The organism is uncultured Winogradskyella sp. (genome assembly GCF_937958655.1).
Taxonomy (GTDB): Bacteria; Bacteroidota; Bacteroidia; order Flavobacteriales; family Flavobacteriaceae; genus Winogradskyella.
Genome location: NZ_CALGNH010000026.1, coordinates 1 through 50,360 on the forward strand (window position 1 = coordinate 1; position 50,360 = coordinate 50,360).

General features: G+C 33.8%; 43 protein-coding genes. 21 read left to right on the plus strand and 22 right to left on the minus strand.

Annotation, left to right across the window (positions count from 1 at the left end; genetic code table 11):
- Positions 1-1,117: MaoC/PaaZ C-terminal domain-containing protein (locus Q0800_RS05755; protein WP_299128279.1), on the plus strand; the 1,117-nt coding region annotated here is incomplete at its 5' end.
- A gap of 56 nt (positions 1,118-1,173) precedes the next feature.
- Complete coding sequence (locus Q0800_RS05760; protein WP_299128280.1) at positions 1,174-1,926, plus strand: enoyl-CoA hydratase/isomerase family protein; 753 nt, start codon at positions 1,174-1,176, stop codon at positions 1,924-1,926.
- Positions 1,927-1,932: 6 nt separating this feature from the next.
- On the opposite strand, the gene Q0800_RS05765 is transcribed toward Q0800_RS05760, so the two are convergent.
- Positions 1,933-2,223 (minus strand): hypothetical protein, encoded by a 291-nt coding sequence (locus tag Q0800_RS05765; RefSeq protein ID WP_299128281.1) that lies wholly within the window; start codon positions 2,221-2,223, stop codon positions 1,933-1,935.
- Between the two features lie 98 nt (positions 2,224-2,321).
- On the opposite strand from Q0800_RS05765, the gene Q0800_RS05770 reads away from it, so the two are divergent.
- On the plus strand, positions 2,322-2,918 hold the full coding sequence (locus Q0800_RS05770) for a transferase hexapeptide repeat family protein (protein WP_299128282.1): 597 nt from the start codon (positions 2,322-2,324) through the stop codon (positions 2,916-2,918).
- Between the two features lie 83 nt (positions 2,919-3,001).
- Here the strand turns inward: Q0800_RS05770 and Q0800_RS05775 are convergent, their stop codons facing one another.
- Complete coding sequence (locus tag Q0800_RS05775) at positions 3,002-3,475, minus strand: Lrp/AsnC family transcriptional regulator (RefSeq protein WP_299128283.1); 474 nt, start codon at positions 3,473-3,475, stop codon at positions 3,002-3,004.
- A 188-nt stretch (positions 3,476-3,663) separates the two neighbouring features.
- Here Q0800_RS05775 and Q0800_RS05780 point away from each other — a divergent pair, with 188 nt between their 5' ends.
- The 4 genes from Q0800_RS05780 (at position 3,664) to Q0800_RS05795 (ending at position 8,909) form a co-directional block, all read left to right on the plus strand.
- Entirely contained in the window at positions 3,664-4,944 is a 1,281-nt protein-coding gene (locus Q0800_RS05780; RefSeq protein WP_299128319.1) for a dihydrolipoamide acetyltransferase family protein, read from the plus strand.
- Between the two features lie 121 nt (positions 4,945-5,065).
- Positions 5,066-6,133, plus strand: a complete 1,068-nt coding sequence (locus Q0800_RS05785) for a branched-chain amino acid aminotransferase (RefSeq protein ID WP_299128284.1) — start codon at positions 5,066-5,068, stop codon at positions 6,131-6,133.
- 341 nt (positions 6,134-6,474) lie between these two features.
- On the plus strand, positions 6,475-8,544 hold the full coding sequence (locus Q0800_RS05790) for an alpha-ketoacid dehydrogenase subunit alpha/beta (RefSeq protein WP_299128285.1): 2,070 nt from the start codon (positions 6,475-6,477) through the stop codon (positions 8,542-8,544).
- 29 nt (positions 8,545-8,573) lie between these two features.
- Complete coding sequence (locus tag Q0800_RS05795; RefSeq protein WP_299128286.1) at positions 8,574-8,909, plus strand: thermonuclease family protein; 336 nt, start codon at positions 8,574-8,576, stop codon at positions 8,907-8,909.
- A 296-nt stretch (positions 8,910-9,205) separates the two neighbouring features.
- Here the strand turns inward: Q0800_RS05795 and Q0800_RS05800 are convergent, their stop codons facing one another.
- The 5 genes from Q0800_RS05800 to Q0800_RS05820 all read right to left on the minus strand — a co-directional run bounded on the left by Q0800_RS05800 (position 9,206) and on the right by Q0800_RS05820 (position 14,231).
- A complete protein-coding gene (locus Q0800_RS05800) occupies positions 9,206-9,397 on the minus strand; it encodes a cold shock domain-containing protein (RefSeq protein WP_299128287.1) in 192 nt (63 codons plus the stop codon).
- Positions 9,398-9,557: 160 nt separating this feature from the next.
- Positions 9,558-11,201, minus strand: a complete 1,644-nt coding sequence (locus Q0800_RS05805) for a SulP family inorganic anion transporter (protein ID WP_299128288.1) — start codon at positions 11,199-11,201, stop codon at positions 9,558-9,560.
- Positions 11,202-11,319: 118 nt separating this feature from the next.
- Complete coding sequence (locus tag Q0800_RS05810) at positions 11,320-11,895, minus strand: DUF4136 domain-containing protein (RefSeq protein WP_299128289.1); 576 nt, start codon at positions 11,893-11,895, stop codon at positions 11,320-11,322.
- Between the two features lie 10 nt (positions 11,896-11,905).
- Complete coding sequence (locus tag Q0800_RS05815; RefSeq protein ID WP_299128290.1) at positions 11,906-13,939, minus strand: urocanate hydratase; 2,034 nt, start codon at positions 13,937-13,939, stop codon at positions 11,906-11,908.
- Positions 13,940-14,066: 127 nt separating this feature from the next.
- A complete protein-coding gene (locus Q0800_RS05820) occupies positions 14,067-14,231 on the minus strand; it encodes a DUF5522 domain-containing protein (RefSeq protein WP_299128291.1) in 165 nt (54 codons plus the stop codon).
- A 148-nt stretch (positions 14,232-14,379) separates the two neighbouring features.
- Between Q0800_RS05820 and Q0800_RS05825 the strand changes: the two genes are divergently transcribed.
- From Q0800_RS05825 to hemL, 4 genes are all read left to right on the plus strand, one after another.
- Positions 14,380-14,703: a hypothetical protein gene (locus Q0800_RS05825; protein WP_299128292.1), complete on the plus strand. Its 324-nt coding sequence runs from the start codon at positions 14,380-14,382 to the stop codon at positions 14,701-14,703.
- A gap of 66 nt (positions 14,704-14,769) precedes the next feature.
- Positions 14,770-15,618: a pyridoxal-phosphate dependent enzyme gene (locus Q0800_RS05830; RefSeq protein WP_299128293.1), complete on the plus strand. Its 849-nt coding sequence runs from the start codon at positions 14,770-14,772 to the stop codon at positions 15,616-15,618.
- Positions 15,615-16,430, plus strand: coding sequence for a glucosaminidase domain-containing protein (locus tag Q0800_RS05835; protein WP_299128294.1), 816 nt, complete (start codon positions 15,615-15,617; stop codon positions 16,428-16,430). The genes Q0800_RS05830 and Q0800_RS05835 overlap by 4 nt, the downstream gene beginning before the upstream one ends.
- 1 nt (position 16,431) lies before the next feature.
- The gene (gene hemL, locus Q0800_RS05840; RefSeq protein ID WP_299128295.1) at positions 16,432-17,718 is read left to right on the plus strand and encodes a glutamate-1-semialdehyde 2,1-aminomutase; all 1,287 of its coding nucleotides are present in this window, start codon (positions 16,432-16,434) and stop codon (positions 17,716-17,718) included.
- A 53-nt stretch (positions 17,719-17,771) separates the two neighbouring features.
- Here the strand turns inward: hemL and Q0800_RS05845 are convergent, their stop codons facing one another.
- The 3 genes from Q0800_RS05845 to Q0800_RS05855 form a co-directional block, all read right to left on the minus strand.
- On the minus strand, positions 17,772-18,122 hold the full coding sequence (locus tag Q0800_RS05845) for a hypothetical protein (protein ID WP_299128296.1): 351 nt from the start codon (positions 18,120-18,122) through the stop codon (positions 17,772-17,774).
- Between the two features lie 269 nt (positions 18,123-18,391).
- On the minus strand, positions 18,392-18,838 hold the full coding sequence (locus tag Q0800_RS05850; RefSeq protein WP_299128297.1) for a hypothetical protein: 447 nt from the start codon (positions 18,836-18,838) through the stop codon (positions 18,392-18,394).
- 81 nt (positions 18,839-18,919) lie between these two features.
- A complete protein-coding gene (locus tag Q0800_RS05855; protein WP_299128298.1) occupies positions 18,920-20,425 on the minus strand; it encodes a hypothetical protein in 1,506 nt (501 codons plus the stop codon).
- 151 nt (positions 20,426-20,576) lie between these two features.
- On the opposite strand from Q0800_RS05855, the gene yiaA reads away from it, so the two are divergent.
- Entirely contained in the window at positions 20,577-21,062 is a 486-nt protein-coding gene (gene yiaA, locus Q0800_RS05860) for an inner membrane protein YiaA (protein WP_299128299.1), read from the plus strand.
- 231 nt (positions 21,063-21,293) lie between these two features.
- Here the strand turns inward: yiaA and Q0800_RS05865 are convergent, their stop codons facing one another.
- The 8 genes from Q0800_RS05865 to Q0800_RS05900 form a co-directional block, all read right to left on the minus strand.
- Positions 21,294-23,735, minus strand: a complete 2,442-nt coding sequence (locus Q0800_RS05865) for a zinc-dependent metalloprotease (protein ID WP_299128320.1) — start codon at positions 23,733-23,735, stop codon at positions 21,294-21,296.
- 365 nt (positions 23,736-24,100) lie between these two features.
- Entirely contained in the window at positions 24,101-26,632 is a 2,532-nt protein-coding gene (locus tag Q0800_RS05870; protein WP_299128300.1) for a hypothetical protein, read from the minus strand.
- Positions 26,632-27,111: a hypothetical protein gene (locus Q0800_RS05875; protein WP_299128301.1), complete on the minus strand. Its 480-nt coding sequence runs from the start codon at positions 27,109-27,111 to the stop codon at positions 26,632-26,634. Before Q0800_RS05875 ends, Q0800_RS05870 begins: the two co-directional genes overlap by 1 nt.
- The gene (locus tag Q0800_RS05880) at positions 27,104-27,871 is read right to left on the minus strand and encodes a GLPGLI family protein (RefSeq protein WP_299128302.1); all 768 of its coding nucleotides are present in this window, start codon (positions 27,869-27,871) and stop codon (positions 27,104-27,106) included. Before Q0800_RS05880 ends, Q0800_RS05875 begins: the two co-directional genes overlap by 8 nt.
- Positions 27,872-27,942: 71 nt before the next feature.
- Entirely contained in the window at positions 27,943-28,230 is a 288-nt protein-coding gene (locus Q0800_RS05885) for a hypothetical protein (RefSeq protein ID WP_299128303.1), read from the minus strand.
- A 140-nt stretch (positions 28,231-28,370) separates the two neighbouring features.
- A complete protein-coding gene (gene lysS, locus Q0800_RS05890) occupies positions 28,371-30,059 on the minus strand; it encodes a lysine--tRNA ligase (protein WP_299128304.1) in 1,689 nt (562 codons plus the stop codon).
- Between the two features lie 57 nt (positions 30,060-30,116).
- Complete coding sequence (locus Q0800_RS05895) at positions 30,117-31,070, minus strand: hypothetical protein (protein WP_299128305.1); 954 nt, start codon at positions 31,068-31,070, stop codon at positions 30,117-30,119.
- A gap of 108 nt (positions 31,071-31,178) precedes the next feature.
- Positions 31,179-32,234 carry a LuxR C-terminal-related transcriptional regulator gene (locus tag Q0800_RS05900; RefSeq protein WP_299128306.1) on the minus strand — a complete coding sequence of 352 codons (1,056 nt, stop codon included), beginning with the start codon at positions 32,232-32,234 and terminating at the stop codon, positions 31,179-31,181.
- Positions 32,235-32,365: 131 nt separating this feature from the next.
- Here Q0800_RS05900 and Q0800_RS05905 point away from each other — a divergent pair, with 131 nt between their 5' ends.
- The 4 genes from Q0800_RS05905 (at position 32,366) to lipB (ending at position 34,594) form a co-directional block, all read left to right on the plus strand.
- On the plus strand, positions 32,366-32,524 hold the full coding sequence (locus Q0800_RS05905) for a YqaE/Pmp3 family membrane protein (protein ID WP_092446701.1): 159 nt from the start codon (positions 32,366-32,368) through the stop codon (positions 32,522-32,524).
- Positions 32,525-32,586: 62 nt separating this feature from the next.
- Positions 32,587-32,949, plus strand: a complete 363-nt coding sequence (locus Q0800_RS05910; protein ID WP_299128307.1) for a nuclear transport factor 2 family protein — start codon at positions 32,587-32,589, stop codon at positions 32,947-32,949.
- 150 nt (positions 32,950-33,099) lie between these two features.
- Positions 33,100-33,900, plus strand: a complete 801-nt coding sequence (locus Q0800_RS05915) for a hypothetical protein (protein WP_299128308.1) — start codon at positions 33,100-33,102, stop codon at positions 33,898-33,900.
- Positions 33,893-34,594, plus strand: a complete 702-nt coding sequence (gene lipB, locus Q0800_RS05920; RefSeq protein WP_299128309.1) for a lipoyl(octanoyl) transferase LipB — start codon at positions 33,893-33,895, stop codon at positions 34,592-34,594. The genes Q0800_RS05915 and lipB overlap by 8 nt, the downstream gene beginning before the upstream one ends.
- On the opposite strand, the gene Q0800_RS05925 is transcribed toward lipB, so the two are convergent.
- The 4 genes from Q0800_RS05925 to Q0800_RS05940 all read right to left on the minus strand — a co-directional run bounded on the left by Q0800_RS05925 (position 34,587) and on the right by Q0800_RS05940 (position 39,809).
- On the minus strand, positions 34,587-35,519 hold the full coding sequence (locus Q0800_RS05925; RefSeq protein WP_299128310.1) for an ion channel: 933 nt from the start codon (positions 35,517-35,519) through the stop codon (positions 34,587-34,589). The genes lipB and Q0800_RS05925 overlap by 8 nt on opposite strands.
- A gap of 21 nt (positions 35,520-35,540) precedes the next feature.
- Positions 35,541-36,590, minus strand: a complete 1,050-nt coding sequence (locus tag Q0800_RS05930) for a nucleoid-associated protein (protein ID WP_299128311.1) — start codon at positions 36,588-36,590, stop codon at positions 35,541-35,543.
- A 227-nt stretch (positions 36,591-36,817) separates the two neighbouring features.
- On the minus strand, positions 36,818-39,175 hold the full coding sequence (locus Q0800_RS05935; protein WP_299128312.1) for a hypothetical protein: 2,358 nt from the start codon (positions 39,173-39,175) through the stop codon (positions 36,818-36,820).
- Between the two features lie 31 nt (positions 39,176-39,206).
- Positions 39,207-39,809: a ribonuclease HII gene (locus Q0800_RS05940; RefSeq protein ID WP_299128313.1), complete on the minus strand. Its 603-nt coding sequence runs from the start codon at positions 39,807-39,809 to the stop codon at positions 39,207-39,209.
- Between the two features lie 215 nt (positions 39,810-40,024).
- Here Q0800_RS05940 and Q0800_RS05945 point away from each other — a divergent pair, with 215 nt between their 5' ends.
- The 5 genes from Q0800_RS05945 to Q0800_RS05965 all read left to right on the plus strand — a co-directional run bounded on the left by Q0800_RS05945 (position 40,025) and on the right by Q0800_RS05965 (position 49,670).
- Positions 40,025-43,096: a SusC/RagA family TonB-linked outer membrane protein gene (locus Q0800_RS05945; RefSeq protein WP_299128314.1), complete on the plus strand. Its 3,072-nt coding sequence runs from the start codon at positions 40,025-40,027 to the stop codon at positions 43,094-43,096.
- 12 nt (positions 43,097-43,108) lie between these two features.
- A complete protein-coding gene (locus Q0800_RS05950; RefSeq protein ID WP_299128315.1) occupies positions 43,109-44,626 on the plus strand; it encodes a RagB/SusD family nutrient uptake outer membrane protein in 1,518 nt (505 codons plus the stop codon).
- Positions 44,627-44,635: 9 nt separating this feature from the next.
- On the plus strand, positions 44,636-45,484 hold the full coding sequence (locus tag Q0800_RS05955; RefSeq protein ID WP_299128316.1) for a hypothetical protein: 849 nt from the start codon (positions 44,636-44,638) through the stop codon (positions 45,482-45,484).
- A gap of 105 nt (positions 45,485-45,589) precedes the next feature.
- On the plus strand, positions 45,590-47,569 hold the full coding sequence (locus tag Q0800_RS05960) for a S8 family serine peptidase (protein WP_299128317.1): 1,980 nt from the start codon (positions 45,590-45,592) through the stop codon (positions 47,567-47,569).
- A 181-nt stretch (positions 47,570-47,750) separates the two neighbouring features.
- Positions 47,751-49,670, plus strand: coding sequence for a putative porin (locus Q0800_RS05965; RefSeq protein ID WP_299128318.1), 1,920 nt, complete (start codon positions 47,751-47,753; stop codon positions 49,668-49,670).
- The last annotated feature ends 690 nt before the right edge of the window (positions 49,671-50,360 follow it).

A 50,360-nucleotide genomic window follows, 5' to 3' on the forward strand; every position in this document is an offset into this window, starting at 1 on the left:
AGTGCATGGTGGTCCAGGACGCGCTGGTGGAGGAGAAGAAATGGGAGGTATGCGTGGTATCAAACACTATTTGCAGCGTACAGCAATTCAAGGTTCGCCAACAACTATCACTGAAATTACAGGAATCTATCAACAGAAAGCTAAATATAAGGAAGCAGAACAGCATCCATTTAAATACCATTGGGAAGACATTCAACCAGGCATGTCTCTAAAAACCCATAATAGAACACTAACGGATACCGATATTCAAAATTTTGCTAATCTCACATGGGACCATTTCTATGCCCATACTGATATTACATCTTTAGACGGAAGTATTTTTGAAAAACGCACTGCACACGGTTATTTTATCATTTCGGCAGCGGCGGGCTTGTTTGTCTATCCGAATAAAGGGCCAGTTGCAGCAAATTATGGTTTAGATAGTATTCGCTTTTTACGTCCGCTATATCATAATGATACGATTTATGTACGATTAACATGTAAAGAAAAAGTAGATAGAGATGTCGCTTCGGCAGAGCATCCAAGCGGAATCGTAAAATGGCATGTTGAGGTGTTTGATGCGAATTTTGAAAACCGACCAGATAGTGAGAAAACAGAAAAAGATAGTCCACTAGTGGCCATAGCAACCATATTAACTATGGTTGAAAAAAAGCAAGAGACTTTTGTTGAAATGACTTCGGAAAAAATTGACGAATGTCTTTCAAAATTAAATGAAAATTCAAAACCAAAATGGGGCATCATGACACCACAACACTTGATTGAGCATTTAGAATATACTTATAAAATTGCTTCAGGTGAAATTCAAGATTTTGAAATTTCAACGCCCGAAAAAATTCTTGAAAAAGTTAAAAATAGTCTTTGGAATTATGATAAATTCCCGAAGAATAGTCAATTCCCATTATTAGAAAAAGATACGCTTGACGAATTAAAGCATGAAGATTTGATGACAGCGATTTCAAAATTTAAAGCGCAACGCGAGAAGTATTTAGAATACTTTAAAGAACATCCAGACGCTAAATTAAATAATATGGTGTTTGGCGAGTTAAATAAATATGAGTGGTATTTGTTGGAAAGAAAACACCTTAACCATCACTTTGAGCAATTCGGAATAATATAAATAGACACAAATGTCACCTCGAGCGCAGTCGAGAGGTCTCAATGATTAGATAAAATATGAGTGACCCATACGTAAAATTAAATATTGAAAACGAAGTAGGCTACATAGAATTCTTTCATCCTGCACACAACTCTTTGCCAGGTGATGTGTTAACAGAATTAGCCCAAACCATAACAGATGCTGGAACAAATGACGCTATAAAAGTAATCGTCCTTAAAAGTGGAAAAGACAGAACCTTTTGTGCTGGAGCCAGTTTCAAAGAATTAATAAACATCAATGACGAAGCAACAGGAAAAGTCTTCTTTTCAGGCTTTGCGAATGTGATAAACGCTATGCGTAAATGTCCAAAATTTATCATTGGTCGCATCCAAGGAAAAACCGTTGGCGGTGGTGTTGGTTTAGCGGCTTCGACAGATTATTGTATGGCGTCAAAATACGCCGCCATAAAACTAAGTGAGTTGAATATTGGTATTGGGCCATTTGTTGTCGGACCAGCAATTGAGCGTAAAATCGGGTTAAGCGGCATGTCGCAAATCGCAATCGATGCCAACTCATTTTACCCAGCAGAATGGGCAAAAGAAAAAGGCTTGTATACTCATGTCTACGAGAGTAATGAAGAATTAGACAAAGCAGTAAAAACAACTGCTGAACATTTATGTACTTATAATACTGACGCTATGCTTGAGATGAAGCAGATGTTCTGGAAAGGTACTGACCATTGGGATGAACTTCTCGCAGAACGCGCTGCTATTAGTGGACGTTTAGTGTTAAGTGAGCTTACAAAAGAAACATTAAAGCGATTTAAATAAATATTGTTAATCAATGTAAACAATGCTCGATTTAGGAATTGTAACGCCCTTTTTTAATATCACGAAGTTTGAAGTAACAGCCCATATAGTCGTATTGACGTGTAGTAATTCATCTTTATGATTTTTAAAATAGATTTTAACCTTGTTTTTTAAAAGATTTCCTAATTGAGATGCACGCCTTAAGTAATGTGCTCTTAAATTTTGTTTTTGTTTTGTTTTTAAGGTTTCCGTTTTAGAAAATCTTAAATTAGGTATATGTTCTTTAGTAACGAGTTTTGAAGAATTTTTAGGTATCATAATTTTTAATTTTATAATAACTTGGTTGAGGCTTTTAGTAAATGCTTACAAATCAAAGTGTATTATTATGAATTTTTAACAAAACCAACTATTTAGTTATGATTTATTCATTTAACGATTTTATACCAGTTGTTCATAAAAGTAGCTTTGTACATCCTTTGGCTGCAGTTACTGGTAATGTCATCATTGGTAAAAACTGTTATATAGGTCCTGGTGCTGCAATTCGAGGAGATTGGGGACAAATCATTTTAGAAGACGGTGTTAATGTGCAAGAGAACTGTACAGTACATATGTTTCCTGGGAAATCTATTGTTTTAAAGGAAAGCGCACATGTTGGTCATGGCGCCATAATTCATGGTGCTAATTTAGGTCGTAATTGTCTCATTGGTATGAATTCGGTTATTATGGATGATGCCGAAATCGGTGATGAATCTATAGTAGGAGCTATGGCGTTTGTAAAAGCTGAAACTATTATTCCAAAACGAAGTTTAGTGGTTGGTAATCCAGCCAAGGTGGTTAAGCACGTTAGTGACGAGATGATTGCTTGGAAAACAAAAGGTACTCAACTCTATCAACAACTACCTGCAGATTGCCATGAATCTTTACGAGAAGTTGAACCACTTAGAGAAGTTCCTGAAAACATGAAAGTTCAGGATGACGTTTATAAGACCTTAAGAGAAAATTTTAAGAAGTAGAATTCGTCACTTCTAGATTTGTGAAAAATGAACAAATTGTATCGAGAAGCAATCAAATATCGTCAATCAACAATCAACAATTTCTAAACCCTGCTCAAATCAATTTCATTAGTTTCTTTTCCTGTTGAAAGCGTAATCAAACTTTGTACATTGCCTAAATAAGGAAGAAGTGTCAATTTTGAAATAATAAACGTTTCATAAGCTTCAATATCTTCTACAACTAATTTTAATAGATAATCAAAGTTCCCACTCACGCGATGGCATTCTACGATTTCGGGAAAATTATTGATTTCAGTTACAAACTTTTCTAAATAACTTCTGGTGTGGCCTTGTAGTGTAATACCAATAAACACCGTTAGTTTTAATCCAATTTTCTTATTGTCCAATACGGCTACATATTTTTTGATATAACCCTCTTTTTCAAGTTTTTTAATGCGCTCAAAAACAGGAGACGTGGTCATGCCTAATTCTTCAGCGATACTTTTAGTGGTGCGATTACTGTCTTTTTGAAGTATAGATAGAATTTGAGTATCTATTTTGTCGAGTGAATGAGCCATCAGAAAATTATTTTTAGACACGACTAAAATACAATTATTAAAAGTATAAAAAACGTTATAACTAATAAAATAAAGAATAATATTCTGATATGATTTAATTTATAAGATATTAACAGTTGTAAGATGTCTTATTTATTAATTTTGATACTGTTTTTAAATTATTGATTTTGAGCACGCTTAAACTTAAAATGCCTAAAATGGGCGAATCTATATCTGAAGGAACCATCATTAATTGGTTAGTTTCTGAAGGTGAAGCATTTGAAGAAGGCGATATCATTCTAGAAGTAGCAACCGATAAGGTGGATAATGAAGTCCCTGCACCAGCTTCCGGAACTTTGGTTAAAACGCTTTTTCAAGCCAAAGATATCGTTCCTGTAGGAGAAGTGATAGCTATTCTTGAGGTTTCAGAGGAAACAAAATCTTCTAAATCAGTAGAGACCAAAAAAGCTGTCAGTTCGAGCGCAGTCGAGAATAAAGTCAATGTTAAAAATCCTAAGCAAAATTATTCCGTGCCGAGTGTTTCTTCCCCTCTGGGGAAGTCAGATGGGGCTTTTTTCTCGCCATTAATCATTTCAATAGCAAAAGAGCATCACATTAGTTTTGAAGAATTAGCACGTATTCCTGCAACTGGCAATGAAGGTAGATTACGAAAAAGCGATGTGTTTCAGTATATAAAAGATGGTCGTCCATATAAGTATGTGCAACCCACAGTGCAAGACCCAACAGCCTATCGCATACCACAATTAACATTTGAAAAAGGAAAAGGGAAAATTGTAGAAATGGACCGTATGCGTCAGATGATTGCTGACCATATGGTCTATTCTAAGCATACTTCACCTCATGTTACGGCTTATGTAGAAGCAGATTTAACCAACATGGTGAATTGGCGTAATGCTAACAAAGTAGCTTTTCAAGAAAAGTATGGTGAGCGTTTAACATTCACACCTTTATTTGTAGAAGCTGTGGCGAAAGCAGTTAAAGATTTTCCGAATATTAATGCTTCAGTAGATGGCACTAACATCATTGTAAAAGAAGATATAAATATTGGTATGGCTACAGCATTGCCAAGCGGTAATTTAATAGTTCCTGTAGTTAAAAATGCAGATACTAAAGATTTAAAAACGCTAGCGGCTAACGTAAATGAATTGGCTGGTAAAGCCAGAGAGAATAAATTAGTTGGTGACGACATTAAAGGTAGCACCTTTACCATTTCTAATGTAGGAACTTTTGGAAGTGTTATGGGAACACCAATTATCAATCAGCCAGAAGTTGCCATTTTAGCACTCGGAATCATAAAAAAGCGACCAGAAGTTATCGAAACTGAAAACGGAGATGAAATCGCTATTAGAAGTATGATGTACTTATCGCTTTCTTTTGATCATCGTGTTGTGGATGGCTTTCTAGGTGGAAGTTTCGTGAGAAGAGTTGCCGATTATTTTGAGCAGTTTGATGTGAATCGAAAAATATAAACTAACGTCACTTCGAGTGGTTTGTGAAGTATGAGCAAATTGTATCGAGAAGCAATTAAAGTTCTCGATACTAAATTGCAGAAAAAGCAATTTTACTCGAACTGACGAAATAATAAATATTATGAGTTACAACATTTCAATTACCAAAGTAAAAGAATCAAAAGTAAAAGACTTAGATTTTAACAACATACCATTAGGCACTACATTCACGGACCACATGTTTATCTGCGATTTCGCTAATGGTGAATGGGTTAACCCAAGAATTGTTCCAATGGGAATGATTCCAACACATCCGGCAGCCATGGCTTTACACTATGGGCAAGCCATTTTCGAAGGTATGAAAGCCTACAAGGATGCCAAAGGCGAGCCCATGTTATTCAGGCCAGAGCAAAACGCTAAACGTTTAAATAAAAGTGCAGACCGCATGGGTATGCCACATTTCCCAGAAGATGTATTTGTAGAAGGCGTAAAGCAACTGGTTGATTTAGAGCATAATTGGATTCCGCCAAAAGATGGCAGTGCACTCTATTTAAGACCATTTATGTATGCCGATGAGCCTTTTATAGGTATGCGTGCAGCCACCCGTTTTAAGTTCATAATTATGGCATCTCCAGCGGGCCCATTATTCAGTAAACCAATTAAATTATGGGCAGAAAAACAGTACATTAGAGCAGCTAACGGAGGTACAGGAGAAGCCAAAGCAGCAGGTAATTATGCCGCAGCAATAAGACCAACAGAATTAGCAAAGGCCAAAGGTTACGACCAAGTACTTTGGTTGGATGCAGCCAAACATAAATATATTCAAGAGGTTGGCACTATGAATATTTTCTTTAAAATTAACGGAGAATTCATAACACCAAAGCTAGATGGTTCTGTGCTTCATGGCATCACCCGAAAAAGCGTCATCCACTTGTTGAAGGACAAAGGTTTTAAAGTAACTGAACGTTTAATCACCTTGCAAGAAATTAAAGAAGCCTCAAAAAACGGAACTTTAGAAGAAGCCTTTGGTACAGGCACAGCGGTAGGTATAGCATACATTCAAGAGATTGGAATGGAGGGAGAGACGATACATGTGTCGGATGAAAGTCCGGTAGGAGAGGACATCAATAATACCTTAAATGCTATTAAAACCGGAAAACAAGATGATAAATTTGGTTGGATGATAAAAACAAGAAAAGAACTAGCTTAGGTTATTTGGGCGTTACCACAACACTTCGACAAGCTCAGTGCAAGTGGTCGGGCTTTCACTACTCGCTCTCTGCGAGGAGCTCAAACAAATCGTTCAATCCCTAACGCAAAAACACCCCTAAAGTCCCCTCAAGGGGACAATAGTTTCAGTGTACATTTATAGGATCATCCCCTTGAGGATTATCGAAATGAAAGCAGCGCTTTTATTGAAGATACCTAGCGAAGCTAATTAGGGGTGTTAAAGGATAGTGTTTAAAAAGTAAATTGTCATTCCTGCAAAGGTGGGAATCCAAAATAAAATAACGTATAATTAATGAGATTCCACTTTTGTGGGAAATAAATATGAATAAAAAAATACTACAAAAAGCTTTTTCAAAACTCTGCACCGCCAAAGCAATGACCGAATTGTATGAGGCTAACTTTAAACAAGTTTCAAAATACGTTCATGCCACCTCACGTGGCCATGAAGCCATTCAAATTGCATTAGGATTACAATTATTACCTCAAGATTATGCCTTTCCTTACTATAGAGACGATGCTATGTTACTCGCTTTTGGTTTAGAGCCTTACGATTTAATGTTGCAATTACTAGCCAAAAAAGATGATCCATTTTCAGGAGGGCGTACCTATTATTCGCATCCAAGTTTAAAGGACGACGATAAACCTAAAATACCACATCAATCCTCAGCAACAGGTATGCAAGCCATACCTGCAACTGGTGTCGCGATGGGACTTCAATATTTAGAAAAACAAAAATTAACTAATCCTGTCACATCGAGCGTAGACGAGATGTCTGAAAAACCAATTAGCGTCTGTAGCCTTGGTGACGCTTCAGTTACCGAAGGTGAAATTGCCGAAGCCTTTCAAATGGCAGCATTAAAGCAAATGCCAATACTGTATCTAGTACAGGACAATGGTTGGGACATTTCGGCAAACGAAGCCGAAACCAGAGCCCAAAATGCTGCAGAGTATGCGGCAGGATTTCATGGTTTAGAAGCGATATCTATAGATGGAGCTAATTTTATTGAAAGCTATGAAGCCATTAAAAAAGTGATTGCAACGATTCGAAAAGAACGACGTCCATTTTTAGTGCACGCTAAAGTACCGTTGTTAAATCACCATACCTCTGGTGTACGTATGGAATGGTACCGAGACGATTTGGACGAAGCACGTTCGCGCGACCCATATCCAGTTTTAAAACAACAATTACTGGATAATGGATTTTCAGAAAAAGACATAGAAGCTATAGAAAAGGAAGCCTTTCAAACTGTAGCTTCAGATTTTGAAAAAGCCTTAAAAGCAGAAGACCCAAAACCTGAAGATTTATTTACAAACGATTTTATACCAACACCAATAACAGAAGAAAAAGGAACACGTTCACCAGAAGGAGCTGAAAAAGTAGTTATGGTAGACTGTGCTTTATTTGCTGTTGAAGAATTAATGCGCGAATATAAAGAGTGTTTACTATATGGGCAAGATGTAGGTGGACGGCTAGGCGGAGTGTTTAGAGAAGCCGCAACGTTAGCACAGAAGTTTGGAGACGATCGTGTGTTTAATACACCAATACAAGAAGCTTTTATTGTAGGTTCTACTATTGGGATGTCTGCGGTTGGTTTGAAACCTATTGTAGAGGTGCAATTCGCAGATTATATTTGGCCAGGACTTAATCAGTTATTTACAGAGGTAAGTCGCAGTTGCTATTTGTCTAATGGTAAATGGCCAGTGAGTATGATTTTACGAGTACCTATTGGTGCTTATGGTAGTGGAGGGCCTTATCATTCATCTTCTGTTGAAAGTGTCATTACCAATATAAGAGGAATCAAAATTGCTTATCCAAGTAATGGTGCTGATCTTAAAGGTTTAATGAAGGCTGCTTATTTCGATCCAAATCCTGTGGTAATTTTAGAGCATAAAGGTTTGTATTGGTCTAAAGTTCCTGGTACACAAGGCGCGACTTCAGTTGAGCCGTCCGAAGACTATGTGCTACCATTCGGAAAAGCTTGGGTATTACAAGAAATCTGGAAGCAAGAACATAAAGAAACCATAACGATTGTAACTTATGGTATGGGAGTGCATTGGGCATATAATGCTTCGGGTGAATTAGATATGCGAAACCAAATAGAAATTATAGATTTAAGAACATTGTTTCCTTTAGATGAAGAAACTATCATAAAATCTATTAAGAAAACCGGAAAATGTTTAGTGGTGACCGAAGAACCCTCAAACAATAGTTTTGCAAGGGCTTTGGCAGGTAAGATTCAAGAAGAGTGTTTTAAATATTTAGACGCACCAGTAATGACTATTGGTAGCGAAAACATGCCTGCAATTCCTTTGAATTCTACATTGGAGCAAGCGATGATTCCGTCAACAGAAAAGGTGAAAGATAAAATAGCACAACTTATTGATTATTAGTATTTTTAACTGATTAAAAAAATAGATTTATGGATTTTCAATATCAGTATAAAGCTAAAATTATAGATGTATATGATGGTGATACCATCACCGCACAAGTAGATTTGGGTTTTCTTGTGTCTAGAGAAATGAAATTTAGACTTTATGGTATAGACACACCCGAGCTAAGAGGTGAAGAACGACCAGAGGGTCTCAAAGTAAGAGATATACTTAGAGGTCGAATCCTTGATAAGGAAGTTGTTATTTATTCGTACAAGGATAAACAAGGGAAATATGGTCGTTTCCTTGCTAATATTTTTTTGGAAGGTGAAGACATTAATCAATGGTTAATTGACGAAGGACATGCTAAGCCTTATCATCCTTAAATGTTTATAAGAATTATATGGGCTTAACTCTAATGATTAGAGAGAAGACTTATTTTTGCTTTTTTTTTGAAGCTTTTATAAAAATTTCTCTTTTAAAGGATAGTCTAGTGATACTCCTATCAGTGCTATATATTAGAGTGTAGAAAGTAATTTGCCAGAAATACTAAGCAAAAATTAGAAGATATTCCGAGTCAATACCCAGAGGATAATCATGACAAGATGTAAATAAGGACTTTAAATAAAAAAAGCCTATCCAACAGATAGGCTTCATTTTAAAAAGATTGTAAGGTATATACTTATATAACTTTTACGTTTATAGCATTTAATCCTTTTTTGCCTTCGGTTAAATCGAATTCTACATTATCACCTTCTCTAACTTCGTCAACTAAACCAGAAATGTGTACAAAATGCTCTTTGTTGTTTCCTTCTTCTGTTATTAATCCAAAACCTTTAGAGTCATTAAAAAATTTTACTGTACCAGTACTCATATTAAAATATATTAAATTAAGCAGCAAATGTAGTTTAATTAATTGATTTTCAATTGTTTTACCTTTTTTATTATTCAGATAGTCAGAAATAAAACCGTAACTAGCTAGACCTTAATGGTTAAACTATTAAAATTAAAAGTTAAATAAATTATAACATGCACTACATTTTGTATTCTGAGAGTGGTTTTGTAAATTTTTCAGGGTCTGCAGCTAAGTGATAACGTGGGTCATTAATATCTTCAATAATAACTTCTTTAAATTTTGGACTAGCTTTGTACATTAATAGTTTAGAATCTGCACTCAGGTGTTTTAGTTTTAAGCTTTTCCCTGCAGCTTCATATTTATTAACTAAATTAAAAATGGCTTCTAATGCAGAATGGTCGCTTACGCGAGATTCTACAAAATCAATTTCAACCTTATCGGGATCGTTTTTAACATCAAACTTGGAATTGAAACTTTGAATGGAACCAAAGAATAAAGGTCCCCAAATTTCATAAGTTTTAGTGCCGTCCTCTTGCATGCGTTTTCTCGCTCTAATCATTGTGGCATTTTTCCAAGCGAAGACTAATGCGGATATAATAACACCAGCGATTACCGCTACCGCTAAATCCTTCCAAACTGTAATAGCTGATACTGTAATCAATACGATTGCGTCAGATAATGGTATTTTTCTTATAATTCTAAAACTAGACCAAGCAAAGGTGCCGATAACCACCATAAACATTACACCTACTAATGCAGCGATAGGAATCTGTTCAATTAAAGGTGCTCCAAAAAGTACAAAACAGAGTAGGGCAATAGCAGCAACAGTCCCAGATAAGCGGCCACGTCCGCCAGAATCAACATTTATAATTGACTGTCCGATCATGGCACAGCCACCCATACCACCAAATAAGCCGTTGAGTATATTTGCACCGCCTTGGGCTATACATTCTCTATTTCCGTTACCTCTTGTTTCTGTGATTTCGTCAACTAGGTTTAGTGTCATTAAGGATTCAATTAAACCTACTGCGGCAAGAATAAAAGCTGTTGATAATATAATTTCCCAATGCCCTTGCAAGGTGCTGAATAAACCAAAAATTTGATCCTGAAATGTAGGTAAACCGCCCTCTAGACCTAAACCACCACCATCTCTAATAAAAGAGCCAACGGTACTTACCTCTAAATTTCCGAATATGGTAATAGCCGCTACTACAATTATAGCAGTTAATGCCGACGGTATTTTTTTGGTAAGTTTTGGTAAGCCGAACATAATACCCATTGTTAAGGCGATTAAAGCAAGCATTGTCCAGAGTGGTGCACCAGACATAAAAACTTTTTCACCATTAACAGTTTCTTTAAATAAACCTAATTGAGAAAGGAAAATAACTATTGCCAGACCGTTTACAAATCCCATCATTACTGGGTGAGGAATTAGTCTAACAAATTTACCTAGCTTAAAAATACCAGCTAAAATTTGTATACCACCAACAAATAGTAAGGTTATAAAAAGCCATTGTAAGCCTAGGTTGTCGATTGGGTTGTCTAGCGCCAATCCAACTTCGTTACCTTTGCTAATGAGATGAACCATTACTACAGCCATGGCACCAGTAGCACCAGATATCATTCCTGGTCTACCACCAAATAATGCCGTTACAATTCCCATCATAAAGGCACCGTAAAGACCTACTAATGGATCTACGCCTGCAACAAATGCAAAAGCAACAGCTTCGGGCACCAAGGCAAGTGCTACTGTTAATCCCGAGAGGATATCATTTTTAGGGTTTTGGGTAAAGTTTTTTCGGGTTGTGTGGCCTAATATCATATTCTTTTGCTTTTCAAAGTCGCCAAAGATATGGTATTTAGAATAAATAGATAGTTAAGGTATTAAACCAAAAAAGCACCAAATTTAATTGGTGCTTTAAAAACGTCTTCATGGAATTCTATTTAGAAGCAGGTGGATACTGCTCCATAGTTTTAGAAACAAACTCTTTAATACGCGCTTCTTTTTTGTCGACATTTCTAGTTACTAAATAGCCAGTACCAGAGCCTTGCCATATTAATTCTTTTTCTTTTGCATCTACTAAATCTATAAATAATACGCCTTCGGTTGTGGTAGAAACGTTATTTCCTCCCAAGCCAGCGCCCCAACCAAAGCCAGGTCCCCAGCCCCAACCCCATCGGTTGAAACCGCCCCAGCCCCAGGCACCAGCGCCCCATGCATTGTTGTAAACATCTACACGTTGATTGGATTTGGTGAAAATGCTGACTAGCATATCTGGATTTTCGGATTTGGTCATGCCTTTAGCCATCAGTTCGGCTTCTATAGCTCTTAGAATTCTTCGTTTATCTATATCACTTATTTCAGCTTTATCAATTCCTGGTTTAAAGAATGCAAAGGTTTTGTATTGGTTAAAATTTGCCTCTCTATCGTAATCTGCTGCAACTCTAACAGAGCTACAGGAAGATAGAAGGATGGCAAACACTAAAATCGGAGTAAACTTTAATAATTTCTTCATATCGCTTTTTTTAAATTGTTTCTAATAAATCGTCATCAACCATATTGGGTAGTGTTACTTTGAGATTTGGTTCGGTTTCCATAGCGCGTTTTATAGCGAATAGTGCTCCTTCATTTCTAGCCCAACTTCGTCTAGAGATACCATTATTAACATCCCAAAATAACATTTGTTTTAATCGTTTTGACGCTTCTTTTGTACCATCAAGAACCATGCCGAAACCGCCATTAATAACTTCGCCCCATCCGACGCCTCCACCGTTATGAATGCTTACCCAAGTGGCTCCTCTAAAACTATCACCAATAACGTTATGTATAGCCATATCTGCGGTAAATCTTGATCCGTCATAAATATGACTGGTTTCTCTGTACGGTGAATCCGTTCCTGAGACGTCATGGTGGTCTCTTCCTAAAATGACGTAGCCTATCTCACCATTATTTATGGCCTGGTTAAAGGCTTCAGCAATTTTTATTCTCCCCTCAGCATCTGCATAAAGAATTCTAGCTTGAGAGCCAACAACTAATTTATTTTCTTGAGCCCCTTTTATCCATTGAATATTATCCGCCATTTGCTGCTGAATTTGAGAAGGGGAACGCTTCATTATAGCTTCGAGAATGCTACATGCAATTTGATCTGTTTTAGCTAAATCTTCTGGTTTTCCCGAAGCACATACCCATCTAAATGGGCCAAATCCATAATCAAAGCACATGGGTCCCATGATGTCTTGAACATAGCTAGGATAAGCCCATCTCTCGGTCTCTTCTCCAAGGGAAGTGAGATGGGATTTATTAACTAGATTTCCTGATTTATCAATATAAATAGCGGCATCTGCTCTTGAAGCCTCTAATAAAAAGGCATTGCCATAATCAAAGAAATAAGTGCCTTTTGCAGTATGCTTATTTATAGCATTTGTATGACGTCTTAAACTTTTTTTAACCTCTTTTTTAAATTGTTCTGGTTCATTTGCCATCATTTCGTTAGAGGCTTCAAAAGATAAACTAACAGGATAGTAGCCACCAGCCCAAGGATTATGAAGTGAGGTTTGGTCGCTACCTAAATCAATATGAACGTTTGCTTCATCAAATTTTTCCCATACGTCAACAATATTTCCTAGATAGGCGATTGAAACAACTTCTTTGTTGGTCTTTGCTTTTAAGACTCTTATGACGAGTTGGTCTAAGTCTGTGATTTTTTCATCAATCCAGCCTTGGTTTAGTCTTACTTGTGTAATCTTTGGGTTAACTTCTGCGCAGACTGTAATACAGCCTGCAATATTACCTGCTTTGGGTTGTGCTCCAGACATACCACCTAAGCCTGAGGTTACAAATAGATGGCCTTTAGGTTCTTTTTCTATTTTTCTAAATCCGTTTAAAACCGTTATTGTTGTACCATGCACTATGCCTTGTGGACCAATATACATATAGCTGCCAGCGGTCATTTGTCCGTATTGCGTAACTCCGAGTGCATTAAATTTCTCCCAATCATCTGGTTTTGAATAGTTGGGAATCATCATACCGTTAGTTACTACAACTCTAGGCGCTTCTTTATGAGATGGGAATAAACCCATTGGGTGACCAGAATACATCACTAGGGTTTGCTCGTCATTCATCTCGGCCAGATACTTCATGGTCAGTAGGTATTGTGCCCAATTAGAGAACACGCTTCCATTGCCACCGTAAGTAATCAGTTCATACGGATGTTGTGCTACTGCATCATCCAAGTTGTTTTGAATCATGAGCATTATGGCTGCTGCTTGCTTTGATTTTGCAGGGTAGTCATCAATTGGTCTTGCAAATATTTTGTAATCGGGTTTAAAACGATACATGTAGATGCGGCCATAGGTGTTTAATTCATTTTTAAATTCCGGAAGTAAAGTTTTGTGATGTTTCTTATCAAAATAACGCAGTGCGTTTTTAAGTGCTAATTTTTCTTCTTCTTCGTTGAGGATTGCCTTGCGCTTGGGAGCATGATTTATGGCTGCGTTGTAAGTTTTTAACTGTGGAAGTTTATCTGGGATACCCTCTAATATTTGTTCTTTAAAAGTCATTTTTTAATGTTTAGATTAATACCTATAAATACTGTAAATATGTTGTATTATCTAAGGGTATCTTATATCTACACGATGACGTGTATTGGCCTTTAATTTTATATTTCATTAAAAGTAAATCCAACGTTTATTTCTTTTGGGTATTGGTTTTTTTATCAAAACCATAAGGGCAATGTCTGCATCCGCTTTGGCAACAGTAGCCTCTTTTTAAATGATATTGTTCTGTAAAACAACGATAACCTTCTGGTGTTAAATAGTAATCTCCGTCTTCAATTGGGATATGTGTCTTCATAAGCCTTTTTCTGATCCTTTGCTGAGGAAAGGAGATAAATTAGTCTAAACGTTTTGATTTTATGCTTTTTAAAACTGATTATTATAGTGTCAATTAGCATTACATACAAAGATAACGTAAATTGAGATGAATTTTTTATTATAGATTATTGATATTTATTTCTAAATATTTGGTGCCAAGAGGTTATGCTGGGATTACTATTTTTCCTTTTATAATTTTAAAGTATAATATTCTAAAGTTGAATAAAGTGTTGGTTAACCATGAGAAAATACATAAACAACAGCAATTAGAATTGCTCATTATGCCGTTTTACGTGCTATACTGTATTGAGTTTTTAATTCGATTAATTAAGTATAAAAATTGGGACTTGGCCTATAGAAATATTTCTTTTGAACGAGAAGCTCATAAAAATGAATCTAATTTAGAGTACTTAAAACAGCGTAAATTTTGGAACTTTGCATATTACCTTTAAACGCTTAAAATTTTAGATATAATTAATTCAGTACAAAATATTTTAATTTTAGATGGGGACGTTCAATTGTATTTAAAACGAGAGGATCTAATTCATCCTGTAGTTTCCGGTAATAAATTTAGGAAACTTAAGTACAATATTCTAAACGCAAAATCATTATCTAAAACAACACTTTTAACCTTTGGCGGTGCGTATTCAAATCATATTGCGGCAACGGCCTATGCTGGCAATAAAAGTGGTTTTAACACTATAGGTATTATAAGGGGAGATGAATTAGAAGATAAAGTAGTTTCTAACCCTACTCTAAAATTTGCAAAGTCAATGGGAATGCGTTTGGAATTTATAGATAGAGGTACTTACAGAATGAAATATAACGCTGATTTTATTGAAAAATTAAAAGCATCCTATGGTGATTTTTATCTGATACCAGAAGGAGGAACAAATACCTTGGCAGTAAAAGGGTGTGAGGAAATAATAACTAATGATGATAAAAAGTTTAATTATATCTGTTGTTGCGTTGGTACAGGAGGTACTATTGCGGGTATTATTAATTCCTCTAAATCGCATCAAAAAATAATAGGTTTTCCGGCTTTAAAAGGTGATTTTTTACGGCAAGATATTCTTAAATTTGCAACTAACGATAATTGGGATTTAATTAGAGACTATAATTTTGGTGGCTACGGAAAAATAAAGCCAGAATTGATTTCGTTTATAAATGAGTTTAAGGCAAAGTATATGATTCCGCTAGATCCTATTTATACTGGAAAAATGATGTATGGATTAATAGATATGATTGGTAAAGGTTACTTTCCGAGAGAATCAAAATTATTAGCCATTCATACAGGTGGTCTCCAAGGAATTTCTGGTATGAATTTTGTCTTAAAACGTAAAAACCTACCTTTAATTAATATATGAGATTAATTTTTAAATATACTACCCTTGTTCTAATTACTTTAGTTTTTAGTTGTGGCCCTAAAAAGGGAATTGTAACAAAGAAAAAAAGACAGAATACTGAAAAAGAAGTTATTGTAAAAGAAACTGAAACTTCAAAGGTCGAAACCACAAGCCAAAAGGATTCTGATAAAATTATTATTAAAGTGCCGACCTCTACAGATGCTTATATTAATCGCTTTGCAGCAAAAGCTAAAGAAGAAATGCTATTGTCTAAAATACCAGCTAGCATAACATTGGCTCAGGGTATTTTAGAGTCTGGTTCTGGTAGAGGACGATTAGCTGTAGAAGCTAATAATCATTTTGGGATAAAGTGCCATGGTTGGCAAGGTGAAAAAATATACCACGATGATGATCGATCTCAGGAGTGTTTTAGAAAATATGAACGCCCAGAACGTTCGTACAAGGATCATTCAGATTTTTTAGTAAGCCGCAAACGTTATGCTAGTTTATTTAAATTAAAACCAGATGATTATAAAGGATGGGCTAAAGGTCTTAAGAATGCAGGTTACGCTACGGATAGAAAATATCCACAAAAATTGATTAGTTTAATTGAGCGTTATAAACTTTATAAGTATGATGATGAAGTCCTTAGTGGCAACCCAACAGATATGGTGAGAGTAAACAGTGGTGTATTAAGATATGTCGTTGAACAAGGTGATACGTTATATGCTTTGGCAAAACGCTATAATACCTCGGTTAAAGCGATAAAAGAATTAAATAATATGACCTCAAATGATCTTTCAATTGGTCAAGAAATAATGATACCTAATTAGTATGTTATATCAAAGAAGTAGTGCGCTTTTTAATGATGCGCAAGTTGTTATTCCAGGCGGAGTAAACTCGCCTGTAAGAGCATTTAAAGGTGTAGGAGGCACACCAATATTTGCTAAATCGGCCAAAGGCGCTTATGTTTATGATGAAGATGGAAACCGCTTAATCGATTACATTAATTCTTGGGGTCCAATGCTATTAGGGCATGCTTATCCGCCTGTAGTAGATGCTGTTATTGAAAAAACTAAATCAGGGACTTCTTTTGGGATGCCTACTGCTTTAGAGACTGAAATTGCTGAATTAGCAGTTGCTATGGTGCCTAATATAGATAAAATTCGTTTTGTAAATTCGGGTACAGAGGCCTGTATGAGTGCTATTAGATTAGCAAGAGGGTTTACTAAAAAAGATAAAATCATAAAATTTGCTGGTTGTTATCATGGTCATAGTGATTCGTTTTTAATAGCTGCCGGTAGTGGCGCGAGTACTTTTGGTACACCAAATAGTCCTGGTGTAACCCAAGGTACTGCTAAGGATACTTTGTTGGCGAGGTACAATGATCTTGAAAGTGTAAAGGCTTTAATAACAGCTAATCCCAATGAAATTGCAGCTATAATAGTAGAGCCTGTGGCTGGTAATATGGGTTGTATTCCACCTGTTGACGGTTTCTTGGAAGGCTTAAGGCAATTCTGTGACACGCACCATATACTTTTAATTTTTGATGAGGTAATGACTGGCTTTAGATTGGCTAAAGGTGGTGTGCAAGAGCTAAAAGAAGTTGATGCAGATATTGTGTGCTTTGGAAAAGTCGTTGGTGGAGGTTTACCAGTTGGAGCATTTGCGGCCAGAAATGAGATTATGAATGAATTAGCGCCATTAGGACCAGTATATCAGGCGGGTACTCTAAGTGGTAACCCTTTGGCTATGGCCGCGGGTTTAGCTATGCTAAAAGCTATTAATAATGAAAAGGGACTGATGAATCGTCTTGCTGAAAAAACAAAATATCTTCATAATGGTATTGCTGACGCCCTCAATAAAAATGATATTGACCATACAATTAACAGAATTGGATCAATGATTTCTGTTCACTTTGCTAAGGAACCTGTTGTTGATTTTGAATCTGCGGCTAAAGGCAACAATGAGCGCTTTAAATCCTTTTTTCATGGTATGTTAAACAGCGGAGTATACATTGCTCCAAGTGCATTTGAGAGCTGGTTTATAACCGACGCACTCACGTATCAAGATTTAAATGAAACTATAGCAGCAGTAGAGGAGGTAGCAAAAACTTTATAAAAAAAGCCTCACATTTGTGAGGCTTTTTTTTGTTCTATATTTTTAGAAATCTATTAGTTTTCTTGTTCTTTTAGAATGGTTTTATAGGCTTCAAACTGTTCTTCGTTTAGGATAACTTCCATTCTATTAGTAAGTCTATTTTTAAGTTTTGTCATCGCTTCTGGTGACATTGTTTTAGATTTTACAAGATTTGCATGCCCTTTTTGATAGTCTTTATATGCATTATAAACCTGTTCTTGCGAATCTTTGTTTAAGTTTAAAGCTTTGATGAGAGATTCGGTTGTTTCACCAGCCACCTTATTTATTTCGGTGCGCTCTTGTAGAGACAAAGATTGTGCAGATAAAGATTGCACTCCTAAGCATAAACCAAGTGCTAAAATGCACATTGTATATATCTTTTTCATTTTGAATTATTTAATTAATAGATCCCTAAAAATAAGAATTTTATTGAATTAAATAAAAGAGGTTGTGTAAAATGTACTTTTTTATATCACTTAGCCTATAGTTGAGTAACCGAAAGGTTCAGCGTAACTAGACCTAAAATTTAGATTAGCAAAGTATTTAGTCCACTTAATGTTGTGCTTTAAAAGCGTATTTTGATTTTAACCAATGCATAATTTAGAAGTTTACGGTTTTAGCGATCCTTAAGACCTTTTTGGTTTAAAAGGCTGATCTAATTTCTATTTCCTTTTACCTGTCTTGCTTTTTTTGCTCTTCTTTTTGAGCTAAGCTTTTCAAATTTTGCAAATTGTTCATCCGTTAAAATAGATTTCATAGCACGTTTAAATGCTATTTGCTTATCTAGCCTTTCATTTTGCATCGCTAAACGTTGTTCTTTTGTTGGTTTTTTACCCTCACTTTTATTGGCTTTGCGCTGTTCTCTATTTGCTTTTGTGTATTTAACTTCTTCCAAGATTAGATCGTAAACTTTTGATTCTTGTATCTCGTCTAAGGTTAAGCTTAGAGTTAGTTGTTTAGACTTAATGTTTGCGACTTCCTCTGGTGTCATGTCTTTCATTAGTTGTGACCGCTCATTATGGTCTTTTCTGTGTTTTCTTTCACCTTGGGCAAATCCGTTTAGCGTAAAGAGTGCTAGTGCAATGGCTATTAATGTTTTCATTTTAAATGGTTTTAATGTTTGTCTGTTAGACCGTTTAAATTCTATTTGGTTTAAATAAGCGGTACTTTTTAATAAAGATTCTTAGTAGTTGGTATTAGAAATAAGAGCAAGGGTTGTAGCGTAAAGGTCTTTTTGTTCTAACTTACTTTTTAGCCATGCGTAAAAACTGATAACAAAAATATCTTTGTTTTTTGAAGCATTTAATTGAAAGTTAAGGTATAATTGTTTTCTGAATTTTTTGTTGTGGGCTAATTCAGGGTTTTTATAAAGTTTCATTGAGAAATCAATAAATAATAGAATTCTAGATTGATCGATATCCTCAAGGTAGTTTGAATAACGTCGTTTAAAACTCCTTATTCGAGACTCTAAAAGCCCGTCATCTTGTAATTCTATGTAAAGTAATAATTCTACTAGATTTTTCTTTAAAACCCAATCGATTCCAGCTTTTTCCGTGTAATATTGGTCGGTATGGTAAAACTTCGCTAGTGTAGATTTGGCGCTATTGAAATCTCCTTTTTGGAAATAGAACGTTGCAAGAGATAAGTTTAAATCTAGTAAAGTTTCAATGTCCTTATGCTTTTTTGAAATTATAGATAAGATGAGTTGAATGGCTTTATCTTGCTTGCCTAAATAGTTGTAATTGAGGGCTTCAACAAGTGTTTTCTTTAATATAAATTCTTTGAAATAGTTCTTTTTGTTAACTTGCATTAAACTTTCCATCTCATTGATATACTTTAAAGACTCCTCAAATTTTTTATTTCTAAATAAGGTATTTGCGATGATATAAACAATGTGAATCTGGTAGAACAATTGTTTGTTGGTCTCTTTTTTTTCTTTCAACAGGTTGTAACTTTTTAATACGAAACCTTCAATTTCGTAATAAGAACTTGTTACGAAGGCTGAAATATTGGCGATCGCTAAAATTTGATACAATGATTTAAAGGATAGTGAATCGTTAAGCTGAATTTTATAATTTTTAAGTATAGCTTTAAGTTCGAATTCAAAATCTACAACGTTGCCTTTGTAAGCAATAGAATTTAAAACACTTTTGAGTTGTGCATAAACAATGTTTAACTGATCTTCTAATTGGTGTTTTTTCTGATTCTCTTTTTGCTTTTTTATTAAGTCTTCTAAATCAGCCTTTGGATAGTTTGGCGCATACTGAATTTTAGTATGGTAGATTTCATTCAGAATAGCATACAACAAGTGTTCATCGGCTAGGCGTTCTGCTTTATCTAATATTTTGAATGCGATATCGTAATTTTTTTGAAGCAAATAAGTTCTTGAAGCCAAAACATACTTTATAACCTGTATGTCTACAGAGTTCTCGTCTTCTAGGTTTTTGTTAGCAGTAAATTCTATTAACGATTGAAATAAACGTTTCCGTAGGGCGTGATAGGCATTACAGTTATCAACTTTGTAAAGTATTCTACAAATAGACTTTGAATCTAACTCGGATTGACCTAAAAGTTGAAATAACTGAATGTTTTTAGTGTCAGCACGTTTATTTTTCGATTTTAAGTAGCCAACAAATTGTTGTTGTTCTTCCGTGTTGTAAGTCTCAATAATAGCTTTTAATGCTAACATTATATCGTCATTAGTATTTAAATAAAGGTATAAAAAATAAAGGTTAAAATATATAAATAATAAAATATATCGTCAGTAATAGATATTTTTTGGTTTTGAAATAGTAGTTGTATGTTTCAAATTTGCCTTGTAATCATTAAAACAAAATGTTATGAATTATCAAACAACAGTATCCTTAAAGGATGATGAAAACGTAAAAAAGAAAAAGAAAGAAAAGAAAATCTATAATCAAAAACCAACGCCTGCTTTTATAGGAGCCTCTTGGACCGCTCTTTTTATCGGAATGATTTCCTATTGCGTAGGACTTTGGAATGCTTCTATGGAGCTTAATGAAAAAGGGTATTATTTTACCATTCTACTTTTTGGATTATTCTCAGTTATTTCAGTACAGAAAGCTGTGCGCGATAAATTAGAGGATATACAAGTTACCGAAATGTATTATGGTATTAGTTGGTTTACCTCAATAGCAGCAATAGTCTTATTGGTCATAGGACTCTGGAATGCAGATTTAGAATTAAGTGAAAAAGGATTTTACGGCATGTCATTTGTCCTGAGTCTTTTTGCAGCGATTGCTGTACAGAAAAACACTAGAGATGTCGCTTATATAGATAAGGAAATTGAAACTAAAGAAGACTAAATTAGTTTTAATGATGGTTAGTTAGTAACCCAAAACCTCGTTACGCTCAATAGCGTGACGAGGTTTTAAAATTCACTATATTTTTTTAAATTATTTATGAGAACAGTTTTATCCTGTACAGTGTTGAGTAATTTTTGTTATTAGAATTCTGTTGACAAATTAGTTTAAAAACTAAAAAGGCTCCAAGTTTTACCTCGAAGCCTTCTTTCCCTAGATTGTCTATTAACGTATCTAGTTCTTAGGATCTAAAATATTATTAACACGTTCAATAGCGTCAGCGATATGAATTCTGCTCATAGCGTCCCCTCCTTTTGCTCGACGTAATTGAGAACGTAAGGTTTTTAATTCTGCTCTTACTACCGCTCTAATATCGGACTGACTCGTGTTTACTGCCGTTGTTTTTACGTAAGGGCTAATACTTCTACCACTTTGATTTTCTGCGGTCATTAAGTACGCTAATCTATCAATGTGAGCACGCTGTAAATTACGTCTGTAAGTATCAATTTTCTTCCCTGTACGCAGCTCGCTCCAAACTCCTTTGCGTACATCGCTCATCATTTCAGTAAGTGAATAGGCTTTACTGTCATACGTATATGCTTCGGTTAAACGTTGCATCTTTCCTAAGCTTAAAATATTGTTTAAGGTTCGGGATTGTATTCTGCGAATTCGCTCAACTGAGCCAGACCATTCAATACGATCAAAAATAGTCTTATCAATTAACCATTCTGGCGTATTAAATACATTATTATTAACCCATGTCATAGCTTCTTTCTGATGTGCTTTTGGTACTGGTGTATAAACAGCACCTGCTTGATCTGCCGTTTTGTAATGCTCGTAAACTCCACCGATGTTATTGGAAACATGACCTGTGTAACGGTTAAATTGTGATACTACATGGCCGTACATTTCTTGTAAGTCATCATACGCTTCGCCAGCCTCTGTAGTCCATTTGATAAGATTAGGTACAATACGCTTTAGATTTTTAACACCATAGTCACTAGCTAGCATGGCGTTGTCTCCTAAATCTTCTGTCTGTGAGCTTGGGTCTACAACATCACCAGCTTGCTGATGTCCAAAACGATACATTGGGTCACCTTCATGATCCATAATCCATTGGTTAAGAATTGGCTTTTCTTCAGTAGCTGTTTTGTCTAAAATTGGTCTATAGCCCCATTCAATAGCGTGTTTATCATAAACACCAATATCAGGCATCAAAGCAACACCTTCATCACCAGGTTGAGCTACGTAATTAAAACGTGCATAATCCATAATAGAAGGTGCAGTACCATACTTTTGTGTAAATTCAGCATCACGTAATTTTTCTACAGGATAAGCAACACTACTTCCCATATTATGAGGTAAGCCAAGTGTATGACCAACCTCATGAGCTGATACAAATCGTATTAAACGTCCCATAACTTCATCTTTAAATTCAGGACTCTGAGCTTCTGGATTGATAGCTGCAGTCTGTACAAAGAACCAACCTCGTAGCAATGACATAACGTTATGATACCAATTGATATCGCTTTCTAATATTTCGCCTGTTCTTGGGTCGCTTACGTGAGGGCCGTTTGCATTTGGTATTGGTGAGGCCAAGTAACGTACAACAGAATACCTAACATCTTCTGGAGTCCATTCTGGATCCTCCTCAACACTTGGTGGGTCTTTAGCAATAATAGCATCTTTAAACCCAGCAGCTTCAAAGGCAACTTGCCAATCTTCTATACCTTGCTTAATATATTTTCTCCATTGCTCTGGAGTCGCTCTGTCTATATAATAAACGATTTGCTTTTTAGGAACAACCAACTCTCCTCGTTTAAACTTCTCAATATCTTCGTCTTTAACCTCTAGTCTCCAGCGGTCTAGGTAGGTTAATGATTTGCTTCTTTGGTTTTCTAAACCATAGTCTGTTGTACTACTTGTAAACCAACCTACACGCTCATCAAAATAACGACGTTTCATTGGGTTGTCTGGAAGTAGTATCATAGAATTGTTAATTTCTATAGAGATACTTCCTGTGCTAGAATTTGATGGTGGTCTGCCAGCAGCATAGGTCTTTACGTGCCTAGCCTCAATATTTCTTGGGTAACTTTTAACGCTCTCAATAAAAGATTTATCGCTCTCTAAGCGTGTAACTCTGTAGCCTGTTCTTCTAAATTGAGGTAAGCCAAGAGATTTCACATCTTTTTCAAATAAAGGTGTGGCATCTATAACTGTGCTTGTAGAATCCTTGCTGTATGCTTTTATAGGGAATGTGTAAAGTACAGGTTCAAAATTTGAGTTTTTTACTGCTTCATTAACTGGCAAAGAATCCGCAGCAGTGACGTTATAGGAAACTACTCTTAATACTACTTTTTTACCCTTTTTTTCCCAGCGTAAAACTTGCTCGTTTTGTTTTCCACCACCAAAACCAAGTCCGCTTGCAGTTTTAGCAATACGAGTTACCATTAGCATTTCTCTGTTAAAAAGTGAATCTGGTATTTCATAATAAAACTTATCGTCTAAAGAGTGCACGTTAAACAGACCTTTATCGGTTTTAGCATCTTTAGTGATAACTTTGTTATAAGGTTTCGGGTCATTTTTACCAGGTTTTTTAGCTGGTGGTTTGGCCATTGCTGAGGCATCTTTTTTTGACTTGCTCGCTTTTTTTGCTGTAGAACAGGAAAATACCATAAAAGCGGATACTACAAAAAGTAGTTTAATAGATAGTTGTTTCACTTTTTCTTAAATTTTAAAAAATATGCACGAAAGTAGTGATTCTATTGAGAATCTTTCAATTTTATAATTGACTTTAGTATTTATTTAACTTGATTTTTAAAGCGTATCCATATAGCTTTGAATGTTGGGGTTTGTTCCATACTCTAATACGATAGGAGGTTTAGGAGCTGGATTCATTTCATCATCATAACCACAAGATCTAGAGGACTGTTAACAACAGTATGAGAACATATTTTTTTATTGCGAATAGGTTTTTTTAATAGCGACGTGAAAGTACTAAAATGTATTGAACAACAACATATTAATTTAAAGAAAACTACTTAAAAAGTATAAGCCAAAGAAGCTATAAATCTTCTTTGTGGCAAGTTAAATGAAGACAAAAATTCACCAGTATTAGAAGAGCTACTAGTAACAATGCTTTCTGTATTTAGTACATTAAATAATTGTAAATATCCTTTAAAATTACTTTTCTTAGGTGTGTAATTGAGATTAAATGAAGCAAAGTTTACGGCTTTTACATCATTTCCTAGTTTAATATGATCATAATCTCCTTTTAATTCAAAGTTTCCAAATTCCCATGTTAAATAAACTTTAGTGCTATAATTTAACACATCATTTGTGCCTAAATCAGATTTAAATTCACGATAATTTAATTGGGTAGTAGTACCAATAAAAAGTTCTTCTGTAAAACGCCTGTTAAACTTCATCTCTGCAGAATAAACTCTATTATTAATTTTATTGATAATATCATTATTATCCTTTATAAATGAATTTACTAATGAAGGATTTAAACTCACTTCGAAAAAGAAAAGCTTCCATAATAAAGTATTGTATTTAGCTATTACACCTAATGAATAAGTGTCCCTATCTGTAATTTCTATATTATTAATACTGTTGTTTACATCAATGCTAAAATCTGATAATAAAGATTTACTGTTATGTCTTAGGTTACTGGATATGGATATATTATCTAAATTCTTAATAGTTGACAGACTATACGAAAATTGTGAACTTCTATTAATATCATTAGTTGAATTTATACCATAAGAGCTATTGAATGAATCAAGAACATTAAAAGGTGTAAAAGGATTATTCAATACCCAATCCGTAGTACTCTCTGCTAAAAAAGAATGGGTTGTTTTTTCATTTTTTATTTTTAGACTAGCTTTTAAAAGAGGGGTAAATTTTAGATATGAATAATCACTATCAAGATCAAAAACGTATAGATTAGCTCCAGGACTTATGTTCCACTCTTTTGTTTTTGAATTTTTTACCCAATCAAACTTTATTTCATTAGTCATTAATTTTTCTTCATTAAAAAATGTGTTGGCATTATCTATTGAATTTAGATTTTGCTCAATTCCACTAAGCTTACTTTTTAAATAAATTCCTGCTATAGAACTGTCTTGTTGTTTATGTAATAATGAAGCATTAGCATAATAAATATTTTCTCGTGTTTTCAGTTCTTGATTTATGTTGGTAAACCCATGATTATTTAGTTTTTGATTTAGAGGTTTATAATGGTATCCTGCATTTAAAACTAAAGGGATGTTATTAGACAATAACCTCTCATACTTAATATTTAAATTGAAATGTTGTCTAGATTCATCAATAAGTTGTTCATTGAGATCTCCATTTAAATCAATATCTTGCTGGTAATCATGGCTTAATTTCTTAAAATACAGGTCTGTTTTAAAGATTGATTTTTGATTTTTATGCAGGATTCCAATATTATTTTCTGAATTAATATGATTAACGCTTTGGTTAGTAAATTCATTTCTTATAATAGGTTCGTCATCTACAGTAAATTGTGAAGTTACAGTCTTGAATCTGGTTAGTTCTTCTCTGATATTGTTGCTTTTAATTAGTAATTGTGTTTTTTTTGATAATTTAATTGTTGTATTAATACGAGATGAATATGTGTCGTTAAAGTCAGTCGCATCGATACCATTTAATCCAGTTGCATTTAAACTAGATAGTGATGTATATGGCGCGTAATGGGATGTTATATCCGTATTTAAAAGTTCATTATTAGTCATCATCTTATATGATTCACTAATTCCTGTATTTTGATGCCTCAGGTTTACAAAAGATGTTATCCATTTTGCATTTTGTAATAGGTTTATTCCTATGACTCGTCCAGATGAAATACCAAGGCCTCCTTCAAGAGTTCCAGAAAAAAACAGTTTATCTTTAAATTCTAAATTCATGGCCATGGCATCTTTGGCTATAAGATCAGAATTTGTATCATCCTTATAGTTTTCAATAAATTGAATTTTGACCATTTCGTGAGGTCTTATTTTATCAAGAACACTTTTATAGTCATTATCAAATATTTTTGTACCGTTTATTAGTACATCTGTAACTTCTTTTTTATTGTAGATTACTGTACCATCATCCAAAACTTTGACGCCTTTTATTTTTTTTAAAACGTCTATAACATTACGTTCTTTACCATTAACTATTTTTGGTAGACTTATAGTTGTGGTATCACCATGTTTTCGGATATAGCCAGAGGCTTGTATTAATACTTCGTCTAGATTTTCTATCTTCTGCATCAAATTAACAATTATCACAGGGTTAGATGTGCTAAAAGTTATACTCCTAGTCCATTTTTTATAGGCGACATGAGAAGCTTTAATCTTGTAAGTACCATAAGGGATATCTAAAGAAATACGCCCATTAATATCAGTACTATTAATAGTTACAATGTTACCATTATTGTCAAGAACAAGTATTTTAACATCTGCTACAGGATTTAAATTTAAATGATTTATAGTTTTGACAGTTAAGTTTTGACATAAACTAAATAATGGAAAGAAGAGTATTGATAAAAAAAATATACGCTGCATTAAGTTCCAGCATTTTTAAAGATCAGTTTAGGCTGTGTTTTTGTATTTTTTAAGAGCAGTGAAACTATAATTTTTTCGAGTATTTCGAATTTTTGTTTTGGTATAACAAATTTATAAGATGGAATTTCCTGTATTGTTTCTCCAGTCTCACTATTAATATGCTTATAGGATATAATTTCACCATCTAATATTTTTACTGTCTCTTTAAATTTATTTGATTTAATATCAGTTGTTTTAAAGGTGTATTCATTAATATTTATGATAAAATTATTTTCAAATTTATATATCAAAAATGAATCATCATAATCATCATCAAAATTTAGAAGATAGGACTCGTCAGATTCTTTATAAGAATCTAAAATTTTTTCTAGAAGTTGATTTAACTTAGAGGTGTTCTCTTTATTTAACTTATCTTGAGCGAGAGATAGGTTAATAACTAAAAAGAAAAATACGAATGAATTTGTTGCGTATTTAATCATTGATTTCTGGGTCTAATTTATTAGGTAATATTTCTATCCTGCGACTATTAAAACTACTTTCACTCCCTGGGTACTGAGATTCAATTTTAGTTATTATATCATACCATTTATTTAAAAAAACTACTACAAAATCATTGTATGATAGTGTATATTTACTTTTATCAAACAATTTGTGTTTATCAATATTTGTCATTGTTGTAAAATCAGGATTTTCAACTATTGATAGTGTTTTGATTTTTACACTTTCGTCAAAACTATTCACTTCAAGAATCATACCAGGCGCACCAATGAATTTAAATGGGCCACCTGGGATTGGTATATTCTTTGCGTAATATGCTTCATAATATCTACCTCTAAATTCAAAATATAAATTTTGGCATTCTATTTCTAAAATTATTTTTTTCTTGTGTCCTTTTTTGTAAGCGATGCATATAGTGTCTATTATATGAGCTTGTCCATTATATTTTGTGTACTCTATGGTTTTAGTTTTTAAATTTTTTAATCTTTCAAATTTTAGGCTGTCACTAAAATATTTTGTTTTTGTCTCATATAATACGCCATTTGGTTTAATAACAATGGTGTCTTTATCTATTCTATACTCAATAGATTTTATTCCATTAGATTTTGTTATTAAATGGTAGGCGTCATTCGTACTCCATCTTAAACTTGGGTCGTTAATGTTAACGTCATATTTTATAGTGTAATTTTGCGAGAATGACTTAAAACAAATAAATGATAAAATAAAAAACAATAATCTCATAATACGGACTTAAAAACTGTAAACAAAAAAATACGCCAAAAGCATTAGTAAGAATTAGGCGCAATTTGTTTTTAGTCTTTAATTATAGCTGTAGCGGTAGTAGTACTAGCCATTGCCTGGCATGCAGCCACTCCAGCTGCTCTTGCTTTTGTTTGAGCTAAAAAATTAGCCCCCGCCCGAGCATCTGTACCTTCGTATGTTACACATGCTCTATTGGTAGAAGAGTTGTCTCCACCACAAGAAGTTGTTACCGTTCTACAGACCTGACCTTCAAGAGGTATGCTTTCCATCTCAAAAAAAGCAAGTTCACTTGAATTAGTCGTATTTGCACTGTTTTCATTAATTGGCGCAGATGACATACTTGCAAATGCAATAATCGCAATACTTAATAAAATTTTCATAATCTAAATGATTTAAGGTTAGATTACTAAACTAAACTAAACTAAACTAAACAGCAAATTAAATCGTGATTAATTCTTAAAACAGAATGACAAATAACTTATATAATTTCCACAAACAAACCTTCCTCAGTTTTTTCAACTTTAGTTAAACCATGTTTTCCAAGACCTTTAATCCCTTTATCCCAAGCTTTATTGCTTAGGCCAGACTGGGATTTAAGCTCGTTTAATACCATACGTTTTTGAGATTTAAGAACTTCAAAAATGGCTTTTTCATTATCACTTAAAGCGACTTGCTTTTTCTCTGGTCGCATTTGTGGGAAGAACAAGACTTCTTGTATACTCTCGTTGTTGGTTAAAAACATAATTAAACGGTCCATACCAATACCCATACCAGAGGTTGGTGGCATACCGTATTCTAATGCACGTAAAAAGTCGTAGTCTATAGTTCCTGTAGCTTCATCGTCACCCTTCTTTGCGAGTTCTAATTGATGCTCAAAACGTTCGCGTTGATCAATAGGATCGTTAAGCTCAGAATAAGCATTTGCGATCTCTTTACCACACACCATAAGCTCAAAACGCTCTGTTAATTCTGGGTTTTCTCTGTGCTCTTTACAAAGCGGACTCATCTCTTTAGGATAGTCGGTTATAAAAGTGGGTTGTATGTAGTTGCCTTCGCATTTCTCACCAAAAATTTCATCAATAAGTTTGCCTTTACCCATAGTGGCATCAACTTCTATGTTCATGCCTTTGGCAGCCGCTCTAATCTCATCTTCAGATTTGTTATAAATATCAAAACCTGTAAATTCTAGTATAGAATCTCGCATAGAAATGCGCTTATATGGTGCTTTAAAGTCAACTTTATAGTCCCCAAAAGTAGCTTCTGTGGTACCGTTTACTGCAATAGCACAATGTTCTAATAGCTTTTCGCAGAAATCCATCATCCAATTGTAATCATTGTAAGCCACATAAATTTCCATGGCTGTAAACTCAGGATTATGGGTTCTGTCCATACCCTCATTTCTAAAGTTTTTAGAAAACTCATAAACGCCATCAAAACCACCAACAATTAAACGCTTTAAATAAAGCTCGTTGGCTATTCGCATGTACAAAGGGATATCTAAGCTATTGTGGTGTGTTACAAACGGACGTGCTGCTGCACCACCAGCGATAGGTTGTAATACTGGTGTTTCTACTTCAAAATAACCAGCATCATTAAAAAACTGACGCATGGCATTAAATAACTTGGTACGCTTTACAAAAACATCCTTAACATGAGGGTTTACAGCTAAATCTGCATAACGCTGTCTGTAGCGTTGTTCAGGATCTGTAAATGCATCATAGGTCACTCCATCTTTTTGCTTTGGTATAGGCAAAGGTTTTAAGGCTTTACTTAGTAACTTAAAATCTTTAACCATTACGGTTTTTTCACCAACTTTTGTTGTGAATAATTCGCCTTCAATACCCACAAAATCCCCTAAGTCAATTAACTTTTTAAAGACCTCATTATACAAGGTTTTGTCTTCGTCTCTACAAATTTCATCACGGTTAAAATAAACCTGAATACGACCCTCACTATCTTGTAACTGCGCAAAGGATGCCTTACCCTGGATGTTAATAGCCATTAGACGACCCGCTATAATTACGGTCTTTCCTTCTTCATAATTAGATTTTATCTCTTTAGAGGTGTGATTTACAGGAAATAAATCTGCAGGATATGGATTAATCCCTAAAGCACGTAATTTGCCTAACTTTTCGCGTCGTACTAATTCTTGTTCTGAAAGTTGCATTCTTGTTATTTTAGATTAGCAAAATTACATTATTTGATAGAATTTGAGAACTGCTTTTTAATTTGATTTTATGACGTCTAAGTTTTGCTTAAGACCATCATTTTTGGGATGCAATTTTATAGCTTTTTCTAGTACTTTTATAGCTTTTTCTTTTTGCCCTGTAACTCCTAGAGTATTAGCTAAACTCATATAGGATCTTGGTTCATTAGGAAATAATTCGGTATTTAATTTAAAGACAGCAATAGCTTCGTCAATGTGATTGGTGCCATATAATATACGCCCATAGGTGTTTAATTCGTGCATACTAGTAACAGTCTCTTTGTATTTTTTCAATAGTTTTTTGCGTTTCTTTTTTAAGCCTTTTACACCTTTTTTCTTCAGAATTTTGTCTACTGTAGCTGCGATTTGGTAATTGGGTTTGTAAGTGTTTGTAGTCGTTATGTTTTGTATGTCTACTTCAAAACTTTGTACAGGGTGCTCTACAATACGGTTAACTTCTTTGCCATTTTTGTAGAATATTACCGCAGGCACGCGATGGATGTTTAAGCCGGCTTCTTCGTGCAGTGGGCTTTGTTTATACATATGGGCTTGTCTGCTGACGGCAACAACAGTTAATTGATTCATGGGAAAATTACAAGCCTCTAAAACTTTGTATAATCTTGGCACTTGCTTTTTACTATCACCACACCAAGTACCCATAAAAAGGGTAATGTTGTAAGCTTTTAGTTTTGAAGCAAAGCTGTTAATTAATTCCAAGTTAGGTTTATAATCCTCGTAATTTTTTGTAAACCACGTTTTGTAATTATCACTTTGTAAACCTGTTTTATCTATTTTACCTAATAAAAAAGGGGTTTTGGTGTTTTCTGTAATTTCTATATTAAGGTTTTGCGCATGTAGCTGAAAGGTTAAGGCAAATACTAGTAAGATGCTGTAGATAATTATTTTAATATTAAAGAATTTATTACCGCTATTAATTAAAGTTGTAAACGTAGTAGTTAGTGTTTGTTTCATAAATAATTGTTTTACGATTTATATTGAAACAAACATCTACGATTAAGATGTAATTTTTTAAAATATAAGGTTTGAAATTGGTACTAGTACTAGGGTTGAATTTTGCAACTATCTAATAAATAATGACTTTGCACCATCTCTGGATTGTACATTCAACTTTTTGTAAATATTATTTGTGTGAGATTTTACAGTGCTAACACTTAGAAAAAGGGCTTCTGCAATATCTTTATTGGTTTTATTTAGCAGTAAATACTCCAAAACTACTTGCTCTTGTTTAGATAGTCTTGCTTTTAAATCTTTGGTTTTAGAAAGTTTTTGTTTCCTGCTACGAAAAAGTAGAAATGCATTTAGTAAAATTGAAAGTGCAAGGATAATAAACAAGTATATATCCCATTGCGAAGTGGCTGTACCTTTAGATGTTGCCAACATGTAACGATCTGCTGTAAGCTCATTTTTGTACTGAATAGTGTAGGGTGCGTTTGGGTACTTTTTTTCGAGTCTGGCTTTAAGATCATCGTAATATGAGTTGTGCTGTAAATCTTCTACATAATAGCTGTGTAAATCACTACCTCTGTCAGATAAATATGAATATACAGAGAGTTCTGCAATGGGTTCGTTTAAAGCTTCGCCATACGCTTGTAGCACTTTAAACCATTTTTTGTTATTCAATTTTCGGTTGGCTTTGCTTCGTACTTCGCTATAAGCAAAGCGCATGTCATTTTTAAGAGAGTCAATTCTTAAAAAAGCGTTGGCTTTAGGATTACTAGATTCTATCTTACAGAACACTTGGTTACCAAACGAAAAAGGAAGTTTTAAGGTATCTGTGTTTTTGGCAATAAAGAGTAACTCTTCACTATCACTGCAATGACCATTAAAATGGTTTAGATCTTGTTGTGTTTCTGTACATTTATCAACATGGATACGGTAGATACGATTTTCAGCATCTAACATATTGCCTTTAAACTCAAAAAAGCCAATTTTATCTGCTGTGGTCTTAGCAATAATTTGTTCAGAATATACACCAGACATTTTTCGGTAATCTTCTACAATAGAGAGGTATACTGTGTTTTGCCATTCCTCAGGATTTGTATAACCCGAAAAAAAATATTGCGCCTCACAGAACAATGAGGTTAATACTAAGATTATAAAAATTCTAACTTGCATAAAACGAATCTACATAATTTTAGGGTAATCTAAGTGTACTTTTTACGCCTGTAACAAATTTAATAAAACCACGTCATACAGATACACCAAATCAGTTGCGTAGAACTATTTTAGCATTAAACAAAAATTATATGAGTATATGGCGTGTTATATTGTCAATTATATGTCCACCTTTAGCAGTTTTAGATAAAGGTTGTGGTTCTATTTTAATCACATTTTTATTGTGGCTTTGCGGATGGGTACCAGGTGTTATTGCAGCCTTGGTAATCCTTAATAATCCCGAACGCTAACGGATGCTTGGTTAGTGTCATTATATTTTTTAATTTTAAAGGAATCATAAATTAGGAAAAAAATGACAACAAAAGACATCGCGGAAAAATTGGTTTCTTATTGTAGAACTAAGCAAGAAGACAAGGCCTACCAAGAGCTTTATAGCCCTAATATTACAAGTATTGAAATGGCAGAACCTATGAAAGAAGTCCATGGTTTTGAAGGTTTACAGAAAAAAGGGCAATGGTGGCAAGATAATTTTGAAGTTCATGACACTAAGGTTTCCGAGCCTTTGGTGGCAGATAGTCATTTTACAGTTAAGTTTTGGATGGATACTACTCATAAGCCAAGTGGACAGCGTTCTCAAACCGATGAGATTGCAGTTTATGAAGTTAAAGACGGCAAAATTTGGAAAGAACAATTTTTTTATAATACAGAAGGTTAAGCACAAAAAAACTTAAAATATTAGCGGTAAATAGAATGCTTTTATCAATTGTAAATAAAAGTATTTTATATAAATCCTCACCTTGCGCATAGATCAGTTAAGTCTAACTTATTTGTATCTTTGTACATTACCTAATCAATTAAATACTATATGAAAAAATTAATCCTTTTATTCAGTCTAAACTTAGTTTTAACCAGCTGTAATGTTACAGAATCAATAGTTTTTAATGATGGACAATCTGGTGAATATTTAATCACCTATCAAATGGGTGATGCTATGAAAGCTTTTACCGATAAAATGGGTGGTGGTGCTAAAAAAGATAAGAAAGAGAAAGGAGAAGTTATGGATACTACTATGGTGTTTGCAGATCTTATGGAAACGCACAAGGATAGTATAGCAGCATTGCCAGAAGACAAGCGTTTAGCTATGGAAGCTGTTAAAGATATGTTTATGACAATGAAAATGGATGAAGATAAAGGGCAGATGGATATTGGTATTGGGTTGAATTTTGAATCTCTTGATGATTTAAAGAATATTCAAGAAAAAATTAAAAAAGTGCAAAGTCTTAATGGTCAAGGAGATCAATTAGACGCTATGAAAAATGGATCTCCACTCGGAAAATTTATGGGTTCGGAGGATGAATCTGTGGAGTATAATATGTCTTCTGCTGGTTTTGAAAGAGTAACAAACTCAGAACTTAGTGCAGAGGACAGGTCAGCTATGGCAGATCTTTTTGATGAGAACGACGAGACGGATAAAGAGTTTATGACCTATTTTGAATCATCATATTACAACGTAAAACTCACATTTCCTAAAGCTGTAAAATCAGTTTCTATAAAAGATGCTGTGCTTTCCGATGATAGAAAAACAGTGACCTACAAAGCCAATTGGATAGATTACTTACAAGATCCCTTAATGCTAGATGTAAAAGTTGAATTTGTAAATGAATAAAACGGTAAAATTTAAGGACCTAGGCCTTAAAGATTTTAAGCAAACTTGGGATTACCAAGAAACACTTTTTAAAGCCATTTTAGATACAAAAATTAAGAATAGAAGGGAAGACGCTGGTTTAGTAACAGAGAATCACTTTTTATTTGTAGAACATCCACACGTGTATACGCTTGGTAAAAGCGGAGACCTCGCCAACTTATTACTATCCGAAACTCAATTAGCCGAAAAAGGCGCTACGTTTTATAAAATTAATAGAGGAGGAGATATTACCTATCATGGTCCTGGGCAAGTTGTGGGTTATCCTATTTTAGACTTAGATAATTTTTTTACGGATATACATAAATATCTTCGATTTTTAGAGGAAATTATCATCCTCACATTAGCAGAATACGGACTTAAAACTGAGCGCAGTCCTGGCGAGACAGGTGTTTGGTTAGATGTAGGTACTCCATTTGCACGCAAGATTTGTGCTATGGGAGTGCGTGCCAGTCGTTGGGTAACGATGCACGGTTTTGCGCTAAATGTTAATGCCGATCTTGGTTATTTTGATCATATTATTCCTTGTGGTATTAGAGGGAAGGCAGTGACTTCACTTAATAATGAATTGGGTGTGGATACCGTTGAGGAAGAAGAGGTAAAGCAAAAACTTTTAAAACACTTTGAGACGCTTTTTGAAGCGTCGTTTATTAATTAAGTACAACCTTAGACGTTTCGTTTATTTTGCTGACATCAATAAATGTTTTTCCTTTAGATCTTTTGGCGGCATAAATAAATTTTTGTCCCCATTCTATTTCATTGGGTTTGTAGGACGATCTAGAATATACCATTTGCCCAGAGGATTCGTCAAAGGCTTTTAGCATGGCTATAAATTCAAAATCTTTTTTAAAATAGTCCGCTTCTGATAATCCAAATAATGGACTTTTATCGTTGATTGGATGTACAACCGTCCATAGCGACGGGAAGAATCTTACTTTTTCGCGTTCTAACTGTAGAATATGAAAATTGCGTAAGTTAGTGCCTTTTCGTTTCATGGATACACTAACGTTAATTTCAACGTCTAGCAATTGATTTCGTTGAGGATTAACGATTCTAAACATAAATCCGTTGATCTTAAGATAGGGTGCAATAACCGCCTTTTCACTGTATTTAATTTTTGAAATAGGTTTAGAAAACCGACCATAAAGTAAACCTGTAGCTAAGGCAAAAAATAAGAGACCAAGTAAGGATTCAATAGCAGCGACAATATTAGCAGATAAACCTAAAGGCGCAATGCGTCCGTAACCTAATGTTGTAATAGTTTGGGCACTAAAAAAGAAGGCCTCCATAAATTGATCAAGTGCACTTATACCTTTGGTGCCTGTAAGTTTCTCTACTCCAATAAAACTGTAAATAGAAGCAAAGATTATATTAACTACTAAATAAACTAGTAAAACAAACAAAAAGAAGTGAGACCATTTCATTGTTACCAATGAGTGAAAAAAGTTTAGGCGTTCAAAAAATGGGATATTAATTTTTTCAATATTAAAACTACCGTCTTTATTTAAGGCACGGTAACCTACTGATGATGATTTTTCACCTAATCCAAAGTCATTAAATGTTTCCCTTTTTTGCTTTGCCATAATGGCTCAAAATTAATTAAATTAAGCTTCTGCGTTAAAAAAGACTTTGTAGTAATGCATTTTTTTATCGTCATCGTAGCCGCGTTCTAAATATTCGGCGGAAGCGTCTGGTGCGTCTACATCTAATTTAATTTGAATGTTGGTGTCTAGTTTTATTTCAGTTTTTATCTTTTGTTTTTGCTTTTTTAAAACCCGTTCTGAGACATCAAACTGATTTCTAATAAGTACTTTATGTTCAGATTCGTACGTTTTTTTATAATCCTCAAAGAGTTGTATTTGGTCTTCTTCATTAAAAACCTCTTCTTTAAAGGTTTCAATATTTACAATTTCATTTTCTTTAAAGAAATCTACTGTTTTGGCTAAGAAATTACTTTGTTCTTGTCCTCCAAAATTAGGCTGTAAAATTTCTTTTGAAAATTCTCTACAAAGCTCAATACAATTTTTGGTGTGTTGATTACTATCGTCTGGGTATTTTATGTTTAAAAAGTGTTTTATCCAATACTGTGTGTCGTATGTATTATTGTCTAAACTAAAAACAATTTTACCCTCCATGTCTGAAGTGTTTAGGATTAAGCAACCCTTGTCTACTTTCTTTGCTTGTACGCCTTTTTGTACTAAAATATCATAACTATTAGCCTCTAAGTACGTTTGAAAAAATTCAGTTTTATTTTCAATTTTATAAATACCAATGGCGTCTACAAAGTAGTCTTCGTATTGGATATTTTCAAAGTGGCAAATAAGTACATCTCCAGTCTTAATATTAGCAGAATTGCTCTGTTCGTAAAGGTGTGTTAGTACATGTTTTGAAACGTCTACAAAATCAACTTCATCCTTAAATATTTGGTCGGAGTAGGTGTTGATTTCATTTAAACCAACATTACTATGATGATGAAACCGATAATTCTCAGCGGCACTAACAAAAGGCTTTAAAAGATAAGGTAAAATAAGGTTGTAGGTTGCTTCATCAAAGTTAATAATGGCATCTGAAAAAGCATTTTTTGTGTCGTTAAACTTGTTGCCAACTTTATGTATTATACACTGTTTTATTGAAGCTTTTTGTCGTTTTATCATGATCTATTAGGTGCAATTATGAGTCTACAATACTACAAAACACAGGATTTAAAATTAAAGAAAAAACCAAAAATAAATTTAGTGTTCTAAGTCTAAGGAACCTTAAGATTTAAGTTACGTTATATTTTAATAAAATATATGCGTCTTTGGTATGTTTTGCTTTTATCAATAACGTTGCGCGCTTAATTAGTGATCTTGTTTCGTCAGAGTACTGCTACAGAAGTGATTTAATTTAACTTATATACAATAATGGTTTTGTCGTCAGCTTGGGTAATAAGTTCTAAGCCTTGTTCCTTGTCAAGGTTTTGTAATTCTGCTGCAGTAGTGCCAAAAACTGGGAAGTTAGGGATAGGTTTTGCTTGGCTATCAAATAAATAAACTTTTTTAGCTTGTAAATCTGTTGTTGTAACATAGATTTTATCGTTTAGATAAAAAATTCTGGCTGGTGTGTAATCACCATAATCTAAGTCAATAGTTTTCGATTTAATTTTTAATTTATTTTCAGATAGTGTTACTAAGGTTTTACTTGTAGTGACTAGGTTGTGATTTTCAGGTAGATTAAGATCCGTTTTAGTGATGTAGCCTTTAGTGTTTACCTGCACTAATTTTCCGCTAGTGTTAGTTGTGGTAAATGTATTCTTATACTTATAGATCTCATTGCCCGAAAACAATATGTTGTCTTTTACAACAATTCGGTCTTTACCTTGTCTATTTAGTATTTTTAAGGTTTTACCAGCAGAAAACGTTATGTAGTCTTTAGTTCTTATTCTAAAATGTTTGGGTTGCGCTGTAATTGTTGATGCTTCTTTATAATTAAACCCATTGATGAGTTTTCCTTTAATATCGTACATTAAAAGTGCTTTACCTTGTGTTATTAATAATCTGTAATTTCTTTTTTTATCGTAATCAAAGACTGATAAAGGCTGAGTGATTTTATCGTTAAATTTTAGAGGAAAACGAGAAATGTTATTACCATTTCTATCTAAAATGTATAGGCGATTGGCAGTTGCGAATGCTAACTGAAATCTTCCGTTTTTAAACATGTCAATCTGTTCTATTTGGCCTAGTACTTTACCGTTAAGTTGCTTTTTCCAAAGGATATTTCCAGAATTTGAGATAAGATACAGTACATTATTAACGTCTTGTACAATAATATCATTAGCGCCAGTAACATGATTTTTAATACTTTGTGGTGTTGATAGTATAGTGGCGTCTAATTCTGTAGAAAAAGCTTCGGTAATAACATTAGTCTTAGCTTTCTTTTTAAATTTTTGGATAACACCATTAACGTGAGTATAATTAGTATCGTAAACCAATTGAAGCGCATTAGCATCGTAACCCTCAATAGTTTTATTATACAAAAGTGATAAAGCTTCAGAATTTTTAAAAATTAACACAGAAGCTTCATCAGTGAGATTTTTACTTATGTTTCTATAAGCTTCAGAATTTGCTAAGGTGTTATTGTTAAGAGCCGCTGAGATTACTGGTTTTAAATTTTCAATAGCATCTGAGAACACTACAAATTGTTTATAGGCAAAAAAGTACCTACCCTTATTAAAAGAAAAAAATGGTGCCGTTCTGTTTTCAAAAAAATCAGGATCTCCAAATTCAAAAATATCGATAGCTCTATACGTTTCTATAAATGTTTTAGTATCTAGCCTTTCCAATAGTAAGTCTGTGTCTAGTGCGTGAAGAATGAACGTATTATCACTTAAGGCCATTTCATTACTAAAATCTAGAAATGTATGTGTGGTATCCACATTAATTTTATTAATTTTTGAAATGTTTTTAGTGAAGTTTGAATAATCGTTGTAGGTAATAGATACCATAGATTTAGTATCTGCGGGTGCTATCTTTATCGCATTAACCGTTTGGGGAATTGTATTAGCGAAGCCATCTAGGCTTATAAAGCTTGAATCTGTAGATTTTATAACTCCATGGTACGAAACACTATTGTCGGTATAATTAATATCTAATAAAGCATCTGTTCCTTTTATTAAATAGTTTTTATCGAAAAGTAGTTTAGAGATTAACTCCGAATTTTTATGCGTTACAAAGGATGCAATAGACTTATGGTCTGAAGTTTCAATTAAGTGACTGATGGCCGTATTCTCATTTTCAGCATTTAAAGATTTTAGTAACTCAAGATTGTTTGACACCGTAAAGTAATCGCCGTAAATTTTGGTGTAAAATACAACTGAGTCCATCTGTACTTTTTTAATATCTTGGTCTTTAAGGCGTTCTGTGATATGATTAGGAATGGCTTCAATATTAAAAATAGAGGAGTCATTTTTTGTTAAAACCACATAGTCTGATGTATTGGTATTAAGAGAGGCAACATATACAGGTTTAGTGGTATTGATGTTTTTTAAAACTGCCGAAGTTAAATTTAAATTGGTTTTGTACAGGTGAGATAGTATAGTATGGTTTTCAGCACTTTTGTTAAAATCATTCAATTCCTTTATAATAGTAACCGATGTTGTCTTTGGGTGTAATAGTTGATAAGGGGATTTTAAATCCTTATAATTCCTTTGGCAAGACATGGCAAAAGCAAAACATAATAAAATAATACTATAACGCTTCATTAACATATGATAATGCTACAAATATAAAAAGTTATAATTCCAATTTATATTGTTCGGGCAATAATCTAAATGATTTTCTATGGTATTTTGTGATACCATATTTTTTTATAGCAGTTCTATGTTCTTTTGTAGGATAACCTTTGTTTTTTTTCCAATTATACATGGGGAATTCATTATGAATTTTTTCCATATACAAATCTCTGTAGGTTTTTGCTAATACAGAAGCTGCAGCAATACTTAAATATTTGCTGTCTCCTTTAATAATAGTTTTAAATGGGATGGACTGGTAAGGTTTAAATTTATTGCCATCCACTATAATAAAATTGGGTGACTTGGTTAGTTTAGATATTGATGTGTGCATTGCTTTAATAGATGCGTTTAAAATATTAATAGCATCAATCTCAATCTCTGAAATATGATGTACAGCAAAACAAATGGCATCAGACTCAATTATAGGTTTTAAGGTTATTCTTTTTTTTTCGGATAATTGCTTGGAGTCGTTTAAGATGCTATTACTAAAATTAATGGGCAATATTACGGCAGCGGCAGTTACCGGTCCGGCTAAGCATCCTCTTCCTGCTTCGTCAGTACCGCATTCTAAATCGCTGCCAGAATAGTTTATTTTAAGACTCAAAATGTTAAAGTTTGAGCAAAGTTAAAATTTTAACGCAACCAAATAAGAGTTTTTACATCCTTAAAATGTTGTAAGTACTATAGCTATTGAAGAAATTAATAGTTAGATAATAGTAATACAGGTAGGATTGTATTAACATATTTTTGGGATAAACGTTTGCGTATTTAATATTAAATTAAGAAGTTTGCAACTAGACTAACTCAAATAATTGTTTTATGAAATTAAAATTAACATGGTTATTAACGCTATTTATGGCGTTTGTGATACAATTTTCTTTTGCACAAGAGAAAACAGTCACAGGTACAGTTACTACTGCAGATGATGGTTTACCATTACCTGGAGCTAGTGTAATTGTAAAAGGTACCTCAAGAGGTGCACAAACAGATTTTGATGGTAAATACACTATTAAAGTAAATCAAGGTGATATTTTAGTATTTTCCTACGTTGGTATGAAAGATGCTGAAAAACTAGTAGGTTCTGGCAGTGTTTACAACGCAGTTTTAGAATTGGATAGCACCTTAGATGAGGTTGTAGTTGTGGGTTATGGAACACAAACTAGAGCAACATCAAAAGTATCATCGGTAAGAGTATCGGCTGAAACTATTGAAAATCGTCCTAATGCAAGTTTTGTACAAACACTTTCAGGACAAGTAGCAGGTCTTAACATTACTACAAGTACTGGGCAACCGGGTGGTAATTCTTTAGTACAATTGCGTGGTGTGGCTTCTATTAATGGTAATACAGAGCCTTTGTTTATAATTGATGGCGCGCCAGTCGATGAAGATAACTTTAGGTCTTTAAACCCACAGGATATTGCTTCTATTGACGTTCTTAAAGATGCTGGTGCTACTGCTATCTATGGTAATAGAGGTGCAAACGGTGTAATCGTAATTAAAACGAGACAAGGAGGCTTAGAGCAAGGTTTAAGAATGAATTATAACGGTTTTGTTGCTTTTAGTACGCTTCAAGATAACGACTATAACCGTATGTCTACTCAGCAGTTGTTGAGGTATGAAAGAGATAGAGGTGCTGGTGCTGGTGCTGGAGGTAGTGTGTCACCATTTAATCCTGGTGATGGTTCGCCTTTAACAGACGCGCAAATTGATGCAGCTCCAAATTTCGATTGGACAGATTTCTTTTTTCGTACTGGTATAACACAAAGTCACACTTTATCTTTATCTAGTGGTGGAGAGAATGCAAGTCAATTTACATCTTTTGGTTTTCAGGATACTGAAGGTATTCTTCAACAAAGTGATTTAAAACGTTTCAATTTCCGTACTAATGTAACGGGGAAATCAAGTAATGATAAATTTAACTACGGAACTAATCTTACAGTTAATTATTCTACATCAGAAGAGCCTAACAGTGTAGGTACTGGTGGTATAAATCAAAATTTTGTACTTGGTGCTTTTCAATCGGTTCCATATTTAACGCCAGATGATTACGTTAATGGTGAGCAATTAACATCTCCAGTTACATTTACTAATACACCACTTTTCTTGGTTGATAAATTAGCTAATTTTTCTCGTGTAGAAGAGGAGGTAAAAATAGTAGCTAGTGCCAATTTTAATTATAAATTAACAGATTGGTTGTCAGCAAACGCTGTTTTATCCGCAGATTACCAAAACGAAGTATTCACGTTTGCACGTGGTCCCCTAGGATTCAATGCAATTTTCTTTGCAGGTGACGAAGACCCAAACAGTGCTGGTACGCAGGTAACAACTCCTGGTTTTGTTGATCAACAAACAATTAGAGAGTTTACTTACAACCAAGTTACTTCGTTAAATGCGTCTAAGTCTTACGGTAAGCACACATTTGATGTTGGTTTATACACAGAATATTTTAAAGCGCATTTGAAGAGTTTCGGTTTTGAAGCAAGAGGTTTAAATCCTGCTACATTTTCGCCAGGTGATGGATCTGGATTTGTAGATGATGTTGCTGCACAAGACGTGTTTATAGATTTAGCGCGTGCTAATATTTTATCGTCAGGTTTGTTCTCATATTTTGGGTCTTTTGATTACGATTACGATCAGAAATATGGATTTGGTGCTACAGTGAGACGAGATGCATCCTCAAGATTTGCTGGTTCTAATAGATGGGCTACATTCTACTCCGTTTCTGGTCGTTGGAACATTTCTAACGAGCCTTTTATGGAAGATTCAGCATTTAATAACTTAAAGTTAAGAGCGTCATATGGTACAGCAGGTAACCAAGATATTACTGGATTCGGTCCTTTTTCTGCATTAGATCTTACTTTGGACTTATTTGGGACATTCGGTGGTTATGGCAATCAAAACTCAATTGGTTTAACTCAGTTTGCTAACAGAAATTTAAGATGGGAAACAGTTGGACAATTAAATGTTGGTGTTGATTTTGGAGTATGGAACAACAGATTAAGAGGTGCGATAGATGTTTATGAGAGAAAAACAACAGATCTTTTCCAAACCAGACCATTATCAGCTGTAACCGGTACAACAGGTCAGTCATTTAATACTGGTATAGTATTTAATCGTGGTATAGATTTTCAAATTAACTACAACATCTTTCAGTCAGAGGCACCAGATGGCTTTAATTTTGAATTAGGTTTAGTAGGTAACTACAACGAGAATGAATTACAAGAAATTCCTAGTCCAAACGGTGAAATACCAGGCTTAGGAAGAAACGGTGGGAAATTGGGTGAGTATTTTACACTTAGATATGCTGGTGTTAATCCTGCAAACGGTAATTTATTATATTTGACAGCAGACGGTGACTTAACTGAAAATCCTGATGCAGATACCGATAGAGTATGGATAGATAAAAATATTATACCTGATTGGAATGGTAGTGTTAATTTTAATTTTGATTACAAAAATTTCTTCTTAACTACGCAATGGAATTATGCGCTTGGTGTAGACCGATTTGATAATGACTACGCTGGTCTAATTGACCCTACAAATGTTGGTCAGTTCAATTTTTCTACTGATATATTAAGAGCGTGGCAGCAGCCAGGAGACGTTACGGATATACCAAGATTTAATGCTACAAACTTAAATTCGTTTGGTGGGTCAGACCGTTTTTTAAGAAGTGCTGATTTTGTAAGATTAAGATTTGCTAGTTTTGGTTATTCTTTCCCAAGAACGACATTAGAAAATACCGGTTTTACAAGTGCTAGAGTATTTTTTAATGGTGAGAATATTTTAACTTTTACAGAATGGAGAGGATTTGATCCAGAAACAAGAAGTAACGGTTCTAGAGAATATCCTACACCAAGAACATTCTCAATAGGATTTGAATTAGGATTTTAAAAAAAAAGAAATATGAAAAATATAAGTAAATTAATTTTATTAAGTCTTATTGCAGTATTTACAAGTTGTAATGATGCAATAGACATTGATCAAGTCGGTAGACTAAGAGCTGAGAACGCCTTCTCATCTGTAGATGATTTAGAAGCTGGTTTATTGGCTGTTTATGGACAGTTAGATTTAACTCCAGAAATTGCTTTATCAGCTAATTTTACAGATGAAATTGCAATAGGTTTTGATTCTGGTGGCCAAGGTTTTGCGCTTTATGATTTTGTACTTAATGCAGAAAGCGCTGCGGCATCAAGCTTTTGGGTTAGAAATTTTATTGTAAATAACAGAGCTACCGTATTATTAGAAGCCGCTGAAAATGTTGAAATTTTAGATGAAGACGAACAAGAGCGATTTAACAATGTATTAGCACAAACACATTTTATAAGAGCGTTTTCTAATTTTGAGTTATTAATATATTTTAGCCCAGATCCTAGAGATGACAGTACTTTAGCTGTGCCTGTAGTAGATTTTGTACCAGAGCAATTAACGTTTACAGCACTTAGAGATACTACGGGAGAAGTTTGGGATTACATCAATGCTGATGTAAATAGAGCTTTAGAACTAAGTACAGTTGAATTTGGTGGAGGTGATTTTACTCCAACATTTGCATCAGTACAAGCAATCAATGCGCTAAGAGCTAGAATGGCTATAACTAGAGGTCAATATGGCGTAGCAGATGCACTTGCTACAGATCTTTTAAATACATTTGGACTAGCAGATAGAACGCAATATCAAAATATGTTTTTAGATAGTGATAATACTGAAATTATCTGGAAACTAGAGCGTACGCTTAATGACGCTTATGACGGACAAGGTGCCACAGGTAGTGTTTTTGCTGGTGGATGGGCAGGTGCACGATTTGCATTTGGATCTGCTACACTAGATGGGTCTCCTTATTTTGAGATGGATAGATCTGTTTTTGATTTATTAGATCCAGCAGATATTCGTTTTACTGTAAATGTAGCGCCAACATCTGTTATTAGTAATGATTACTTAAATGATCCAGACCCTGTTAATAATGATATCCTTGTAATACAAAAGTATATTGGTTCTGAAGGTCAGCCGCTGATGAACGATCTAAAAGTTTTTAGGTCATCTGAGATGTTGTTGATTGCTGCTGAAGCAAGAGCTGCCGGACCTGCTCAAGATTTAGCAGGAGCTGCTGCTTTGATAAAGCAGTTAAGAGATGCACGTTTTGGTACAGATCAGCCATTAGATGTTTATAACTCACAACAAGAGGCTTTCCAAGCTATTTTACAAGAACGTAAAATCGAATTATGTTATGAAGGTCACCGTTATAAGGATCTCAAACGTTTAGGGCCTGACGCAAATGTAGGAGTGGATAGAGATCCTATTGCTTGTGAAATTCAAAGCGGTGCATGTGAATTACCTGCTACAGATTTTAGATTCACATTACCAATTCCAATTGTAGAAATTAATGCTAACCCTGGCATAGCTGCACAGCAAAATCCAGGATATTAAAAAATGATTATGAAAAATATATTTAAATTTTTAACTATTGCTGCTATTGCAACGTCCTTAACGAGTTGTGAAGAAGATTTAATAGTTTTTGATCCAGTAAATGGCCAAGAGTTAGTAGGTTTTAGTAGTGCTGCTTATGATCTACCAATCGAAATTGATGCAACAGGGGCTCTACAAGTTGAGGTTGATGTTTCTAATGTATCTACATCTGATAGAACTTTCAGTATCAGTGTAATTGATGATGAAGAAAATACAACAGTAGATCCATCAGTTTATACCGTTCCAAATTCAGTAACGGTTCCTGCAGGAAGTAACAAAGGTGTTTTTACTATTGATGGAGTTGATAACGGTGTAGAAACTACACCAGAAACCTTAGTACTCGAAATCGCTGGTAATGCGGGATCTGTATTAAGCATACAACGTGCAACGGTAAGTGTTTTTGAAGTATGTCCGTTAGGTGAAGGAGTTACCTTTACAGGTGATTATAGAATTAACCTTTTCGGAGGTAGTGGTTTATTTGGTTGTAGTGTATTTCCTGATGATGGTGTAGTAACAATTAATGCCACTTCAGATTTTGACAGAAGTTTTGAAGCTCAATATATTTTAGATTGTGGTTTCGGTTCTTTCCCAACTGATTTTGAATTTTCACTAATATGTTTTGAGACTGTATTCAAATTTGTGGACACAGGTGTCGGATGTGGTGGAAATGATGTTAATCTAAGTGTGGATCAAGGAAGTTTTGCAGGTCAATACGATCCTGCAGATGACTCTAGTTTTACGGTTATAATTACAGACAATGTAGAATCAGATTGTGGTGGTGGACCTGTATTATCGGGTTATACCTTTACAAAACTGTAATAATCTAATCTATTTATATAAAGGGTGTCTATATTTATAGACACCCTTTTTTTTGTTAACATTTTTAAATCTAACTTTTCGTATCTTGTCAAAAAAAATATGATTATGAGAAAAATTTCGTTTTTACTTGTGCTATCATTGTTCTTATGCAATTTTTTATCAGCGCAATCCATACAATTACCTAAGAAGTTGTCATCATCTGATAAAACACAACAAGATTTATACAAGCGCATAAAAGAAAATGAAATAGATAGAAAATTAAGGATTGATAATTACTTAAGACTTAATTTGAATAAAAGAAGAGTAATAATAGATGCTTTTGGTAATAGTTTAGTACTGTACGATCTAATAGATGGTAAACCAATATATAAAACACTTTATAACGATCAATCTGCTGTGGCTACTGGTACAAATCACCTTCAAGTGGGAGGAAGTTTAGGGTTAGATTTAGATGGATCAAATATAACAATAGGCATATGGGATGGTGGTCCTGTTGAAACTTCGCATGTAGAGTTTTTAAAAGAAGATGGAGTAAGCTCTAGGATTCTAAATATGGAAACTAGTAGAACTGATGGTTCTGAAGGCTTTGATTCACATGGAACTCATGTTGCAGGAACTATGGCAGCAAGTGGAGTATCGGCCACTGCACAAGGAATGGCCACAAATGTTTCTCTGGTTACTTATAACTTTTTAAATGATACACCAGAGATAGTTCTTACTCTAAACGATGACCAGATAGAAATGTTTTTATCGAATCACTCTTATGGTATACCAATAAATCAAAGTAACGGTAATCAATTAGCTTCATGGTTTATGGGTGCTTATACTCAAGGTGCGCAAGAAATAGATGATATTGCCAGAGTAAATCCCAAATATTTAATGGTAGCTTCGGCAGGAAATTCTGGTAATGTATCATATAATGGCGGTTTGTACGTTAATGCAGATAAATTAACAGGTGATAAAACAGCAAAGAATAATTTAGTGGTTGCAAATGCAAATTCATTTTTAATAAACCCTGCAACACAGCAATTTATTACAGAGATTAATCCAAGTAGTAGTCAAGGTCCTACAGATGATTTACGAATAAAACCAGACATTACTGGTGATGGTACAAACGTAAGATCAACAGTACCAGGTAACGGTTATGCTATTTTTTCTGGTACTTCCATGGCAGCTCCAAACGTAACAGGTTCATTAGCACTATTACAACAATATTATGAGCAATTAAATGGCGAATATATGAATGCATCAACACTGAAAGGGCTCATTTGTCATACAGCCAAAGATGATCCGGATATAGCGGGACCAGATCACATTTTTGGATGGGGTTTGCTAAATAGTAAATCCGCCGCAGAGTTGATAACAAGCAATGAATCAAGGTCGTCTTTTATTGACGAATTAACACTATTAAATGGACAGACCTACAGTTTTGATTTTAATGCTCAAGCGGGTGATATTTTAAAAGCAACAATTTGTTGGACGGATGTTCCCGGAGTTGCCATTAGTGGTGAAGCAAATTTAAATAATCCTAGTCCAATATTAGTAAATGACCTAGATTTAAGAATAGAGAAGGATGGAATTGTGTATTTCCCTTGGAAGTTAAATTTTAGTGATTTATCAGGTTTTTCTAATTCAAAAGATGATAATAACGTTGATAATATAGAAATCATTGAGTTAGAAGCGCCAACATCTGGAGCGTACACATTAACTATTAGTCACAAAGGAGATTTAGTCGGAATGACACCTTCCGATCCAAATGAACAAGATTTTTCGCTGGTACTATCTGGCAATAATTTGGTGTTGGGAATAGAGGACGAAAATGCTCTTAACAACTTTAAATTATATCCTAATCCATCAAAAGGGGAATTTACAATTAATTTTAAGTCAAATTTAAATGATAGCAATAACGACGTTAAAGTTGATATATATGATTTAAAGGGGAGATTAGTTTATAATAATATATTTACTGAAGTTGCGTCAATTTTTAAACAAACTATTAATACTGGCGATGTTAACTCTGGCATATATTTAATAAATATATCACAAGGCAATAGAAAAATATCTCGTAAGCTTATCATTGAATAATCGAAAAAATCAGATAATATAAAAGGTCATCATAAAATATGATGGCCTTTTATTTGTTAAGTAATTTATAATGATCTCTTTTAAAGTAATAATTTATAGTTTAATTTGTTGAATATTTATGCTGCGATCAATGAAAATAAAGTATTCAATAGTCTTCCCTTTTCTATTTATTTATATGACAATGTCAGGTCAGGTCGATATTAATAGAAATTTAAACAGAAATATAAATAACACTATTGATGAAGATTCAACTTCTAAGAAAAGGTCAAATGGTTTTAAAAACAAAGCTAATATTGACATGTATTTAATGTTTACTGAAAAACAAGACACCACTTCAGTAGATACAACATTAACCATTAAAAAAGATTACAAGTATAATTATTTGCAGAAAGATAATTTTGGTTTAATGCCTTTTTCAAATATCGGACAGACTTACAATGCTTTAACTTATAATTTTAACTCTAAAAACAGTATACCTTTATTTGGAGCAAGAGCAAGGCACTATAATTATTACGAAGAAAATAATATAAGTTATTATGAAGTCCCTACGCCTTGGACACGTCTAACCTACAAAACTGCATTTGAACAAGGGCAGATGTTAGATGCTTTTTTTACAGTCAATCTCTCAAAACAATTTAATTTTTCAATAGCATACAAGGGATTAAGATCTTTAGGTAATTATCAAAACTCGTTAACAAGTACAGGTAATTTTAGATTTACCTCTAATTATCAATCTAAAAATAAAGTCTATGAGGCTAAAGTTCATATAGTAATGCAAGATTTATTAAATCAAGAAAACGGCGGATTACAAAATGAAGACATTCCAAATTTTGAAAACGGTAACGAGGAATTTTCCGATAGATCTGTCTTTGATCCAAATTTAGAAAATGCGGAGAATATATTAGAAGGAAAACGATTTTACATCAATCATTCCTTTAAAATTATTAATAAAAAAGATTCTTCATCTACTAATCAATTATCAGTAATTAATAAAACTGTATTAGAAGATAAGTTTTATCAATTCAATCAAACCACCCCGACTGAATCTTTTTTCGGAAATTCTTTCAATAATAGAATTAATGATAGAGTAACTTTAGAAAATTTTAATACACAACTAGGTTTAAATTATAAGAATAATTTTTTAGGAGATATAACGTTTGGCTTAGGTTATAACAACATTAATTATGGTTACGATACCGTTGTGATCGCTCAAGATCAAAATATACCTAACAGAATTAAGATTGATTTTCTCGCCTTACATGGCCATTATAAAAAACAATATAAAGGATTTATAATAGAAGGTAGCGGATCTTTAAATATCTCAAAAGACTTTGCAGGAAATAATATTGGTGGAAATATACAATTAAAATTATTAGAAGATCTTAATTTTAAAGGCGGTATTAATATTAATTCAAGACTCCCAAATTTCAACCATCTATTATATCAAAGTGATTATACAAGATATAATTGGTATAATTTCAATGATTTTAAAAATATAAACACCCAACAAATTAGTGTAAGTATAGAGTCGTCTAAATATATAAATATCGATTTAGATATTTCTAATATAAGAAACCATACCTATTTTAATTTAGAATCTTCATTAGTAGATAAAGATAGAGTTGTAAGGCCAACACAGTACGATAAAGCAATTCAATATGTAAGGCTTAAAGTAGGTAAAGAATTTAGATTAGGTAATTTTGCATTAGATAACACCGTGATGTATCAAAATTTAATAAGTGATGACAATGTTATAAATGTGCCAGAAATTATAACCAGAAACACCTTATACTATTCAAATGAAATATTTAAAAAAGCAATGAAGCTGCAAACAGGTATTACATTAAATTACTTCACCAAATACAATATGGACGGTTATGATCCACTATTAGCAGAGTTTTACACTCAAAATGAAACACAGTTTGGAGGTTTTCCTAGGCTAGATTTCTTTATCAATGCAAAAATTAGACAAACCAGAATATTCTTTAAAGCAGAACATTTCAATTCATCACTAACAGGTTTTAACTATTTTTCGGCGCCAAATGTTCCGTTTAGAGATTTCGCTATCCGTTTTGGACTAGTATGGGACTTCTTTTTATAATTTTTAGAGCATCCTTTATTTCTTCATAAACAATAATAAGGACTAATTATTATCTTTTCGGTAATAATAAGTAGACTATCAAGAGAGCATAATCGTATATCGGTTCTCAATGTTATCACCACTTGAAAGCTCTAAAAAAAACAAATAATTTATCAATATCGTTTACAAATACATATATAATCCCCAAAGGGAAGTAATCAATAAATGTATAGAGTATTCCGTTTTTGTTTTATGAGATCAAAAACGTCGGGCTATCCGCTATATCTTTTGTTTAAGACAAAAGGATGACGTTACTATCCCTAATACGCCTACCAGAGTTCATAAAACAATGAGTATATATATAGCTTACCCAAAGCTTATAAAAAACTTCAAATAATTTTAGAGTCTAATCACTTATAAATAAAGCGTTTGTAAAACAGATAAAAAGTAAATAGAAATAAATTAAAAAAAGGTATTGTGAGATAAAAAAGTAGTTCTATATTTGCGCCCGCTTAGGGGCTTAACGAAGTCTTAAAAAGCGAAGTTCATTACCATAAAACAGCATCGGTAAAAAAAACAGAAATATTTTTTGTTTAGATGTTGTGGGAATAAAAAAAGGGTTTTATATTTGCACCCGCTTAACGAGGAAACGAGTTAAAAAAGCAAAAAATAAAAGTTCATTAACATATTGAATTGACAGCGTAAGAGATT

What these genes read in the sequence shown, in the direction of transcription:
- Q0800_RS05760 (WP_299128280.1), top strand. Translation starts at nt 1,174, where the DNA reads ATGAGTGACCCATACGTAAAATTAAATATTGAAAACGAAGTAGGCTAC.
- Q0800_RS05765 (WP_299128281.1), bottom strand. Translation starts at nt 2,223, where the DNA reads ATGATACCTAAAAATTCTTCAAAACTCGTTACTAAAGAACATATACCT.
- Q0800_RS05770 (WP_299128282.1), top strand. Translation starts at nt 2,322, where the DNA reads ATGATTTATTCATTTAACGATTTTATACCAGTTGTTCATAAAAGTAGC.
- Q0800_RS05775 (WP_299128283.1), bottom strand. Translation starts at nt 3,475, where the DNA reads ATGGCTCATTCACTCGACAAAATAGATACTCAAATTCTATCTATACTT.
- Q0800_RS05780 (WP_299128319.1), top strand. Translation starts at nt 3,664, where the DNA reads ATGCCTAAAATGGGCGAATCTATATCTGAAGGAACCATCATTAATTGG.
- Q0800_RS05785 (WP_299128284.1), top strand. Translation starts at nt 5,066, where the DNA reads ATGAGTTACAACATTTCAATTACCAAAGTAAAAGAATCAAAAGTAAAA.
- Q0800_RS05790 (WP_299128285.1), top strand. Translation starts at nt 6,475, where the DNA reads ATGAATAAAAAAATACTACAAAAAGCTTTTTCAAAACTCTGCACCGCC.
- Q0800_RS05795 (WP_299128286.1), top strand. Translation starts at nt 8,574, where the DNA reads ATGGATTTTCAATATCAGTATAAAGCTAAAATTATAGATGTATATGAT.
- Q0800_RS05800 (WP_299128287.1), bottom strand. Translation starts at nt 9,397, where the DNA reads ATGAGTACTGGTACAGTAAAATTTTTTAATGACTCTAAAGGTTTTGGA.
- Q0800_RS05805 (WP_299128288.1), bottom strand. Translation starts at nt 11,201, where the DNA reads ATGATATTAGGCCACACAACCCGAAAAAACTTTACCCAAAACCCTAAA.
- Q0800_RS05810 (WP_299128289.1), bottom strand. Translation starts at nt 11,895, where the DNA reads ATGAAGAAATTATTAAAGTTTACTCCGATTTTAGTGTTTGCCATCCTT.
- Q0800_RS05815 (WP_299128290.1), bottom strand. Translation starts at nt 13,939, where the DNA reads ATGACTTTTAAAGAACAAATATTAGAGGGTATCCCAGATAAACTTCCA.
- Q0800_RS05820 (WP_299128291.1), bottom strand. Translation starts at nt 14,231, where the DNA reads ATGAAGACACATATCCCAATTGAAGACGGAGATTACTATTTAACACCA.
- Q0800_RS05835 (WP_299128294.1), top strand. Translation starts at nt 15,615, where the DNA reads ATGAGATTAATTTTTAAATATACTACCCTTGTTCTAATTACTTTAGTT.
- hemL (WP_299128295.1), top strand. Translation starts at nt 16,432, where the DNA reads ATGTTATATCAAAGAAGTAGTGCGCTTTTTAATGATGCGCAAGTTGTT.
- Q0800_RS05845 (WP_299128296.1), bottom strand. Translation starts at nt 18,122, where the DNA reads ATGAAAAAGATATATACAATGTGCATTTTAGCACTTGGTTTATGCTTA.
- Q0800_RS05850 (WP_299128297.1), bottom strand. Translation starts at nt 18,838, where the DNA reads ATGAAAACATTAATAGCCATTGCACTAGCACTCTTTACGCTAAACGGA.
- Q0800_RS05855 (WP_299128298.1), bottom strand. Translation starts at nt 20,425, where the DNA reads ATGTTAGCATTAAAAGCTATTATTGAGACTTACAACACGGAAGAACAA.
- yiaA (WP_299128299.1), top strand. Translation starts at nt 20,577, where the DNA reads ATGAATTATCAAACAACAGTATCCTTAAAGGATGATGAAAACGTAAAA.
- Q0800_RS05865 (WP_299128320.1), bottom strand. Translation starts at nt 23,735, where the DNA reads ATGGTATTTTCCTGTTCTACAGCAAAAAAAGCGAGCAAGTCAAAAAAA.
- Q0800_RS05870 (WP_299128300.1), bottom strand. Translation starts at nt 26,632, where the DNA reads ATGCAGCGTATATTTTTTTTATCAATACTCTTCTTTCCATTATTTAGT.
- Q0800_RS05875 (WP_299128301.1), bottom strand. Translation starts at nt 27,111, where the DNA reads ATGATTAAATACGCAACAAATTCATTCGTATTTTTCTTTTTAGTTATT.
- Q0800_RS05880 (WP_299128302.1), bottom strand. Translation starts at nt 27,871, where the DNA reads ATGAGATTATTGTTTTTTATTTTATCATTTATTTGTTTTAAGTCATTC.
- Q0800_RS05885 (WP_299128303.1), bottom strand. Translation starts at nt 28,230, where the DNA reads ATGTCATCTGCGCCAATTAATGAAAACAGTGCAAATACGACTAATTCA.
- lysS (WP_299128304.1), bottom strand. Translation starts at nt 30,059, where the DNA reads ATGCAACTTTCAGAACAAGAATTAGTACGACGCGAAAAGTTAGGCAAA.
- Q0800_RS05895 (WP_299128305.1), bottom strand. Translation starts at nt 31,070, where the DNA reads ATGAAACAAACACTAACTACTACGTTTACAACTTTAATTAATAGCGGT.
- Q0800_RS05900 (WP_299128306.1), bottom strand. Translation starts at nt 32,234, where the DNA reads ATGCAAGTTAGAATTTTTATAATCTTAGTATTAACCTCATTGTTCTGT.
- Q0800_RS05905 (WP_092446701.1), top strand. Translation starts at nt 32,366, where the DNA reads ATGAGTATATGGCGTGTTATATTGTCAATTATATGTCCACCTTTAGCA.
- Q0800_RS05910 (WP_299128307.1), top strand. Translation starts at nt 32,587, where the DNA reads ATGACAACAAAAGACATCGCGGAAAAATTGGTTTCTTATTGTAGAACT.
- Q0800_RS05915 (WP_299128308.1), top strand. Translation starts at nt 33,100, where the DNA reads ATGAAAAAATTAATCCTTTTATTCAGTCTAAACTTAGTTTTAACCAGC.
- lipB (WP_299128309.1), top strand. Translation starts at nt 33,893, where the DNA reads ATGAATAAAACGGTAAAATTTAAGGACCTAGGCCTTAAAGATTTTAAG.
- Q0800_RS05925 (WP_299128310.1), bottom strand. Translation starts at nt 35,519, where the DNA reads ATGGCAAAGCAAAAAAGGGAAACATTTAATGACTTTGGATTAGGTGAA.
- Q0800_RS05930 (WP_299128311.1), bottom strand. Translation starts at nt 36,590, where the DNA reads ATGATAAAACGACAAAAAGCTTCAATAAAACAGTGTATAATACATAAA.
- Q0800_RS05935 (WP_299128312.1), bottom strand. Translation starts at nt 39,175, where the DNA reads ATGAAGCGTTATAGTATTATTTTATTATGTTTTGCTTTTGCCATGTCT.
- Q0800_RS05945 (WP_299128314.1), top strand. Translation starts at nt 40,025, where the DNA reads ATGAAATTAAAATTAACATGGTTATTAACGCTATTTATGGCGTTTGTG.
- Q0800_RS05950 (WP_299128315.1), top strand. Translation starts at nt 43,109, where the DNA reads ATGAAAAATATAAGTAAATTAATTTTATTAAGTCTTATTGCAGTATTT.
- Q0800_RS05955 (WP_299128316.1), top strand. Translation starts at nt 44,636, where the DNA reads ATGAAAAATATATTTAAATTTTTAACTATTGCTGCTATTGCAACGTCC.
- Q0800_RS05960 (WP_299128317.1), top strand. Translation starts at nt 45,590, where the DNA reads ATGAGAAAAATTTCGTTTTTACTTGTGCTATCATTGTTCTTATGCAAT.
- Q0800_RS05965 (WP_299128318.1), top strand. Translation starts at nt 47,751, where the DNA reads ATGTCAGGTCAGGTCGATATTAATAGAAATTTAAACAGAAATATAAAT.